Annotated in this window: 46 protein-coding genes; 17 read left to right on the top strand and 29 right to left on the bottom strand. The window is 46.5% G+C overall.

Annotation, left to right across the window (positions count from 1 at the left end; all coding sequences use genetic code 11):
- Nucleotides 1-30: 30 nt before the first annotated feature.
- Nucleotides 31-627 (bottom strand): LysE family translocator, encoded by a 597-nt coding sequence (locus tag AB4405_RS04275; RefSeq protein WP_372059782.1) that lies wholly within the window; start codon nucleotides 625-627, stop codon nucleotides 31-33.
- 131 nt (nucleotides 628-758) lie between these two features.
- On the opposite strand from AB4405_RS04275, the gene AB4405_RS04270 reads away from it, so the two are divergent.
- From AB4405_RS04270 to crp, 5 genes are all read left to right on the top strand, one after another.
- Nucleotides 759-2,147: a PLP-dependent aminotransferase family protein gene (locus tag AB4405_RS04270; protein WP_372059780.1), complete on the top strand. Its 1,389-nt coding sequence runs from the start codon at nucleotides 759-761 to the stop codon at nucleotides 2,145-2,147.
- Nucleotides 2,144-3,130: a hydrolase gene (locus tag AB4405_RS04265; protein ID WP_372059779.1), complete on the top strand. Its 987-nt coding sequence runs from the start codon at nucleotides 2,144-2,146 to the stop codon at nucleotides 3,128-3,130. Before AB4405_RS04270 ends, AB4405_RS04265 begins: the two co-directional genes overlap by 4 nt.
- A 56-nt stretch (nucleotides 3,131-3,186) precedes the next feature.
- Nucleotides 3,187-3,399 (top strand): YheU family protein, encoded by a 213-nt coding sequence (locus tag AB4405_RS04260; RefSeq protein ID WP_102469731.1) that lies wholly within the window; start codon nucleotides 3,187-3,189, stop codon nucleotides 3,397-3,399.
- A gap of 232 nt (nucleotides 3,400-3,631) precedes the next feature.
- Nucleotides 3,632-4,501, top strand: coding sequence for a phosphoribulokinase (locus AB4405_RS04255; RefSeq protein WP_102469730.1), 870 nt, complete (start codon nucleotides 3,632-3,634; stop codon nucleotides 4,499-4,501).
- A 244-nt stretch (nucleotides 4,502-4,745) separates the two neighbouring features.
- Nucleotides 4,746-5,378, top strand: a complete 633-nt coding sequence (gene crp, locus AB4405_RS04250; RefSeq protein ID WP_009602948.1) for a cAMP-activated global transcriptional regulator CRP — start codon at nucleotides 4,746-4,748, stop codon at nucleotides 5,376-5,378.
- 70 nt (nucleotides 5,379-5,448) lie between these two features.
- Here crp and AB4405_RS04245 read toward each other — a convergent pair whose 3' ends face one another.
- The 18 genes from AB4405_RS04245 to pilM form a co-directional block, all read right to left on the bottom strand.
- The gene (locus AB4405_RS04245) at nucleotides 5,449-6,240 is read right to left on the bottom strand and encodes a DUF1338 domain-containing protein (RefSeq protein WP_372059778.1); all 792 of its coding nucleotides are present in this window, start codon (nucleotides 6,238-6,240) and stop codon (nucleotides 5,449-5,451) included.
- A 10-nt stretch (nucleotides 6,241-6,250) separates the two neighbouring features.
- A complete protein-coding gene (gene astD / locus AB4405_RS04240; protein WP_372059777.1) occupies nucleotides 6,251-7,708 on the bottom strand; it encodes a succinylglutamate-semialdehyde dehydrogenase in 1,458 nt (485 codons plus the stop codon).
- Nucleotides 7,709-7,800: 92 nt separating this feature from the next.
- A complete protein-coding gene (astA, locus tag AB4405_RS04235) occupies nucleotides 7,801-8,820 on the bottom strand; it encodes an arginine N-succinyltransferase (protein ID WP_102469727.1) in 1,020 nt (339 codons plus the stop codon).
- Nucleotides 8,821-8,901: 81 nt separating this feature from the next.
- Entirely contained in the window at nucleotides 8,902-10,113 is a 1,212-nt protein-coding gene (locus tag AB4405_RS04230; RefSeq protein ID WP_372059776.1) for an aspartate aminotransferase family protein, read from the bottom strand.
- A 508-nt stretch (nucleotides 10,114-10,621) separates the two neighbouring features.
- On the bottom strand, nucleotides 10,622-11,200 hold the full coding sequence (locus AB4405_RS04225) for an aminodeoxychorismate/anthranilate synthase component II (protein ID WP_372059775.1): 579 nt from the start codon (nucleotides 11,198-11,200) through the stop codon (nucleotides 10,622-10,624).
- Between the two features lie 128 nt (nucleotides 11,201-11,328).
- Nucleotides 11,329-13,941 (bottom strand): ExeM/NucH family extracellular endonuclease, encoded by a 2,613-nt coding sequence (locus tag AB4405_RS04220; RefSeq protein WP_372059774.1) that lies wholly within the window; start codon nucleotides 13,939-13,941, stop codon nucleotides 11,329-11,331.
- Nucleotides 13,942-14,213: 272 nt separating this feature from the next.
- On the bottom strand, nucleotides 14,214-15,230 hold the full coding sequence (gene trpS, locus AB4405_RS04215; protein ID WP_372059773.1) for a tryptophan--tRNA ligase: 1,017 nt from the start codon (nucleotides 15,228-15,230) through the stop codon (nucleotides 14,214-14,216).
- A 165-nt stretch (nucleotides 15,231-15,395) separates the two neighbouring features.
- On the bottom strand, nucleotides 15,396-16,091 hold the full coding sequence (locus tag AB4405_RS04210) for a phosphoglycolate phosphatase (protein ID WP_372059772.1): 696 nt from the start codon (nucleotides 16,089-16,091) through the stop codon (nucleotides 15,396-15,398).
- A gap of 16 nt (nucleotides 16,092-16,107) precedes the next feature.
- Nucleotides 16,108-16,782 (bottom strand): ribulose-phosphate 3-epimerase, encoded by a 675-nt coding sequence (gene rpe, locus AB4405_RS04205; protein WP_102469721.1) that lies wholly within the window; start codon nucleotides 16,780-16,782, stop codon nucleotides 16,108-16,110.
- A gap of 70 nt (nucleotides 16,783-16,852) precedes the next feature.
- The gene (locus tag AB4405_RS04200) at nucleotides 16,853-17,713 is read right to left on the bottom strand and encodes a Dam family site-specific DNA-(adenine-N6)-methyltransferase (RefSeq protein WP_372059770.1); all 861 of its coding nucleotides are present in this window, start codon (nucleotides 17,711-17,713) and stop codon (nucleotides 16,853-16,855) included.
- Between the two features lie 99 nt (nucleotides 17,714-17,812).
- A complete protein-coding gene (locus tag AB4405_RS04195) occupies nucleotides 17,813-19,270 on the bottom strand; it encodes an SPOR domain-containing protein (protein ID WP_372059769.1) in 1,458 nt (485 codons plus the stop codon).
- A 254-nt stretch (nucleotides 19,271-19,524) separates the two neighbouring features.
- Nucleotides 19,525-20,610 carry a 3-dehydroquinate synthase gene (gene aroB / locus AB4405_RS04190; RefSeq protein ID WP_372059767.1) on the bottom strand — a complete coding sequence of 362 codons (1,086 nt, stop codon included), beginning with the start codon at nucleotides 20,608-20,610 and terminating at the stop codon, nucleotides 19,525-19,527.
- A gap of 29 nt (nucleotides 20,611-20,639) precedes the next feature.
- Nucleotides 20,640-21,158, bottom strand: a complete 519-nt coding sequence (gene aroK, locus AB4405_RS04185; protein WP_102469717.1) for a shikimate kinase AroK — start codon at nucleotides 21,156-21,158, stop codon at nucleotides 20,640-20,642.
- A gap of 195 nt (nucleotides 21,159-21,353) precedes the next feature.
- On the bottom strand, nucleotides 21,354-22,988 hold the full coding sequence (locus AB4405_RS04180) for a type IV pilus secretin PilQ (protein ID WP_372059791.1): 1,635 nt from the start codon (nucleotides 22,986-22,988) through the stop codon (nucleotides 21,354-21,356).
- Between the two features lie 76 nt (nucleotides 22,989-23,064).
- Nucleotides 23,065-23,568: a pilus assembly protein PilP gene (locus AB4405_RS04175; RefSeq protein WP_372059765.1), complete on the bottom strand. Its 504-nt coding sequence runs from the start codon at nucleotides 23,566-23,568 to the stop codon at nucleotides 23,065-23,067.
- Nucleotides 23,558-24,175 carry a type 4a pilus biogenesis protein PilO gene (locus AB4405_RS04170; RefSeq protein ID WP_372059764.1) on the bottom strand — a complete coding sequence of 206 codons (618 nt, stop codon included), beginning with the start codon at nucleotides 24,173-24,175 and terminating at the stop codon, nucleotides 23,558-23,560. Before AB4405_RS04170 ends, AB4405_RS04175 begins: the two co-directional genes overlap by 11 nt.
- Nucleotide 24,176: 1 nt before the next feature.
- The gene (locus AB4405_RS04165) at nucleotides 24,177-24,770 is read right to left on the bottom strand and encodes a PilN domain-containing protein (protein ID WP_372059763.1); all 594 of its coding nucleotides are present in this window, start codon (nucleotides 24,768-24,770) and stop codon (nucleotides 24,177-24,179) included.
- Nucleotides 24,771-25,751 carry a pilus assembly protein PilM gene (pilM, locus tag AB4405_RS04160; RefSeq protein ID WP_372059762.1) on the bottom strand — a complete coding sequence of 327 codons (981 nt, stop codon included), beginning with the start codon at nucleotides 25,749-25,751 and terminating at the stop codon, nucleotides 24,771-24,773.
- A gap of 145 nt (nucleotides 25,752-25,896) precedes the next feature.
- On the opposite strand from pilM, the gene AB4405_RS04155 reads away from it, so the two are divergent.
- Complete coding sequence (locus tag AB4405_RS04155) at nucleotides 25,897-28,536, top strand: penicillin-binding protein 1A (protein ID WP_372059761.1); 2,640 nt, start codon at nucleotides 25,897-25,899, stop codon at nucleotides 28,534-28,536.
- A gap of 188 nt (nucleotides 28,537-28,724) precedes the next feature.
- On the opposite strand, the gene oxyR is transcribed toward AB4405_RS04155, so the two are convergent.
- On the bottom strand, nucleotides 28,725-29,612 hold the full coding sequence (gene oxyR / locus AB4405_RS04150; RefSeq protein WP_372059760.1) for a DNA-binding transcriptional regulator OxyR: 888 nt from the start codon (nucleotides 29,610-29,612) through the stop codon (nucleotides 28,725-28,727).
- A 161-nt stretch (nucleotides 29,613-29,773) separates the two neighbouring features.
- Between oxyR and AB4405_RS04145 the strand changes: the two genes are divergently transcribed.
- Together AB4405_RS04145 and AB4405_RS04140 are read left to right on the top strand one after the other, a co-directional pair.
- Entirely contained in the window at nucleotides 29,774-30,502 is a 729-nt protein-coding gene (locus AB4405_RS04145) for a redoxin family protein (RefSeq protein WP_372059759.1), read from the top strand.
- Nucleotides 30,503-30,612: 110 nt separating this feature from the next.
- A complete protein-coding gene (locus AB4405_RS04140) occupies nucleotides 30,613-32,067 on the top strand; it encodes a dihydrolipoyl dehydrogenase (RefSeq protein WP_372059758.1) in 1,455 nt (484 codons plus the stop codon).
- A gap of 419 nt (nucleotides 32,068-32,486) precedes the next feature.
- On the opposite strand, the gene argH is transcribed toward AB4405_RS04140, so the two are convergent.
- The 4 genes from argH to argC form a co-directional block, all read right to left on the bottom strand.
- Nucleotides 32,487-34,361, bottom strand: coding sequence for an argininosuccinate lyase (argH, locus tag AB4405_RS04135; RefSeq protein ID WP_102469708.1), 1,875 nt, complete (start codon nucleotides 34,359-34,361; stop codon nucleotides 32,487-32,489).
- A 240-nt stretch (nucleotides 34,362-34,601) separates the two neighbouring features.
- Nucleotides 34,602-35,822 (bottom strand): argininosuccinate synthase, encoded by a 1,221-nt coding sequence (locus AB4405_RS04130; RefSeq protein ID WP_372059756.1) that lies wholly within the window; start codon nucleotides 35,820-35,822, stop codon nucleotides 34,602-34,604.
- A 123-nt stretch (nucleotides 35,823-35,945) separates the two neighbouring features.
- On the bottom strand, nucleotides 35,946-36,758 hold the full coding sequence (gene argB, locus AB4405_RS04125; RefSeq protein WP_372059755.1) for an acetylglutamate kinase: 813 nt from the start codon (nucleotides 36,756-36,758) through the stop codon (nucleotides 35,946-35,948).
- A gap of 14 nt (nucleotides 36,759-36,772) precedes the next feature.
- Nucleotides 36,773-37,777 (bottom strand): N-acetyl-gamma-glutamyl-phosphate reductase, encoded by a 1,005-nt coding sequence (gene argC / locus AB4405_RS04120; RefSeq protein ID WP_372059754.1) that lies wholly within the window; start codon nucleotides 37,775-37,777, stop codon nucleotides 36,773-36,775.
- Between the two features lie 155 nt (nucleotides 37,778-37,932).
- Between argC and argE the strand changes: the two genes are divergently transcribed.
- The 3 genes from argE (at nucleotide 37,933) to AB4405_RS04105 (ending at nucleotide 42,934) form a co-directional block, all read left to right on the top strand.
- On the top strand, nucleotides 37,933-39,072 hold the full coding sequence (gene argE, locus AB4405_RS04115) for an acetylornithine deacetylase (protein WP_372059753.1): 1,140 nt from the start codon (nucleotides 37,933-37,935) through the stop codon (nucleotides 39,070-39,072).
- Between the two features lie 303 nt (nucleotides 39,073-39,375).
- Nucleotides 39,376-42,009, top strand: coding sequence for a phosphoenolpyruvate carboxylase (ppc, locus tag AB4405_RS04110; RefSeq protein WP_372059751.1), 2,634 nt, complete (start codon nucleotides 39,376-39,378; stop codon nucleotides 42,007-42,009).
- Nucleotides 42,010-42,394: 385 nt separating this feature from the next.
- Nucleotides 42,395-42,934 (top strand): PadR family transcriptional regulator, encoded by a 540-nt coding sequence (locus AB4405_RS04105; RefSeq protein ID WP_102469757.1) that lies wholly within the window; start codon nucleotides 42,395-42,397, stop codon nucleotides 42,932-42,934.
- Nucleotides 42,935-43,142: 208 nt separating this feature from the next.
- Here AB4405_RS04105 and metF read toward each other — a convergent pair whose 3' ends face one another.
- The 3 genes from metF to AB4405_RS04090 form a co-directional block, all read right to left on the bottom strand.
- A complete protein-coding gene (gene metF, locus AB4405_RS04100) occupies nucleotides 43,143-44,027 on the bottom strand; it encodes a methylenetetrahydrofolate reductase (protein ID WP_102469703.1) in 885 nt (294 codons plus the stop codon).
- Between the two features lie 455 nt (nucleotides 44,028-44,482).
- Entirely contained in the window at nucleotides 44,483-46,909 is a 2,427-nt protein-coding gene (locus tag AB4405_RS04095; protein ID WP_372059750.1) for a bifunctional aspartate kinase/homoserine dehydrogenase II, read from the bottom strand.
- Between the two features lie 8 nt (nucleotides 46,910-46,917).
- Nucleotides 46,918-48,087, bottom strand: a complete 1,170-nt coding sequence (locus tag AB4405_RS04090; protein WP_372059749.1) for an O-succinylhomoserine (thiol)-lyase — start codon at nucleotides 48,085-48,087, stop codon at nucleotides 46,918-46,920.
- Nucleotides 48,088-48,367: 280 nt separating this feature from the next.
- Between AB4405_RS04090 and metJ the strand changes: the two genes are divergently transcribed.
- A complete protein-coding gene (gene metJ, locus AB4405_RS04085; RefSeq protein ID WP_102469700.1) occupies nucleotides 48,368-48,688 on the top strand; it encodes a met regulon transcriptional regulator MetJ in 321 nt (106 codons plus the stop codon).
- Nucleotides 48,689-48,838: 150 nt separating this feature from the next.
- Here the strand turns inward: metJ and AB4405_RS04080 are convergent, their stop codons facing one another.
- Both AB4405_RS04080 and rpmE read right to left on the bottom strand, forming a co-directional pair.
- A complete protein-coding gene (locus AB4405_RS04080; protein ID WP_102469699.1) occupies nucleotides 48,839-50,098 on the bottom strand; it encodes a malic enzyme-like NAD(P)-binding protein in 1,260 nt (419 codons plus the stop codon).
- Between the two features lie 491 nt (nucleotides 50,099-50,589).
- Nucleotides 50,590-50,805, bottom strand: coding sequence for a 50S ribosomal protein L31 (gene rpmE, locus AB4405_RS04075; protein WP_102469698.1), 216 nt, complete (start codon nucleotides 50,803-50,805; stop codon nucleotides 50,590-50,592).
- Nucleotides 50,806-51,147: 342 nt separating this feature from the next.
- Between rpmE and priA the strand changes: the two genes are divergently transcribed.
- From priA to hslU, 5 genes are all read left to right on the top strand, one after another.
- Nucleotides 51,148-53,349, top strand: a complete 2,202-nt coding sequence (priA, locus tag AB4405_RS04070) for a primosomal protein N' (protein WP_372059748.1) — start codon at nucleotides 51,148-51,150, stop codon at nucleotides 53,347-53,349.
- A 416-nt stretch (nucleotides 53,350-53,765) separates the two neighbouring features.
- Complete coding sequence (cytR, locus tag AB4405_RS04065) at nucleotides 53,766-54,773, top strand: DNA-binding transcriptional regulator CytR (RefSeq protein WP_102532526.1); 1,008 nt, start codon at nucleotides 53,766-53,768, stop codon at nucleotides 54,771-54,773.
- 83 nt (nucleotides 54,774-54,856) lie between these two features.
- Nucleotides 54,857-55,408: an SPOR domain-containing protein gene (locus tag AB4405_RS04060; RefSeq protein ID WP_102469695.1), complete on the top strand. Its 552-nt coding sequence runs from the start codon at nucleotides 54,857-54,859 to the stop codon at nucleotides 55,406-55,408.
- A gap of 289 nt (nucleotides 55,409-55,697) precedes the next feature.
- Nucleotides 55,698-56,231 (top strand): ATP-dependent protease subunit HslV, encoded by a 534-nt coding sequence (gene hslV, locus AB4405_RS04055; RefSeq protein WP_102469694.1) that lies wholly within the window; start codon nucleotides 55,698-55,700, stop codon nucleotides 56,229-56,231.
- Nucleotides 56,232-56,277: 46 nt separating this feature from the next.
- Nucleotides 56,278-57,612, top strand: a complete 1,335-nt coding sequence (hslU, locus tag AB4405_RS04050) for an HslU--HslV peptidase ATPase subunit (RefSeq protein ID WP_102532525.1) — start codon at nucleotides 56,278-56,280, stop codon at nucleotides 57,610-57,612.
- Nucleotides 57,613-57,671 lie beyond the last annotated feature (59 nt).

The raw sequence follows: 57,671 nt of genomic DNA, 5'->3' as shown, positions 1-57,671 counted from the left end.
TTCCTCACTCGGACAAGCAAGTAAACGACATTACCAAATAAACAAGACACACGATGCTGTCAGCATAGCCATGCTCGAATTAAAGCGCTTCCAAGCTATCGGTGTCGATAAGTAGCGGCGAATTATCGTGCCAAAGCCGATCCAAACAGAAGACGTTTGGACTTGAATCAATAAGAAGATCAAACAGATCGCCCCAAGTGAGAACCAATAACTCTCACCGGAAAGCGCAAATGAACTCACTGCAGTGATCGACATCAGCCATGCTTTAGGATTTAAATACTGAAATAAGACCGCTTGAAAGCATGTCATCGGTTTTGCTTGATCATCTTGCGACGAAGTGCTGATCCCAGCCGATAGTATCCGCCACGCTAAGTACAATAAATAACCGCTACCCAGCCATTTGAGTAACGTCTGAACCACAGGGTAATTGGTAAAGATCACCCCTAACCCTGCGCCATTAATCAGTATCAAACTGATCAAGCCAAGCCCGATACCCAGACAATGTGGCAACGTTTTAACATAGCCAAAATTGGCACCCGACGCCGTTAACATCACATTGTTAGGCCCTGGCGTACCTGTCATGACAATCGCAAACAAAGCGACTGACATTATAAACGACCATTCCATGCTGCTTCCTTAATCCAATAGCTTAAATTGTATCGATACAATTTGCCATTTTATGGTTGCATAAATGATAAATTGCCGACAAAATAACCATAACAATGGATTAAACTTGACGCAAAAGGTTTATTGTCACCATGACAATCTCAAGCATTCGTGTAACTAAACAAGATCCGATGCCGATCTATAAACAGATTGCCGATCAGATCAGCGATCAAATCAACAATGGCACACTCTCGAGCAATGAAAAGCTGCCCACCCATCGCTGGCTAGCCGATCAGCTCTCCGTCACCGTGGGTACCATTACTCGCGCTTACGCAGAGGTTGAGCGTCGCGGGCTTGTCGAAGCACGAGTTGGAGCGGGAACGTATGTCACCGACAATGAGAAGCCGAGCTGGTTGTTTGAAGAGCTCCCAGAACACTCAAACGAGTGCAACTTTAGCTACAACATTCCACCGCGGCTCGATCGCAGCGACATGCTCAAGCAGGCCATGCAGCGTATAGGACAATCTTCGCAGCACCTTAATCAACTGATGCTATACCAACCGCCAACTGGTTTGGATGCTCATCGCTCTATCGTGGCAAACTGGTTGAAAGAGCAAGGCATCCTTCTCGATGTCAACAAGCTGCTGTTTAGCTCGGGGGCTCAACACGCCATTCAGATGGTCCTTGATACCTTTACTCGTCCGGGTGATACGGTGTTGGTGGAGCAGTACACCTACCCCGGTGTCATCTCACTTGCAAGGCAAAATCAGCTCACATTAAAAGGGGTTGAAATGGACGATGAAGGGATCACACCGGAGTCGCTCGAGGTATGCTGCAAGCGCTATTCTCCGCGCTTTTTATACCTCACACCCACACTGCAAAATCCAACCACTGCTATCATGTCACCCGCAAGGCGCCAAGCTATCATCGCACTATGCCAAGCCAACAATGTCTATATCATTGAGGATGACATTAACGGCTTGTTACTCGACTCGCCCCCAGCACCACTTGTAAACTCGGCACCAGAAACCGTCATTTATATTGGCGCCTTTTCAAAATGCTTAGCACCAGGGCTTCGTGTCGGCTATCTCAGTGCGCCAGAAAAACTGTACCCACAGCTTGTTCTAACTCTACAAAACCACAGCTGGATGATCAGCCCTTTGCTGATTGCACTCACCTGTGAAATGCTGCTATCTGGCGATGCAGAGCGCAATATCACCGCCATTCATAATGAAATGAGTCAGCGACTGGCCATCACCAAGCGCGTTCTCGGTGCTTTTAACATGCGCTACCAAAACGGTGGTTTTCATGTGTGGTTAACCCTACCTGAGCAGTGGCGACTCAGTGAATTTGTTCAAAAATCGGCAGAATTAGGGGTCATTGTTAAGTCTGGGGAGTTGTTTGCCCCTCCGGGCGGAACGGTCATTCCTGCGGTTCGGCTTTCATTAAGCTCCCCCCAAACGATCGAACAGCTAGAGAGCGGCGTAGAAAAGCTCAATACACTATTATTATCAAACCCAATCAGTGAATTCACATTATGAACACACCGACACTACAACCTTTTATCGCCGCCAAGGGACTCGGTAACCCGCATATTCAAACCTTGATACCTCGATTCATCCGTCGTCGTTCCTTGTTTGACCCCGTGTGGGAAACGCTTGAGACCCCCGATGATGACTTTGTTGAACTGGCATGGAGTGAAGATCCCCACAGTGATAAGGCAAAGCATAAACCGGTCTTTGTCCTCTTTCATGGACTAGAAGGCTGCTTTAATAGCCCGTATGCCAATGGGTTGATGCACGCCTTCGCAAAACAAGGCTGGCTCGCGGTTATGATGCACTTTAGAGGGTGTGGTCCCAATCTAAACCGTCTGGCTCGGGCCTATCATTCTGGTGAAATCGGGGATGCAAGACACTTCATTGAGCTTTTGGATCATCGCTACCCAAATGCCAAAAAGGTAGCCGTAGGCATATCCCTTGGGGGCAATATGTTGACTAACTATCTCGCCCATTATAAGACGGATACTAAGCTCGATAGTGCGACGATTGTTTCTGCCCCTTTAGACCTCGCAGCGTGCTCTAGCCGTATTGAACAAGGTTTTTCCAAACTATATCGACGCTACCTACTCTCTTCGATGAAGAAAAATGCATTATTAAAAACTCACCTACTCAGCGAGGCATTAGGGTTAACCGCCGCTCGAATAAAAGAAATGAAAAGGCTTTATGAATTTGATGATTTAATTACCGCGCCACTTCACGGCTTTAAGGACGCTGATGACTATTACCAACGATGTTCTGCACTACCACGCTTGAACGATATCGTCATCCCTACGCAGTTTATCCACGCTAAAGACGACCCATTTATGAATCATGAGGTGATTCCTGATTATGAGCTGACCCCTCATCTAAGCTATCGTTTACTCGAACAAGGTGGGCACGTCGGCTTTTTATCTGGAAGCTGGCGCAAACCCGTTTTCTGGCTTGAAGAAGTATTGCCAAGTTATTATCGACACCTTGCTGAATAACTCCTGTCGGGCTCATCTCTGATATACTCTCACCATCATAGAAGAGAGAGGTATTTATGATTATCCCATGGCAGCAGATCGCATCGGAAACACTCGATAATTTGATTCAAGAATTTGTATTGCGTGAAGGCACCGATTACGGTGAAAGCGAATACACTCTAGCCGATAAACTTGCACATGTACGAAGCCAACTAGAATCGGGAGAAGCCGTCATTGTCTTTTCTGAATTACACGAAACGGTCGACATCAAGATGCGTAACTCGTTGTAAATATCTCGCCTTTGGCTATGAGGTGCTATAGTAAGCCTCTGCTTATCAGTAAATAGTTGATGGTAGCTATACGTTTACCGTTAACTACATATTTACCGTTAACGATACGTTTGCCGTCAATTATAGATTGAATCGCTCATGATAAGCTCGTGCCCAGATTAAGATAAACCATACATAAACAACATTTCCCAGCTTATCGGGATATGAATACTAAAAATACACAGGAAGTGTTATGTCAGCGAAACACCCTATCATCGCGGTGACAGGCTCCTCAGGAGCTGGAACAACGACAACATCAGAAGCATTTCGCAAGATGTTCAACATGATGAACATCAGACCTGCGTTTATCGAAGGCGATAGCTTCCATCGCTTTACTCGCCCAGAGATGGATGTCGAGATCCGCAAAGCAAAAGAACAGGGTAAGCACATCAGTTACTTTGGCCCTCAAGCCAATGACTTTCCTGCACTTGAAACCTTTTTTAAAAACTACGGACAAAATGGCGTCGGCCAATTTCGTCGCTATCTACATACATTCGACGAAGCGGTCCCATACAATCAAATGCCGGGCACCTTCACGCCTTGGCAAGACTTACCCCAAAACTCTGACGTATTATTTTATGAAGGGTTACATGGTGGTGTTGTTGATGGTGCCATTAATGCCGCTCAGCACGTTGACCTCTTGATTGGCATGGTTCCAATCGTCAACCTGGAGTGGATCCAAAAATTTGTTCGCGATACACGTGACCGTGGACACTCCAGAGAAGCAGTGACCGATTCCATAGTACGGTCAATGGACGACTATCTCAGCTACATCACACCACAATTTTCGCGTACTCATATCAACTTCCAACGCGTCCCCACCGTTGATACGTCGAACCCACTTAATGCGAAGGGAATCCCAAGTCTCGATGAGAGTTTCGTCGTCATTCGCTTAAGGGGCATTAAGAATGTCGATTACCCATATCTACTCTCAATGATTGACGGTTCCTTTATGTCACGTCATAACACCATCGTCGTGCCGGGCGGGAAAATGAGTTTTGCGATGGAATTAATTGTCCGTCCTATACTACAGCAGCTAATAGAAACAGGGAAAATAGGTTAGTTTTTTGCGCCTAAACTTAGATGATTTTTTATACCGTGATCATGTGCACAGTTTTGTATAGGAAAATGGTCTGATGACACGATTAAAATCAAGAAAGTCCGCGCAAAAAAGGATACTATTTCTTTGAAACAGAAGATCGCTTGCGCCATCTTCAAAGTGCTTTTATGCTAGTGAGTCTCAACACAATGGACTTGCTATAATATATGGAAAGCAGCAAGCATACCCTGCAGAGGAAGTAAGAAATATGGTTCTAGGTAAACCTCAAACCGACCCAACGCTAGAGTGGTTCCTTTCACATTGTCATATTCACAAGTACCCTTCAAAAAGCACGCTAATCCATGCGGGCGAGAAGGCTGAAACACTTTACTACATCGTAAAAGGTTCAGTAGCAGTACTTATCAAAGATGAAGAAGGCAAAGAGATGATCTTGTCTTACCTTAACCAAGGTGACTTCATCGGTGAACTAGGCCTATTTGAAGAAGACCAAGAACGTACAGCGTGGGTTCGAGCTAAATCACCTTGTGAAGTGGCTGAGATTTCTTTCAAGAAATTCCGTCAACTTATCCAAGTTAACCCAGATATTCTCATGCGCTTATCTTCTCAGATGGCAAGTCGCCTACAAGTGACAAGCCAGAAAGTTGGTGACCTTGCGTTCCTTGACGTAACTGGTCGTATTGCTCAGACGCTACTTAACCTAGCAAAACAACCTGACGCAATGACGCACCCTGACGGCATGCAAATCAAAATTACTCGTCAAGAAATCGGCCAGATCGTTGGTTGTTCTCGTGAGACAGTAGGACGTATTCTTAAAATGCTGGAAGAGCAGAACCTTATCTCTGCTCATGGTAAGACTATTGTGGTCTACGGCACGCGTTAATATCTAACGTTACTAATAATTAAAAAGCCACCGCAAGGTGGCTTTTTTTATGGCGAAAGGGTGAGTCTATTTATTGATGGGTACTCTCAAAAATTTTATCCGCAGACGCTGCCACAAACCCTTGATAGTAGGTGTTATCATTCATTTTATAGCGCTTAGCAAACTCATAAAAACCTCCAGGCACACGCTTCTCTTCGCCTAAAAACGACACCAATACTTTATCGGCCATGGTCGATGATTGCTCCAGCAATACCTCAGGCGATCCCTTGACCTCACCACCTGATTCATTGATCTCAAAACCGGCCTGGCGCAAATAATGATTCACAGCCACCACGTCTTCAAAGCGCTGCAACTGATTCACACTCACGGTAAAGTGATTCGCACCATAACCATGAGCGGCAAGCCAAGAGGCATACTCACTTTCTTGCGCCAGTGTTTGATAATCTTCGCTGCTCAACGTCCACAGACGCCCACCAAACAGAAAATCTGCCGACGATACGGCCGCACTATCAACTTGATCCACCAGCTTGGTCACAATGGCCTGTAGCTCGGGTGAGCACTGCTCCACACACAGTTCGCTAATAAAAACCTTAGGTAACGTGTGGTCTGCATGCTCTAAATGAATGGCTGACAGCTTTTTAGCTTTGAATTCATACTCGCCTCCTTGCTGGTAACCAAGCTCAAGAAAAGGCTTGGCCAATGTCTCAATACCAACAGGGTCGAGATTAAAGGTGCGCAAGGCAATGTGATCATTAATCAGTGCTTCTTGCTCCTTCAGCAACCCCTGAATTTTCGCGGCGGATGGACACAGGCGCGTCGTATAATCTTGCCACAGTTGCTCAAATAACCATTCAACTTTCATATGTCGCTCCTTAGAGGTCGAGTCCTGGGCTTAAGGTCGCTGGAAGAATCGTTTCGTCTCCCTCCATCGATGCCATCGGATAGGCACAATAGTCTGCGGCATAGAAAGCACTCGGCCTCAGGTTACCGGATGCACCAGGGCCACCAAATGGTGCATCACCGCTCGCGCCCGTCAACTGACGGTTACGATTCACAATACCAGCACGGATATGGTCAACAAAATACAACCACTCGTCGTCATTGGTTGAGATAAGTCCTGCGGATAAACCAAAACGGGTATCATTGGCAAGTTCAACCGCTTGCTCTAGCGTTTCATAGCGTACAAGCTGCAACAACGGGCCAAAATATTCTTCATCCGGTAATACATCAATTGTGGTCGCATCAATCAACCCTGGCGTCACAAATGCTGCCTGTCGCTGCTGTGACTCAACCAAACTCTTGCCGCCTAAGGCTTGCAATGCGGACTGAGCCTGTATGATGTTTTGTGCTGCCTGCATGGATATTTGTGGTCCCATGAAGGGTGCCGGATCGGCAAACGGCTCATCGATACGTATTTTTGCTATCGCGGCGACCAGGGCCTCAACAAGCTGGTCACCTTTATCGCCAAAGGGAACATACAATCGGCGGGCACACGTACAACGTTGCCCTGCACTGATATAGGCAGACTGAATGATGGTGTAGACCGTTGCATCAAGATCGCCATACGCCTCACTGACAACTAATGGGTTGTTGCCCCCCATCTCTAGCGCCAGCATTTTATCAGGCTGACCGGCAAATTGACGATGTAGGACATGGCCAGTATTCGCGCTGCCAGTAAACAACACGCCATCAATACCTTTGGCATCGGCTAAAGCAATGCCAGTTTCTTTACCGCCTTGCACTAGGTTAATAACCCCTTCTGGCAACCCTGCTTCCTGCCAAATCTGCATGGCAAGCTCACCCACTAGTGGCGTTTGTTCAGAAGGCTTAAAGACAACCGTGTTCCCTGCCAGCAACGCTGGAACAATATGGCCATTGGGCAGGTGCCCTGGGAAGTTATAAGGCCCAAATACTGCCATTACACCAAGAGGGCGGTGACGAAGGACTATTTGGTTCCCCGCCGCTTCTCGCTGTGAGCGACCAGTACGCTCGTGATAGGCTCGAATGGAAATCGCAATCTTACCGGCCATCGCGCCCGCTTCCGTTCGAGTTTCCCACAACGGTTTCCCCGTTTCTTTAGCAATCGCTATAGCAATCTCTTCACTGCGCGCTTTTAGCTTTTCGGCAAAGGCTAATACAATGGCTTCACGCGCTTCAAACGAGGTTTTTTTCCAAGAGATAAACGCCTGTCTTGCGGCACTAACCGCGGACTCAACCTGCGCCGGTGTGGCTGATTGTCCCTGCCAAACCACCTCATTATTGTAAGGTGACAATGAATGAAATTGTTCACCAAGTCCTGCTACCCACTGTCCTGCGATCCATTGAGTCATCGAGAATTCCTTAACATATAAAAATGGTTGGAGCATTGTCTTCAACGCCACGAAAAATAACCAAACGTGGCGGGATAAACATCAAGAGCCTGTTACTGAGCGAGCATACGTACCATATCACCTTCAGAAAGGTTCAAGGCCTCGGCCACGCTTGGAGCTAACAAGACACGCTGGCTTTCTGCGTCATAAGCGGCTTTCGCGGCTGTTGCTCTAAAGTGTTCAAATGACGTATTTGCAATAAGGTAATCTTGTGAACTGGCGTGCTCTGAGATCGATACCTTGGCTCGGAATGAATTCCTAATCGCTTGGATATTTTGTAGATCGCACTCCACGGTCGGGCCAGCATCAAAAATATCCACATAGTTTCGACAGGTGAAGCCTTCTCTCTCGAGCAACTTCAAGGCGGGTTTGGTATTGTCATGCACCTGACCAATCACCGCTTGCGCTTCTTTACTCAACAAATTGACGTAAATCGGTAACTTAGGCATAAGATCGGCAATGAAACCCTTCTTACCAATACCCGTCAGGTAATCTGCCATGGTGAATTCAATCGAAAAGAAATGCTCTTGTAACCACTTCCAAAACGGTGAGTTACCTTCAGCATCTGATACACCTCGCATCTCTGCAAAAATCGTTTTAGAGAAGCGCTGCGGGTGCTCTGCCAGCATCAAAAACCGCGATTTAGACATTAAGCGACCATTAAGGCCAACACGATAGTCAGGCCTTAGGAACAAGGTGCAAATTTCACTGCATCCGGTGTAGTTATTGCCAAAGGTGAGCAGCTTAACGGTGTTGTTAACGCCCAGTTTGGGAGAGGAGTGAACCACAGTACTAATGTGGTAAGAGTAAAACGGCACATCCCAACCAATCGCACCTTCTATACCGGTGGTACCAGCAACCTCACCGGTTTCACTGTCGACACCAACCATCAGATAACCTTCATCGGTTGGCGAGGTGACATCGGTCTTACTGAAGCTGTATTCAGAGTGAGTAATTCGATTGGAAAGCAGCTCTTCATTTACTGGAAGAGACGTGAAGCCGTGACCAGATTCTACCGCGCACGTGTGCAAGGCGTCATAATCAGACATCGTAATAGGACGAACAACAAGCATCAATAATCCCTCCGACGCAAACTCTCCTGGTACATCCACAGCCAAGAGAGGGTTTCAAACGAGTAGCACACCAACGTACTTTTACATCAAAGTACTGATCGCTTTATCTAGTTTCGCTAGACCCGATTCCACTTCTTCTTTGGTAATCACAAGTGATGGCGTAAAACGAACTACGTTGACACCAGCAACCAAAACCATTAAGCCTTGAGCGCCAGCGGCGACAAGAACATCACGAGCGCGCCCTTGCCACTGTTCGTTAAGCGCAGCACCAAGCAACAAGCCTTTGCCACGAATCTCAGAAAAAATATCGTATTTATCATTGATGGCATTGAGCCCATCGCGGAACCAAGCCTCACGCTCAGCAACGCCGGCAAGGACTTCCGGAGAAGAAACCACATCAACCACGGCTTCTGCGACGGCACAAGCCAATGGGTTACCCCCGTAGGTTGAACCATGCGTGCCCACTTTCATGTGCGCCGCCAATTCCTTTGTGGTCAGCATGGCGCCAATTGGGAAGCCGCCGCCAAGAGATTTTGCCGTACTGAGAATATCTGGGGTTATACTCAAACCTTGATATGCATAGAACTGACCCGTACGGCCGTTTCCGGTTTGGACTTCATCAAAAATTAGTAGCGCGTTGTACTTGTCACAAAGCTCTCGAACCGCTTGTACAAACTCAGGCTCTGGCGAAATAATGCCTCCTTCACCTTGCAAAGGCTCCATCATAATCGCACAAGTTTTATCCGACATCGCCGCTTCAAGTGCTGCAATGTCGTTATAAGGGATATGGCTAATGTCACCCGGCTTAGGACCAAACCCATCCGAATAAGCCGCTTGACCACCCACTGTCACCGTAAAGAAAGTACGGCCATGAAACCCTTGATTAAATGCAATGATTTCAGACTTTTCTGGCCCATGGACCTCGCTAGCCCAACGACGAGCAAGCTTGAGTGCGGCTTCATTAGCTTCAGCGCCAGAGTTCGCAAAAAAGACTCGTTCCGCAAAGCTGACTTCCGTCAGTTTTTTCGCCAAACGCAAAGCAGGCTCATTCGTCATCACATTACTGAGGTGCCATATTTTGTTCGCCTGTTCTGTTATCGCATTCACCATGGCAGGATGACAATGCCCTAAACAGCTCACGGCGATACCACCAGCAAAATCAATATACTCATTACCTTGCTGATCCCAAACGCGTGCGCCCTCGCCCTTAACTGGGATCATTTCCATTGGGTTGTAACAAGGTACCATCACCTCATCAAACCATTTGCGGGATACTGTTTTTTCCATTGTCATAACACGTTCCTTTTAATTACTGCACACGAGGAAAGGGGGATATTCGCACAAAGATGACATCAAGCATCAGCATCGCACCGCGAGTGGTTGTCATACCGTTAGTGGTGCCTTATCGCTATACGCTTTAGATGAATTTACATTGCATAGAGTGAACCTTCATAGACTTAAGATAAGCCTTTATAAGTTTAGGACGAACCTTCACACTTTCTACTGATGAAAAAATTTCTCACCATCCCTCATTGATGCAGCATTGTATTTACAATTATTTAACCATTACAATAGCAGAAAATGCTTTTCGATCATCAATCTGCTCTGCATAGGCATAACACCTTGAGTATTTATGCATTAAATTTGAATTTAAATGAAGTATTTTTTAACAAGTTCGGAAAGAAATGAACAACACGGGCTTTGTGGTGCTCGCTCATCAGTATTAACGAATAGTTTTGCATTTTCATAAGTAAAACTTATGAAGGATAAGAAAAGATGAAAGGGTGATCTCGATCAAGCACTAGCCTTGTAAGAAATTACTCAACAGCTCGTGACCTTGTTCGGTTTTGATGGATTCAGGATGAAATTGTACGGCATGAATGTTTAACGTGCGGTGTTGATAGCCCATAATTTCATCAAACTCACCGTTAGGACACTCCGTCCACGCGGTCACTTCAAAGCAATCGGGTAATGTCTCCCGCTTGACGATAAGCGAATGGTAGCGTGTGACCGTCAATGGGTTATTGAGCCCAGCAAAGACACTTTGATTGGTGTGCGTAATCGGTGATGTTTTACCGTGCATCACCTGCCGCGCTCGCACAACATCGCCGCCAAAAACCTGTGCGATGGCTTGATGCCCAAGACAAACCCCAAGCAGAGGCAATTTACCCGCAAAGTAACGGATAGCCTCAAGCGAAATACCCGCTTCATTTGGCGTGCATGGACCCGGTGAGATCACGAGGTGTGATGGGTTCATTGCCTCAATACCTGCAATATCAATCTCATCGTTACGAACCACATGTACTTCTACCCCGAGCTCAGCAAAATACTGATACAGGTTATAAGTAAAAGAGTCGTAGTTATCGATGATAAGTAACATGGCACTCGCTGCGGTCTGGTGTTTGTAAAAATAAGGCGGTATTTTGCAACAAGATGGCAGAAAGGCAAGAAAAAAAGCAGAAGAGGTTAGGCAGCAAAGCTAAGGTAAGCTTTGCTGCACGAGGGTTATCAGTGGCGTTGTTGTCTACGCCAACCAATGATAAGCATGGCCGCCAACCCTAAAGTACCGATAGAACCACCATTGATATTGAGATCAATCACCGCAGGATCATGATCAGACGAGCGGTAATGATCCAAATACTTAGGCAGGTCGCCCTTGTACTCGTCGTTGTAGTCAAACAACGTCGATTCACCGGCATTGATGTGCCATTCCGTTGCGTCGACCACTTTTCCAGATAAACTTGGGCTGATCAGGATATGATCCAACGCCCCAACCTCGTCGTTGTAAGAATAGCTCCAGCCTTGTGAATGCGTCTCTCCTAATACGTTAATGTACCCATAACTGTGAGTAATCACCGCCCCATCATCACCAAATTGTTGTTGATCTCCGATGAACGTATTACGAGCCGCCCGGATCACCTTGTCATAGTTGCTGGTACTGTAATCCGTCAGTATCAATAAAGGATCTTCTTTACCGTAAGCATTCAGATCGCCCAGTACCATTTTATGGCCATCAATCGCCTCAAGTGCGTCACCAAGTGCTACGGCAGCGGCAACCCGAAACTGCTCACACGAGCCCTGCTGATCCACATCTTGTCCACCTTGACCGCCTGCTGATTCAGGAGCCGCATCTTCCCAACATTTTGAGCCTTTTGACTTAAAGTGATTCACCGCAATCGTCAGTACCTCTTTACCACCTTTGACTTTAAAGGTTGGAGCGAGGGTGTCTCTTTGATAGTTTTTACCATCTTCAATCACCTTACCCTTGTCATCTACCACTTCAGGCGCCACCTGTCTTGGCATTTCAAATACGTTAACGTTTTTGAGTTTTACTGACTTAGGTCGATAAATTACACCGGTGGTAATCGCATCGGTTCCGACACTATCAAGCTTATCAACCACACCATCATCATTTGAATCGGTACTGACATACGCATACTGTTTCTTTTTCGAATCTAACCGTTCATTCAGCTCACGCACCAGTTGTGCAATCGCGCCATCATCGCCAAATCCGTTATTTTCAATTTCCATCAAGCCAATGATATCGGCGTCCAAGCGCACCAAAGCCTGCAAAATTTTCTCTTGCTGCGCAGCGAACTCATCGGCCGTGTTCGCACCTCGGTTGCTGCCAAATCGATTCTCGTCACCACCAAATGGCGAGTTGAAGTAATTCAGAACATTAAATGTCGCCACTCGAAGATCGGCCTTAGTCCACGGTTGATCGACTAAATTAGGCTCGGCTGTACGCGGGGTATGGCGAACAAAGTTGTTTGAAGTAATCGTATTGGTCGCGATAAGGCGATACTCACCATAGCTATAACCAATCACACCTTCGATACCAAACAAGCCATCGTTAATTCGAATGTAGTCCTCGGTACTGCCATCTTGGTCAATATCCGTTTTAGCAAAATCAGGGTAATAAGGGACGACACCATTAGGCGCTGGTTGATCAGATTCCACAAACAGACGCCTTAGCGCATTCTCTTCGCTTTGTGATATCGCCTCATCAGACCCAGCGGGGAAAGCTTGATTTGGATGTGGGTTTACCCGTTCATGTGATAGCACCATGTTGTTTCGGCGTGATGCGTAATCATAACCAAACGTCCTCGTCACTCGCATATCAAGGGTTTTGGGCAGCGCCACTAACATCCCTTCGTATCGCTCCAAGGTTTGTTCAAAGTTTTCATCGGACTCTATCGCGACAACAGGCACCGCCGACGGTGGTGTTTGCTCATCTTGTTTTAGCCAATCTTGTTGCGAAGGCTTAAGCTGTGTTTGTCCATAATATTCCTGAACCTGGCCTTTCACACACACCACATCGCCAGGTTTCAAGTTGTGGTTCGATTCGGTGTAAACAAACAATCCATTCGATGTCAGCTCGTTATGGTCATCCTGCAAGGCATTCAAATAAAAGCCTTTACTGATACTGGTTGTCACCGCAGACACTACCCCTTCAACAAAGAAGCTTTCTGTGGTGATGTACGGATAACCGCTAATAAACGGAGAGTGCCCACCTTCACCCTGTATGGTTTGAATAGCGGTAAAGAGCGGAGGGTTTCCCTCCTCTAAACACTGAAAAGCCACCGGAGGTGTTACGGCTTCCAGCTGACCTAAACCGGTAATGTCATTGCTACCTAAGACTGCCCACTGCTCTGGCTGATAGCTCGAAGAAGGTTGGAAGTGATTCGCGTAACGCACTAAGGTCTTATTCTCACCAAAGGTACTCCCCATTTCGCCAATCACATCGACAATTTCCCCATCTTTAAACAGGGCAATCGGGTCATCACCATTGAAATTGACGACTTGATTTGCCGTGGCCAATGTCGATTTTTCTAGAATTTCCGGGCTGGCTTTTTCATTCGCAAATACCAACACTGAATTAGCAGGTATGGTGTAGCTGGATAGATCTAATGTATTCCAAGTGCCATTACCATTGGGTGATTTTGCCAACTGATAATCGCTAAGTGAAACCGCTACGTCACTGGAATTCGCCACCTCGATGGCTTTATTAAAACTGGTTCCTTCGACATATTGTGAAAGAAATACCTCAGCACTTGCGCCACCCGCTAATGCTGACGATACGAAAAGTACTAACCACTGCTTTTTGTTTGTGCTTGTCATTATTCACCTCGAATTTGATGGCAATGTATCCTTTGCCTGAACGCACATCGTTGTATATAAGTTGCTATTTTCGAGACGAGTGTTGTCATTTATCTTGCAATTGATAAACGATCACATGAATAACTGAGGTGAAGATCTCATTCGAATTATGAAGTATTGAAACAAGACCCAACTATCAACAAAAAAAGTTAGTCACATAAACACAAAAATCAGGCATAAAAAAAGCCCCTTGGGTAAACCAAGGGGCTTCAATATAAACACGAGGTTAATCGCTATGGGCGGGTAACAAAACCCACCGCTTTAAACGCTTTTGCTAGCGTTACCGACGCGCGCTCAGAGGCCTTAGCAGCGCCTTGACGCATTACGTCATCCATATAAGCTCGGTCCGCACGAACACGCTTATACTCGCTTTGGATTGGCTCTAGCATTGCCACCAAGGCTTCACCGACATCTTTCTTGAACGGCCCATACATCTCAACACCTGCGTACTGTGCTTCGATTTCTGCAAACGATTGACCGGTTGCGGCTGAATACAAGCCCATCAGGTTAGAGATACCGGCCTTGTTTTCCCAGTCATTGGCAATACGTGGCGGCGTTTCTGCATCAGTTTGTGCCTTGTTGATTTTCTTCAAAATCGACTTAGGCTCTTCTAGTAAGGTGATGACGTTTTTACGGTTATCATCTGACTTCGACATTTTCTTCGTTGCGTCTTGCAGGCTCATCACGCGTGCATTCACCGTTGGGATGTACGGTTCTGGTACAGTGAACAACGGCGCCTCTGGCGTATAGATGTTATTAAAACGAGTCGCGATATCACGAGCAAGTTCAAGGTGCTGCTTTTGGTCGCTGCCTACCGGCACTTGGTGTGCGCCATATAGCAAAATGTCTGCGGCCATCAATACCGGGTAATCATATAGGCCGACATTCACATCATTGGCAAAACGCTGAGACTTGTCTTTAAACTGAGTCATACGATTCAGCTCACCCATCTGGGTATAACAGTTAAGAAGCCAACCTAGCTGAGCATGTTCCGGTACGTGTGACTGGACAAATAACGTGCTCTTCTTAGGGTCAACACCAACTGCGAGACAGATTGCCAGAGCGTCTAGTGTGGCCTCATGCAAGGCTTTCGGATCTTGACGAACCGTAATCGCATGAAGGTCAACTACGCAGTACTGACAATCGTAATCGTCTTGCATCTGTTGCCATTGACGTAGAGCACCCAAGTAGTTACCGATACTTAGTTCACCTGATGGTTGAACACCACTCAATACGATGGGCTTGCTCATAACTATGATTCCTTCGACTTCTTAACGAGATAATTAGGATAATGAAAAACCGCGCAATTTCTTACGCGGTTTTAGCAGTGTACTCATTGCAAAGTATTTTGCCATAGCCATGAAGACTTTTTTATCGCTCTGCCCCGTATATTGATACCTTGTGGCACTTCAGCGCTAGTTTGTCGTGAGTAATGCACCCTTTTCGACGGCATTCAGTACTTCAGCAACATCATCAGCAACAAAGTCGGGGTTTGCATTCGCGATTGGCTCACCATGGTTATAACCATAGGTTAACCCAAATGCTAGGCAACCGGCATTGCGGGCAGCAAGGATATCATTTTGAGAATCCCCAACCATCAAGACTTCATGTGGCAAGACACGCTCTTGTTCCATTAACCAATTGAGTGCAACGGGATCCGGTTTTTTATTGGGAAACGCGTCGCCACCTAGCACATGAGTGAAATACTTATCGAGTTGGTGTTGCTCAAGCAACTCAGGCACAAACTTAGACGGCTTATTGGTAAGCAGCGCAACGGTATAACCATTTGCTACTAACGTATCCAGCGTACTGTGGACGTTCGCATAGAGGTGGCTAAGTTTGTGGCCACTAGCCGCATAAAAGTCATCAAATAACACGCGGGCTTTATCACACAACTCCGGTGATAGCTCGGGGTTCACCGTCACACTCTGACTCAATGAACGGGCAATAAGCACATCGGCACCGTTGCCAACATAATCACGGACCTGTTCTTCAGTCACGCTTGGGTAACCCAGCGCTTGCACGGCTTGATCAGCAGCAAGGGCAAGATCGGGAACACTGTCAAGGAGCGTACCGTCGAGGTCGAAAACGACAAGTTTAATAGATGGCATTCATTAATTCTCTTGATTACTTCTGTACTTTCGCAAGCTCAGCACGCATTTCATCGATCACTTCTTTGTAATCAGGACGATTGAAAATAGCAGAACCTGCGACAAACATATCGGCGCCCGCTTCCGCGATTTCACGAATATTATCCACCTTAACACCACCATCGATTTCAAGACGAATATCACGACCAGAAGCATCAATAAGACGACGAACTTCACGCAGTTTATCAAGCGCAGAAGGGATGAAAGATTGACCACCGAAGCCTGGGTTAACTGACATCAGCAAGATCATGTCAACTTTATCAAGGATGTAATCAAGGCAAGTTAATGGTGTGGCTGGGTTAAGTACCACCCCAGCTTTACAACCATTTTCTTTGATCAATTGTAGGGTGCGATCCACGTGGTCAGTTGCTTCAATGTGGAAGGTAATCATAGAAGCGCCCGCTTTCGCAAAGTCAGGAACCAGGCTATCTACCGGTTTTACCATCAAATGTACGTCAATTGGAGCCGTAATACCGTAATCACGAAGCGCTTTACAGATTGGCGCGCCAAAGCTCAGGTTAGGTACGAAATGGTTATCCATGACATCGAAATGGATAACATCAGCGCCAGCAGCTAGCACTTTTTCAACGTCTTCGCCAAGACGTGCAAAATCAGCGGATAAAATGGATGGCGCAATTAGAAAATCTGTCATACCTGACCTCAATAGAATGGATTAGCGAGCAACAATTGCGCGCAATTCTACCGAAGGCGGTCAAGAAAGCCTAGCGCTTATCCAAATCCGATATCACTTTTGCTTCAGGCTTGGCTTTAGCTTCAAATAACGCAAGTAACTCATCCACCTTATTACGCCCAGAGCCATTGCGACTGATGGTACGTTTCACCTTCACCACATTGAGTTGAGCGCCGTGATATAGGCGTCGTGTCAACGTGGTATCGTGATTGGAAATCAGCACTGGAATCTGGCGGTCGAAGGCCGTATGTTCCGCGATATCCGCTAATGCGGCTTGGTCATCTAAGGAGAAGCCATTACCCGTGTACGAGGTAAAGTTTGCCGTATTCGAGAGCGGCGCATAAGGCGGATCGCAATACACGACACATCCCTTGCGAGCGCGGCTGAAGGTTTCTGGGTAACCCTCACAGACAAACGTTGCTTTTTTGGCTTTTTCTGCGAAAAAAATCAGCTCTTTTTCTGGAAAATAAGGCTTTTTATAAGAACCAAAAGGTACGTTAAAGCCGCCTTTTTTGTTGTAACGGCACAAGCCATTAAAACCGAATCGATTCATATATAGAAAGGCAACAGAACGAAACAACACATCATCGCTCTGATTAAAATCAGCACGCACCCCAAGGTACACCTCTTTGCGATTATGCTCAGGGGTAAAGAAGCGCTTGGCTTCTTCAATGTACCTATCTGGATCGTTTTTTAGCAGATTGTAGAGATTAATTAAATCCGGGTTTATATCGGCGAGTAAATACTGGTCATAATCGGTATTCAAAAAGACAGAACCAGCACCAACAAAGGGCTCCACCAATTTCCTAGCGTCTGGTAAATGCTTTTGAATATCTTCGACTAAGCCATACTTTCCACCAGCCCACTTTAGAAAGGCGCGTTGCTTTTTCATTGCTTGCTCTATTTACTGCCACCCAAAATTTAAGGGAGGGGAATATATCATAATTCAATCTGTTATGTTGACCTTTCTCGCATCAACACAGCCTTGAACTTACTGCGAAGACGACGCTTGCCCACGATCAATTTCCCGATGAACTTGGCTCAATGATTTTGCCCAAGCCCCAAGCGAACGCAGCGCCTCAGGTAACGCCTCAGCCGCATCACGTGCTGCCTGAATACTCGAATACTGATCGTAAGTCACGATGTACCACTTCTCGTCATTACGAATAGTTGGGTATACGCGCACTGGCTTGTCAAACGTGTGTTCATTCAAAAAACGTTGCACGTCATCCATGCTCGTCATCGCTGACATTTGCAAGGTGTACGTGTTGGCTGCCATCGCTTTTAGCTCATCACGGGCAAAAGAGAAGGTAATCGGTGTTTGCAGCACCTCATCACTCTCTACATCCACAACCGTATTTTCCGGTAGCACTACCGCTTGGATCTCAGCGGCCTTCGCCACCGCAATCGCTGTATTATCTTCTAATAAGGCATCAACGACATCAGAGGTAATAACCACTCGCTCGCCACTTTCTGATTCCCCCACACTAGCGGTCTCAGAGGTCACCTGAGGAGGCAACGCCATAGAATCATCAATGGTAGATTCCACTGCCGGCATTTCTTGATTAGCATTGCTAATTTGCTCCGCAGAGGACGCATCAATATCAGAATCCGGTGTGGTGATCACGACGTCGTCACTGCTATCGATAACCTCAACTTGGTCATTTGACGGTTGCAGTAATGAGCGGTAGCCTAAAAAAATAAGAATGATCAACACAATAACCAATGCTGCAATCTTAGCTGGCGAGCCAACCAGTGAACGAATAATTACTTTCTTTTCCATTGTTTGCTCTCCTAGTACCAAGATATCCCCAGGGATGGGTCTCGCCTTAGTAAACGCAGTTTTGATTCTTTTTTCAACACTTTCATCAGCGTAGCGTAACACTAATGTCTCAAAAAGCCGTTTGGCTTCCGATTTAGACAGCTCTTCGACTTCCAACTCTATCGGTTTAATCTCTAAACCATGGCTAAGCCGAGCAACACGACCGTATGTGTGATTGCTGGCACTGAACAGCACCACACTCACCGTTTGGTGACCGACATTATGCGTAGCAAGAACAAGTAACCAAAGCTCAGCCAACAGCGCTTGAGATAAATGCTGGGCGTCATCAACAACGACCACCACATCGCAAGCCTCTCCTTCTAGAATTCGCTCAACGCTGTCGTGTAAGGTATCGGTCTCACTATACAAAGCCAATGGAAACAGCTGACGTAATATATTGCCACGAATTACCTGGTCATCTTGATTGGGAAAACTGGTGACCAACGACTGATTTTTGCCATGTGCCCATGATTCCAAGTAACGATGCGACAGCCATGTTTTTCCCATCCCTGCCTCTCCTTTCACCGCAACAAAGTTCGATGAAAACTGAGTCAGTAACTGCAGTCGTTCTAGAAGATGGGTCTGCGAGTCCAATTCCATCACTCGCATTTCATAAGACAAACTCATTGGCTCGTTACTCTTCGTGTCAAAGTTCTTCGTGTCAAAAATCCCCCTCACACTTAAGGCTTAAGTTCAAAGGTGAGGTGTTTCAATTTAACGGCGAAACGCTAATGTTAAAAGGAAAAACGCTAATATTAAGACACGAAACGCTCAAAACCACACGCAATTCGGGCCAGTAAAGAATCCTGAGATCTAAAAAAGGCCCCTATTAGGAGCCTTTTGTCGATGAATCAAATACCTACTAACTTATTGTTCAGCAGTTAGATACGGCACTTATCAATCGCTTTCTCAATCAACTCATTGGGTACATCAGAGACAACTTGAGCATCACCGATCGTCGTTGGCAATACCAAACGAAGCTGACCAGACAACACTTTTTTATCTCGCATCATATGACTCATGAAATCATCAAATGTCATTGATTCTGGTGTGTGAACAGGCAGTTTTGCGCGCGTTAAAATCGTGATAATTCGTTCAACTTGCGCTGCTGAAATATCACCAAGCAACTGCGCTGTATGCGCTGCCATCACCGTACCAGACGATACCGCTTCTCCATGTAGCCATTTACCATACCCTAGTTCAGTTTCAATGGCATGACCAAATGTATGACCTAGGTTCAATAATGCTCGAATACCGGATTCTTTCTCATCCAACGCCACCACTTCAGCCTTGATGGCACAACAACGCGCAATGGCGTAAGTCAAGGCAACTTGATCCCGTTGATACAGCTTATCAAGATTACTCTCCAGCCAATCAAAGAATTCCGCATCGTAGATGATCCCATACTTAATCACTTCGGCCATACCCGCAGCAAATTCTCGCTCCGGCAATGTGTTCAAGCAATTAATATCGATAATCACCGATTGAGGTTGATAAAATGCACCAATCATATTTTTACCTAGACTATGATTAACTGCGGTTTTACCCCCTACCGAAGAGTCGACTTGGGAAAGTAGAGTTGTAGGGATTTGGATAAAATCAACACCGCGCTGAAAACACGCTGCCGAAAACCCAACAAGATCACCAATAACCCCCCCACCTAATGCCACCACTACAACATCACGGCCATAATTACCGGATAGTAGGTGCGTCATAATTGTGTTGAAGGTCTCAAGTGTTTTGTATTGCTCACCATCAGGCAATTCTAGCAAAGAGGTTTGACAACCTTTGCTATCCAATTGATTGAGGATGGCTTGAGAATAAAGAGGGGAAACCGTGGTATTGGTAATCAGTACCACCGATTTTCCATCTGGAATTTGAGAAAATTGCGCCGAGTCATTAAATAACCCGGCACCAATTGAAATAGGGTAGCTACGCTCACCAAGATTAACCGTAATCCGTTCCATGGTTTGCTCTCCGTTCAAGAAGGTTGTAATTAACCTTCTTCTAGCATTTTTACGATTTGGTTGGCTACCACTTTTGCACTTTGATCATCAGTACGCACAGTGTAGTCCGCCACATCTTTGTACAAGTTGTTGCGTTCATCCGCGAGCGATTCCAATACTTCACGCGGATCATCCGTTTGCAGTAATGGGCGCTTTTTGTCGCGGTTGGTGCGAGCAAGCTGCTTTTCAATTGTGGTTTCTAAATATACAACGATTCCGCGTGCAGATAGTCGATTACGGTTTTCTTTACTCTTAACCGAACCACCACCAGTCGCAAGGACAATGCCTTGCTCCTCAGTCAGATCATTAATCACTGACTCTTCACGAATGCGGAAGCCTTCTTCGCCCTCGACGTCAAACACCCAAGAGATGTCTGCACCAGTGCGTTCTTCAATAACGGTATCAGAATCAACAAACTCCATATGAAGTTGTTGAGCTAGGTGTCTACCGATAGTGCTTTTGCCGGCGCCCATAGGGCCAACAAGGAAAATATTACGTTTTTCAGCCATGTTTAGCAGTAATTTACAACGTTAATTCAATGACATCGCCACAAGAAAATACCGAAAAAAAAGCATCGGAAAAAGGGCTTGTGACACCGATTCCTCACAGACAAGACGTGATAAGACCCGAAATTATCAAGGTAAGGTGACCGTAATGCAACTTTATTTTTCACTATTTTCAATAAAGCGAGCGTTTACAATCAGTTACTGCACAATTATTTCAGGCGTTACAAAGATCAATAATTCGCTTTTCCCCACTTTTTCGTAAGTTCGCCTAAATAACGCCCCTAAACCAGGAATATCCCCTAACAACGGGACTTTATCGACGCTATTGGTAATACTGTGTTGAAAAATGCCGCCCAACACGACCGTCTCACCATTGTTGACGAGCACTTGTGTCCCGATCCGTTGCGTATCAATGGCAACAGCCTCCCCTTCCCTTGTTTTCACGACTTGGCTGGGTCTATCTTGAGTGACGTTGAGGTCTAAAATAAGTCGATTATCCGGCGTAATTTGCGGCGTAACCGTCAACGATAATACCGCTTTTTTAAATTCTACCGCTGTCGCGCCACTAGAAGCAGCTTTTAGATAAGGTATCTCCGTTCCTTGTTCAATATACGCGGACTTCTTATTGGTCGTAATCAGCCTAGGACTCGATATAATTTCGGCTTTTGATTCTTGCTGAAGGGCAGACAATTCTAAATCCAGCAAGACATTAGACCCTAAACTGGCGACCTGAAACGCCAGTCTTGCCGCGCTATCTGATGTGGCTCCAAGATTGACATTCAAAAAATCATCCACAAAGTCATCGCCCGAATCATAGAGCCCAATGGTCGCTAAATTATTTTCAATTGAGCCCCCTATCGTCGTATCACCACTCACCTTAGTGACGCCCCAGCGAATACCCAGTTCATCCATATTGCCTTCATTAATCGTGACAATACGCGCCTCAATCTGGACCTGCTTTACCGGTACATCCAATGAGGCAATAATCTCTCGAATCACGGTAATGTTACTTGGCAACTCTCGAATTAACAGCGAGTTTGTGCGCTCATCAATGGCAATGGAGCCGCGCTCAGACAACATACTCACTTCACCTTCTCCCCCTATCATCACTGCGATCTCAGAGGCTTTGGCATAATTAATCTTAATAATCTCAGAGTTAAGCGTACCAATTTCCTCTTCGAGACGGCCTTTCTCCAGCGCCAATTTTTCTTGCAAATCTAACTCTGCCTTTGGGGCGACCAAAACCACATTGCCATTCACCCGCTTATCAAGCCCCTTCACTCGCAGAATAATGTCTAGCACCTCAGTCCACGGCACGCCATCCAACCTCAACGTTAGATTCCCTTGTACAGTGTCAGACACAACCAGATTAAAATCGTTATAATCCGCCAATAGCTGCAATACACTTCTCACTGGGATATCCTGAAAATTAATCGATGTCAGCTTGCCTTTATTGGCGAGCAGAAATTGCTGTTCATCGGTTCTGGCTTTCGTCATAGGAACGATGGTCACTCGGAGTTGATTCTTTTGTATTTCATAGACGTAATCTACGTTAGTCTTGGTTTCAACCAATAAACGAACATCAGGAGCGTCATCAAAAAGTTCGAGCTGATTTACTGGGGTTGCAAAGTCTTTAACATCCAAAATCGACAGTTGCTCTGGCCGTATCTTGGTCTGCTTCAAGACCACACTGAGACCATTATTCATACCTTCTACATCCACAACACTGCCGTGATTCAACAGATCGACAACGATAACACCCTGCTTTTTCGCATTGAGTTCAAACGACACATTTTTCAATGCATTGCTTGGGATGTTTGCCATACTGCACATTGACGTCAATAGGCATACAAGGCTTATAACACCACTGAGCAACTTTCTATTTATCCCTAGCACGACGACTTCTCCATCAATTCAACGTGAGCTTAACTTGTCTTTGAAACCAACAACCTAGACCATCCGATAAGGTTTCGCTGACAACCAAACCCTCCGCTGTCACCTGTTTAATTTTTCCGTTATTTTCTCCAACATACTGCCCCTTCCGGACCTTAACCAACTGACGATTTGGCAACAGCAACAACCCAGTAAGCGCTTCTCCTTTACTCATTATTCCCTTTAGATGCAGCTCATTAAGTCGGTATTGCTCTAACCGCCCCTTAACCCTAATCTTAGGTTGCCAACACACTTCGCTAAAAGCGGGTGTCTGTGCCTGCGCTAATTGAGGTAGCTCAAAGGGTGACCCTTCAGGATGAGATAAAAATGGCATGACATGAAAAGACTGAGTTGGCTTGAGCTTATCGACCTCAACCTCCACATTAGCCTCGGTTTTCGCAACAAAATCTTCAAGCGAGTTATCGTTGGCCTGGCACCCCAAAAGCATGACAACAAATAGTATCCAACCTTTATTGCTCACGATTCCCTCGCTGGGTTTGAGGTATGTTTATCTGTGATTTCTCTCGAAACTGGTAGGTATAGGCCCTCACACGAAAGTGCAACGTACTGCTTTCTTGGCTGACTCGTTGCCATTCTGCATTTTCAAGTAAAACGATACGCGGCAACTGCGCGATTGCGTGGGCATAATCACCAATACTGTTGTAATGCCCGGTGAGCTCAATATCGAGTGGCAACTTTAATAAAAAGTCTTGAGGAACCCGCTTACCCCAATCAATACGCGTAAAAGTCAGCCCGTTATTTAGCCCCTCCTCATTCACGGCGGCCAATAAGCTCGCCAGTTCTTTTTGCTCCGGCAGCTGCTCTAATAAAAAATCATAGTGTGTATTCAGCTCATCAAGCTGGGCTTGCATCAACGGTAGGAGAGCCGCTTTTTTCGCCATACGAGTGAGCTCTAATTTAAGTGTTAGTTCTTGGTGTTTGTGTGCACTCAACTCATCTAAATCGGGTTTGACTATAAAATAACCACCAGCGCACAGCAGTAATAGCGACAACAAGATCGCGACAAAACATTGTGCCGCAAAAGGCCAATCTGCCATTTCGTCTAACTCGAGGGCCGGTATATTCATCTTAACGCGCTCCGACCACATGCGATGGGGGTGGGACCCACTCACTTAAGCGCGCTGAGTTAAACTGAAAAGAAATATTGAACGACTGATAGCTCTGACCAAAACGCTGATTACCATGCACAATCGAGTGCATGTCGACGTTGATTAACAACGTTGAGCGCTCAAAAAGATCCAACATCTGGGCCAAATTAGCGGTTCGACTACTAATACCACTCAATTTAAAACGCGTCCCTTCCATAACAATCTTATCGACATAGACACCTTTCGGTATGAGCTCTGGGAGAGCATTCATAACAGCAGTGGTTTTATTGCGCTGTCTTTGCAGGGTTTCGACATAATGCAAACGCTGCTCTAGTGTGTCATGCAATTTTACGATGTCAGATAACAAGGCAATGTCTTTTTGATACGCGTCGATTTTCTTTTGAAGGTATTGTTGCCGCGCCTGTTGCACGTCAATCTGAGAAGACACATACCAGGTTGTTATTTGCACACCGATGATTGCGACTAACACCGATAGCATGACGGCGACCACAAAACGCTGACGATGATGATTACGTTTTCTTTCTCGCCAAGGCAGCAGGTTAACCATCTCCATTTAATGCGCCTCCATCCATTGGATTGCGTTGTAGGCAACCCCTAATGCCGTCGCAAAAGAACCATTCAATCGAGCACCGCCTTCACTCGCGACATCCACACAGGCATGTAAGTCTATTGTCTTTATCGGCATACCGGTGAGCCTTTCAATCAAACCGGCAATATTCGAGTCGTTAGCATGCCCACCACACAACACTATGCCTTGTAACTCCTGTTCCCCTTGCATAGACCGATAAAGTTTCAGTTGCGCTAATATCTTACTGGCCAAATGTTCAATCATGACCTCGGCTGGCGACTTTGGCGCAATACTATTGAGTGAACCACCTGCGCGCTCATGACTTTCATAAGACCATTGCTTAGCCATATCTTGTGATAACGGTTGAGGCGGGCACAGGGCAACATGGTGATGCCCTAAGTCCAGAACTCCCCAGTTTTGTAGCCATGGTTGCTGTTGAACGAGCAACACCTGCAGTCCACGAAGTGCGTTAATATTCGTGTCCATATATTCTGGCCGGTAGCCAATTTTCTTTATGGGCTGGATCCAGTTATCGACGATAGCGTGCTTAACGACATGAACACGATATGCCTCGGTATTGGCGCCCGACATTGAGGGTTCTTTGTAAAAATCTAAGGCCAGTTCTTCTAATGGGTATGGCGTCTGATGAGCCATCGCCTGAAATACGGCAAAGACTTGCTCCTGACCATCAAGTCCATGCTCTAAGGTGATGACCTTATTAATTGACACACTATCCGGTAATGCAATGGCTGCCTTTTTTCTAAAAAAAGGCGCGGTTTTTCGTATTTTTTTGAGATTCTTTACAGTTTCTTGATGCTTTAACGTATGAGGATCGGAGAAAATAGAATCAGAACCCTTCAGTTCTAGATGGTTTACTATCGTAATATGAGCGCAATCAACCTTTACAACCACGGCTTTGACGCTGTAGCGCCCGATATCAATACCCGTAATCCATTTCTTAGTCATAAGAAATAACCTCAACAAATACAATAACCAAGTGAAAAGGTTGAGATTGACGCCCAAATAAGCGTTAATTAACCCTATAGGTAATTTTTGGTCTAGAGTACAAGTAATTACCTACCCATAACCTTAATCAATCAGGGAATCTCCGGTGAAGTTCATAAAGAGACTGTTGGTATTTGCATTTATTTGCATACTCTTTGGAGTGAGTACTATTATTGGGTTTTACTACTACGTAAAACCAGAACTGCCTGACGTTGCAACGCTTAAAGACGTCCAGCTCCAAACCCCTATGCAGGTGCTTAGCCAAGACGGGAAGCTGATCGCACAATTTGGCGAGAAGCGACGCATCCCCCTTACTTATGATGAGATTCCCCAGGATTTGATTCATGCACTCATTGCCACAGAAGATAGTCGTTATTACGACCACTATGGCTTTGACCCAATAGGAATCACTCGTGCTGCTGTTGCCGTTATTGCATCAGGCAGTGCGTCTCAAGGTGCCAGTACTATCACTCAGCAGCTTGCTCGTAACTTTTTCTTATCCAATGAGAAAAAAGTCATGCGTAAGATAAAAGAGATCTTTATCGCCGTGCACATTGAGCAGCTGCTAAGCAAGCAAGAAATCATGGAGCTGTACGTCAATAAGATATTCCTTGGTTATCGCTCCTACGGTTTTGGTGCAGCAGCGCAAGCGTACTTTGGTCGAGATCTTAACCAGCTCACGCTGAGTGAGATAGCCGTTCTTGCTGGATTGCCAAAAGCACCATCTACAATGAACCCAATTTACTCCATTGATCGTGCCACCCATCGCCGCAATGTCGTATTGGCACGTATGCTCAGTGAAAAATACATCACTCAAGCCCAGTTCGATGAAGCGCGTTCAGAGCCGATCATTTCGCAATACCATGGGGCAGAAATCGAACTCCGAGCGCCTTATGTCGCTGAAATTGCACGCGCTTGGATGGTTAAACGCTACGGTGATGACGCTTACGAATCCGGCATGCGCGTGACCATGACTGTCGATTCTAAGCTGCAAAAAGCGGCGCATACCGCAGCGATCAATAACCTTTTGGCCTATGATGAGCGCCACGGTTACCGAGGTGCAGAGAAAGTCGTCTGGAAGGCAGATCAACCAGCCATGTCTACTGAAGACATGACTAAGTACCTGCGCAAACAGCCGACTTATGGCGAACTACGCCCTGCACTGGTCACTAAAGTGAATGCGAAATCCATCACGGTTTGGGTCAAGGGTTATCAAGAACAGACCATTGAGTGGGACAACATGAAATGGGCTCGCAAATTTAGAACCGATGAGCGCCAAGGTGCGGCACCAAAGTCAGCAGGAGACGTGACGGCCGTTGGTGAACAAATCTGGGTGCGAGCAAGTCAGATTGAAGCACTTGATGATACAAAAGAAACCGCTACCGCCACTGAAGACGAAGCGGAGATGCCAGCGAAAGTCATCACATGGCGATTGAGCCAAGTGCCTAATGCCAATACCGCTTTTGTTGCTATCGATCCTCAGAACGGCGCTGTACTGTCGCTTGTGGGTGGTTTTAACTTCGTGCACAGCAAGTTTAACCGAGCCACTCAATCGGTACGTCAGGTTGGTTCAAGCATCAAGCCATTTATCTACGCAGCCGCGCTCGATAAAGGCATGACACTGGCAAGCCTAGTCAATGACGCGCCTATCAATAAATGGGACAAGAGTGCGGGCACAGCATGGCGTCCTAAGAACTCACCACCGACCTATACCGGCCCGACTCGTCTTCGTATCGGCCTAGCGCAGTCTAAAAACGTCATGGCGGTACGCGTATTGCGAGAAGTGGGATTAGACGATACTCGCGACTATTTAACCCGCTTTGGTTTTGATAAATCCAAGTTACCACGCTCTGAAACCATCGCTTTGGGGGCTGGCAGCCTAACACCAATCCAGATGGCACAAGGGTTCTCTGTCTTTGCTAACGGCGGCTATTACGTTGAGCCTTATTACATCAGTCGCGTCGAAGACCCATTTGGAAAAGTCGAGTTTGAAGCAAATCCTAAAGTGATTTGTCACACCGATTGTCCAAAGATGCCAACACCAGAAATGTTAGCTTCAAACAATAGCGACGATGCGCCAAGCATCGAAGAGGCGACCAATGCAAGTGCTCTTGAACCTGTTGAACTCACTGACTTTAATGAGGAAGACATGGATTCCAATGAGCCCAATTATGCACCACATGTGTTATCAGAACAGACCGCGTTTCTGACTCGTGAGATGATGTATAGCAATATTTGGGGTGGAGGTAATTGGCGTGATGGAACGGGCTGGAATGGTACTGGCTGGCGTGCTCAAAAACTGGAACGCCGCGATATTGGCGGAAAAACAGGGACGACAAATGACTCAAAAGATGCGTGGTATAACGGTTATGGTCCTGGCATTGTCGCCACAGCTTGGGTCGGATTTGATGACCACCAAAGAAAGCTAGGTCGCACAACGACCAACAGTAATCTTGGTAAAGATCAAATCTCAGGCGCTGAAGCTGGTGCAAAAACAGCGCAACCTGCATGGGTTGATTTCATGCGTGTTGTATTAGAAGACGAGCCACAAACAGCCAAAGCAATCCCAAATGGTATTACACGCGTTCGTATTGATCGTGAATCAGGACTGCTATCAAACAAAACAGATTCATCGTCTATGTTTGAGTACTTTGAGATCGGCACTGAACCGAAAGAATACGTTCAAGAAAGCTTTACTGACACTCTGTATTCCAGTGATGCCTCAGAAAGTGAAAGCTTGTTTTAGCCAGTTATTGGCGAGTAATATCAAACCAAACTTTTGATAGGTAAACAGAAAGCCCTCTAAGTAATTAGAGGGCTTTTTTATGCGTGTTTGTTTCATGCTAAATGTTTCAACATATTGGCATTAGAAGCCGCTCTAGTATTAACATAAAGATCAATACTAATACTAAAAGGTTGAATTAACTTAAGGCGTCAACGAGGCAAACAACCTGTGATCGCCTCGGCTATTTTCTCGAAACGCGCTCGCAGTGGTGAACCGGGACGATACGCTAACACTAAGCTTCTTGACGGCGTAGGATTGACGGCATTCACATAACACACCCCATCCTTTTGCTTTTCTTTCGGCAATGACAACTCTGGCAACAAGGTGATCCCAGCGCCTGCTGCTACCATATTGCGCAGCGTTTCTAAGCTTGTCGCTTTAAAACGTTCATCATCCTTCGCGCCTGCCGCAAAGCAGAAACCTAAGGCTTGATCTCGCAGACAATGGCCGTCCCCCAGCGCCAGTACTGTACGACCATTGAGTTCCAACATATCCAGCTCAGCTTTGCCTGCCCACTCATGATCACAAGGCACAGCGATGCTTAGTGGCTCATTATAGACCTCGATCTCTTTGAATGGTGCGGTTTCTGCAACGGAGGCCAGCACAAGGCAATCCAATTTGCCTTCTTCTAACTGCCTAACCAATTGATGAGTTTGCGCCTCATGAAGATACAATTCGAGATCAGGAAACATCTCTTTGAGTTGAGGAACAATTTTCGGTAATAGGTATGGGCCTACCGTAGGGATAAAGCCAATGTGCATCGGCCCAGTCATTTCCCCGCTTTGCCCTGTCGCCATTTCCCGAAAGGTTTTGACTTCATTAAGTACGCGTCTCGCCTGCTCAACCAACTGTAAACCCGGATCAGTAAAGAGCACTCGTCGGCTGCTACGCTCTAACAATGACGTACCAATCTCATCTTCGAGTTTACGGATCTGTCCGCTTAACGTCGGCTGACTCACAAAACACGCCTCCGCGGCCTTACGAAAATGTTTGTGCTCAGCAAGCGCCACTAAGTATTCAAAGTCTCGAATATTCATTGCAACCTCAGATAGAAAATAACTATCAATACCATAACAATAAACGATTGGAACTATCAACGCGTTTTTTTGATAATGATCCCAACGAAACAGAGCAGCAACCGCTAAGCTCAATGTGAATAATTCACAAATCCAAATTATTGTATTTAAAAGGACATCATATGTTTGCATCAAAAGAAGGCCAGTCTGTTCCACAAGTCACCTTTCCTACTCGCCAAGGCGACGCTTGGGTTAACGTCACAACAGATGAGCTATTTAAAGATAAAACGGTCATCGTATTCAGCTTACCTGGTGCCTTCACTCCAACGTGTTCATCAAGCCACCTACCTCGTTACAACGAGCTATTCTCTGTCTTTAAAGACCACGGTGTTGATGAAGTTGTCTGTGTTTCAGTGAACGACACGTTTGTTATGAATGCATGGAAAGCGGATCAAGAAGCAGAAAACATTACGTTCATCCCTGACGGCAATGGCGAGTTCACCGACGGTATGGGTATGTTGGTAGACAAAAATGACATCGGCTTTGGCAAACGCTCATGGCGCTATAGCATGCTAGTGAAAAATGGCGTGGTAGAAAAAATGTTCATTGAACCAAATGAACCAGGCGACCCGTTCAAGGTTTCTGATGCTGACACCATGCTCAAGCACGTTGCACCAGACTACAAAACACAAGAATCGATTACCGTCTTCACTAAACCAGGCTGTCCTTTCTGCGCTAAAGCGAAACAAAACCTGATTGATCACGGTCTTCAGTATGAGGAAGTCGTATTAGGAAAAGACGCAACAACGGTCAGCCTACGTGCTATCAGCGGTCGCACAACGGTGCCACAAGTCTTCATCGGTGGTAAGCACATTGGCGGTAGCGAAGAGTTAGAAGCATACCTAGGCTAACCACTTCGTGATCTTCTCGTCCAAGTCACCCTGTACTTGGGCGGGAAACACGAGCGCACATTTCCTCTTCTTCTTTCCAATCCCTCAATTTCGCTTAAAGAGATACCGCTATGAAACAATTGAATGTAAATGTCGCCATTATTGGTGGTGGCACCGCCGGTCTGGGTGCCTATCGCGCCGCCAAAGCTCATACCGATAATGTGGTTATGGTAGAGGGTGGTCCTTACGGAACCACATGTGCTCGTGTGGGATGCATGCCTTCAAAGTTGCTCATAGCGGCAGCAGAAAGCGTACACCAAATTGAAAAAGCGCCAGGTTTTGGGATTTACCCGCAGGGTGAAACCATCATCAATGGTAAGGAAGTCATGGCTCGCATCAAAAGCGAACGCGATCGCTTTGTGGGTTTTGTTCTAGAAGGTGTCGATGAGATCCCCGCAGAGGATAAGATCTCCGGCTATGCAACATTCCTTGATAACAATACGCTGCTGGTTGATGGACACACCACGATCACCGCAGAACGTATCGTTATCGCCACTGGATCACGTCCAGCCTACCCTGGCGTATGGAACGAGCTTGGTGACCGATTGATCGTCAACGACAACGTCTTTGATTGGGATGACTTGCCTGAATCCATTGCCGTCTTTGGCCCTGGCGTAATCGGTCTTGAATTAGGACAGGCCTTGCACCGTCTTGGGGTTAAAACCAAGGTATTTGGACTGGGTGGGCAAGTAGGACCATTAACTGACCCTGACGTCATGAATTATGCCAATAATACCTTCCAAGAAGAGTTCTACCTTGATGCCGATGTCAAAGTAGAGAGCATGAAGCGTATCGAAGGCGATAAAGTCGAGATTCAATTCATCAACCTTGAGGGGAAATCTGAAACGTTTATTGTGGACTATGTGCTAGCGGCAACGGGACGTCGACCAAACGTTGACAAGCTATCGCTTGAAAACACCACGGTTGAGCTTGATGAGCGTGGTGTCCCTACCGCCGATCATTACACACTACAAACGTCGGCCAATAATATATTTATTGCCGGTGATGCCAGCAATCAGCTTCCATTATTGCATGAAGCCGCCGATCAAGGCCGTATCGCAGGCGATAATGCTGGGCGTTTTCCTGATATCCGAGCGGGTCTGCGAAGAAGTACCATTTCCGCAGTATTCTCCGATCCACAGATCGCTATGGTCGGTGAGTCGTTCAAGCAACTTGAGCAACGCCTTGGGGGTTGTGGTTGTTTTGCCACGGGCGAGGTGTCATTTGAAGGCCAAGGGCGATCTCGAGTCATGCTGCGCAATAAAGGTATTCTGCACGTCTATGGCGAACAAGGTACTGGTCGATTCTTGGGCGCAGAGATGATAGGCCCAAATGCGGAGCACTTAGCGCACCTACTCGCATGGGCACACCAGAATCAAATGACCATATCGAATATGCTCGACATGCCCTTTTATCACCCAGTGATCGAAGAAGGGGTTCGAACCGCGCTTCGAGACTTGAATGCCAAGCTTCACCTTGGCCCAGAAACCATCAAGCACTGCTTGGATTGTGGTCCTGGTTGTTAATAAAGTAGCGCTCTATGCTTCGTATTTAGCATAGAGACCAGTCATCTAGAAGCAAGTCATACGCAGACAAGCCAATAAACGCTAAACCATAATAGGTTTGGCGTTTTTTTGTCGCTACGCTAAATCTTTTGTCTTTGGGCAAAAAAATGTAGGTCAGGTCAGGTCAGGTCAGGAAAGTAGAGCGAGAAGAGATAAAAGGCAGCGCATACGAAGAGGAATGGGTATACATGACAATGAGGTTACTTACCGCTAAAAAGAAAAAGCCCCAGTGTCAAATCTGACCTGGGGCCTTCTTAGATTCTTCTAAGAAAAAGCAGTGGTACTTTAATAGACCGGGCTTTTTCTCATTGGTTCCCAAAAAAATGATCTTTTCTTGAATTATTTTCGATCATTAAATTATAACATTACAATTCAACAAGTTAGGCAACATTCATTTTGGCAATAATTTGCTCTACAAGGTTAACTTCTAGTGCCACCTCATCACAAGCATGCTGTCTTGGGCACTGATCACAGTCTTTCAGTACTTTTTCTGGTAGCAAGGTCTTCGACGTTGGAATGAAGTCATGTCTCATAAAGAACTCAGGAGTACGAGTGAGCACAAAGACTTTCTTAATCGCCATTTTACGAGCCTTTTCGACCAAGTGCTGCACAATTGCCGTGCCTTGCCCTTGCCCTTGCCAACCAGCTTCTACTCCAAGAGAACGAATCTCAGCAAGCCCCGAATCATAAACATACAACGATGCACATCCCGTCACCTCGCCGTGATGTTCCGCGACGGCAAAGGAGCCAATGTCTCGAACTAATTCGTTGCGATTTCTAGGTAAGTTCTCACCTTGGTTCGCCCAGTACGCAACCATACTTTCTAGTGCATCAATATCGGTTAGTCTTGCAGAACGCACCTTCACAGCGGAATTATCGCGAGAGCTCAAACGCTTCTCTGCTTGGTCGACCGCATAAGCGACTTGCTGTGGAGACACGCCACCCAATGCACTACGTTTTTCTAAACAACTGTCGATAGTAAGAATATCGTAGACATCGTTTTCAATGCTATCCGAGAATACTTTTAGTTCGGCAAGTGACAATTCTTCCAATGCACAGCCTTTATCAATCGCGCCAACCACGGCAACGCCAACAATATGGTGCGCCTCACGGAATGGAATGCCTTTCGCGACTAAATAATCCGCCAGTTCAGTTGCATTCGCATAACCTTGTTTCGCGGCTTCTAGGGTACGCTCACCGTTAACCTTGATACCATCAAAGCACAATGCCGCCATTTCCATGCAGTCGTTCCAAGTATCAAGAGCGTCGAACAAGCCTTCTTTATCTTCTTGCATATCTTTGTTGTAAGCCAGCGGCAAGGCTTTAACTGTCATCATCATGCCAGCTAACGACCCATACACACGGCCGGTTTTACCACGGATCAGCTCAAGTGCATCCGGGTTTTTCTTCTGTGGCATCAACGATGAGCCAGAGGTAACAGTATCCGCTAACTCGATGAAGTTAGATTCACCTGAGTTATAAAAAATCATATCTTCAGCAAGGCGAGAAAGGTGCAGCATTGAGATAGAAGCAATCGACATCAGCTCCATCACATGATCACGGTCAGAAACAGAATCTAAACTGTTACGGGTTGCACGACGAAAACCAAGGTTATGAGCCAGCTCTTCACGATCCATAGGGTAAGCGGTGCCCGCTAAAGCGCCTGAGCCTAATGGACAGGTATCAAGACGCTTGATCGCATCCTCAATCCGTGAATAGTCACGCTCAAACATTTCAACATACGCCATACACCAATGCGCAAACGTGACAGGTTGAGCACGCTGAAGGTGAGTATAACCAGGTAATACCGTTGCCTGATGCACTCTCGCCACACTGACCATTTGAGCTTGCAGTCTATCGAGCCCAATAAGCAGTTGTTGGCCCTGTTGACGGCACCAGAGTTTTAAATCCGTGGCGACTTGGTCATTACGAGAACGCCCCGTGTGCAGCTTTTTGCCTAAATCTCCGACTTTGCCAATCAACTGCTGTTCAACCCAACTATGAATATCTTCAGCATCTGAACGTAAAATTTGCTCAGGATCTTCCATCACCTCAAGCTTCAGCTCGTTTAACGCCAGCTCCAGCTTTTGCTGCTCTTCTATCGTTAACACATCGACTGAAACCAGTGCCTTAGACCAAGCAATAGAACCAACAATGTCTTGCTCAGCCAATCGGTAATCAAAGCGTAATGAGTCATTAAAATCTTTGAATCTCGTGTCTGCTGCTTGGGTAAATCTTCCGCCCCATAATGCCATTGTTACTCTCCTAACTGCTCGGTATTCATTGCTTGCCCAACGATGGAATTTAATCAAAGTCAGTTTGTTTTTTTGATAGGTTCAACTTACGGCAAATCAAAAAGAAAATAAAGTAAAAATTCACTTATTTCACATAATTATTCATAAATATCTACCGTGTTATTTTTTAGTCTCTTTAAAACAAGAAACCCACTTGCATAGCAAGTGGGTTAACCTTAATTCAAATAGCAACCAATGGCATTATTTGTTTTTCTTCGCCTCGTTCAACGCTCTGATACGACTTGAAAGTGAATACAAACGGATGAAGCCTTCCGCATGGCTTTGGTCGTAGACCTCATCTTCACCAAAGGTAGCGAACTCTTCTGAGTACAAGCTATTGTCAGAACGCTTTTGCGTCACGGTAGCTTGGCCTTTGTAAAGCTTAATCACAACCTCACCATTGACGTCTTGCGCCAACTCTTCGCTTGCTGCAAGGATAGACTTGCACAGCGGCGTAAACCAACGGCCGTCATAAACGAGGTGAGAAGCTTTCACGCCAAGCTCTTCACGGAACTCAAATGCCGTTTTATCCAACACCAATTGCTCAACTGCACGCAGCGCTTCCATCATGATGGTGCCGCCTGGAGTTTCATAACAACCACGAGACTTCATGCCCACTAAACGGTTCTCAACGATGTCGATACGACCCACACCATGTTTAGCGCCCTTTTCATTCAGGTAAACCAGTGCGTTATACGGGGTCATCGTCTCGCCATCAACCGCAACCACTTCACCTTTCACCACTTGTACTGTCACAGATTCAGATTCATTAGGTGCTTGCTCTGGATCCACAGTCCAATCCCAGCAATCATCGTTAGGCGCATTCCACGTATCTTCTAACACGCCACCTTCTGTTGAGATGTGCCATGCATTTGCATCACGTGAGTAGATTTTCGTTAGCGATGCCGTACAAGGAATATTACGCTCCGCTAGATAATCGAGACATTCTTCACGGCTCACTAAGTCCCATTCGCGCCAAGGGGCAATAACGTGTAAATCGGGTGCTAGCGCGGCAAATGCCCCTTCAAAACGTACTTGGTCGTTCCCCTTACCGGTACAACCGTGGCACAAAGCATCTGCCCCTACTTTACGTGCGACTTCAACCTGTGCTTTAGCAATGATTGGACGAGCCATTGACGTACCAAGTAGGTATTTACCCTCATAGTATGCGCCCGTTTTAAGGGTTGGATAAATGTACTCTGACACCATTTCTTCTTTTAGGTCAGCGATGTAACACTCCGACGCGCCCGATGCTTTTGCTTTTTCTTCAATGCCAATGAGCTCTTGCTCACCTTGACCGACATCAGCCACAAATGCGACAACCTCACAATCGTAGTTTTCTTTTAGCCACGGAATGATAACGGAAGTATCAAGACCGCCAGAATAGGCTACAACAACTTTCTTTACTGCTTTCTTGCTCATGGTTTCTCTCCTAATGTCCGAGCCTGAATTGGCGGTCAGCGTCTCGGGTTTTAAATTTGGTTTTGTCTATTCATTTCACTGTGTCGCCTATCGCCACACAGTCTAGATTTGGTTATCGTCGGCTTAGTTTGGTACAAACTGAGTCCCGATGCTTTTGCCAGCAAACAGGTCAATTAATTTTTCAGGATAACGCCACGTTGCCACTTCAATCGGGCGGCCTAGCTCACTGGCAGCCTGCAGCGCAGCTTGAACCTTAACAATCATGCCATCGGTAATCACATGCCCCTTGATTAATGCATCCGCTTGCTCTTGAGTCAGCGTCGGTAGCAAGTGACCCTTGCCGTCCAGTACACCACTCACATCCGACAGCAGAACTAATTCAGCGTCCAAAGCACCAGCAACGGCAACCGCGGCTTGATCGGCATTAACATTCATCAGTTGGCCATTATTATCAAGACCGATTGAACTAATGATTGGCAGCGCGCCTGTTTTTAAAATGGCTTGTAACACGGCTGGATTTCCAGGTTGTGCATTACCAACAGCGCCAAGTTCAGGGTTCAACTCCGTCACCTCACACAATCCGCCGTCAGCAAGGCTCAAGCCCACAGCGTTCAACCCCGCTTTGATCGCATCACCTTGCAGGAGTTTATTCGCCGTGCCGGCTAAGGCACCGGCAATCAGTGGAATCTGGTCATAAGGCGTGACACGTAAACCCTGCTTCTTTTCTGTTGGGAGGTTCAGCTTCTGCATCAGGTCATCCACAAGATAACCGCCACCGTGCACAATAACGATCTCACGCTCGGCTTGTTTCTGATAATTCGAAATCGCAACAAATAGTTGATTCAATGTCTGTGTGCACGATAACGCTGCGCCACCCAGCTTGATGACTAAAGGCATAGAAGATAACGATGTCGATTCTTGTTGTGTCAAACTCATAGTGCTCTCCTGCCCTATACCAGCGAAGTCAGCTGGGGAAATTGATTCTTAATATTCAAGCACTGCATCGCTTGGCTTGATGCGCCTTTCAATAAATTATCTATCGCGGAGACGACAATAATATGTTGCCCTTGTACCTTCCAACCGATATCACAAAACGGGGTGTACTCTACGTCTTGAATTCTTGGAATACTGTCCGCTTTGATGCGTACGCAAGGCTGGTCAGAATACGCGCCTTCAAAGGCCTGCTGTACCTGTTCAACACTCACTCCATCTGCCAGCTTCATGGTAATCGTGGCAAGAATACCGCGTTTAAAATTGCCAAGATGCGGATTAAAAATCACTTCACAACCTAGATGCGTGGCCATTTCTGGCTGATGCCTGTGAGTAAACAACCCATACGGCTGCAAGCTCACCTCACAAAAGCTATTGCTTGTCGTTGCTTTACGACCCGCGCCCGTCACACCACTTGTTGCATTGATCACCGGCCAAACTTGCGTATCAATTAGGTTTGCTTCAACAAGCGGCTTAATGGCCAACTGTGAGGCTGTTGGATAACAACCCGCAACCGCAACGAGCTGCGCAGCTTGGATGTCGGCAGCGTTCCATTCCGCCAGCCCATAAGCGGCTTTATCTAGCCATTGGGCGTGCTGATGTTCGAAGCCATAAAATGTTGTATAAAAATCATCGCCTTTTACCCGATACGCTCCAGATAAATCAAAGACCTGGCAGCCTTGTTCTAAAAATACAGGGGCTAAATCATGGCTCACTTCATGGGCCGTCGCGAGAAAAACCACATCGCTCTCACTGGCCACTTTTTCAACATCAATCAAGGGTTGAACGCTGTCATCAACAATACCAGCCAGCTTACCGTGCAGTTGTGAAATCGGTTTACCCGCATCCACACTATTGGCGGACACGTATAAACCTGATAGCGTAAGCTCCGGGTGTTTGGTGACCATCAGAGCGAGTTCAGCTCCTGTATAACCGGTCGCGCCAATAATGGTGGTTTTCAACATCTATCTACATCCATTTTCGTCAGACTTAAACATATCAACTAATGACTATAAATCTAAAAAAATACGCATTAACTGATTTTTTATTCATTAATTATGATTTAATATGTGTTTTACCGTCTTAGAGTTAATCTGTCAACAGTAGAAGTGAAGATAATATGCAATTGCCAACATTCTTAGAGGTCTACAAAGGCCTAATCAGTACCCCTTCTATCAGTTCTACCGACCCAAGCTGGGACCATGGCAACGAAAAAGTCATCGAAAAACTGGCAACCTGGATGAAAGACCTTGGCTTTAGTGTCGAGGTCGAGGAAGTGGAGCCCAATAAATTCAACATGATTGCTAAGAAAGGCCAAGGCGAAGGTGGGCTTCTTCTTGCAGGTCACAGTGATACCGTTCCTTTTGATGAGGGACGCTGGAGTTTCAATCCTCACGATCTCACAGAAAAAGACCATCGCTTTTATGGGTTAGGCACGGCTGATATGAAAGGGTTCTTTGCCTTCATTTATGAAGCCGTCAAGAAAATAGACTGGAGTAAGCAAACCAAGCCCCTCTACGTCCTCGCAACCTGTGACGAAGAAACGACGATGCTCGGGGCAAGACACTTCACGGAAACCGCCCCCTTTAAGCCAGATTACTGCATCATCGGCGAACCGACTAACCTCGTGCCGATTCGCGGCCACAAAGGACACGTAGCGAACGCTATTCGCGTGACAGGGAAGTCCGGTCACTCGTCCGATCCAGCGCTTGGCGTCAATGCTATCGAGATCATGCATGAGGTCATGTTCGCGATGATGAAACTGCGTGACAAGCTCGTCAAAGAATACCACCACCCTGGTTTTGCTATCCCTAGCCCGACGTTAAACTTGGGCCACATTCACGGTGGTGACAGTGCCAACCGAATCTGTGGGTGCTGCGAGCTGCACTACGATGTTCGCCCACTGCCGGGAATCAGCCTTGATGGCTTGGATAATATGCTTAGAAATGCGTTGAAAGAAGTGGAAGCAAAATGGCCAGGACGCTTAACCATCACAGCATTGCATGAGCCAATTCCTGGTTATGAGTGCGATCACCAGCACCCATTTGTGGCTGGAATGGAAAGCCTGTGTGAGACCCCATCGGATACGGTAAATTACTGTACTGAAGCACCGTTCTTACAAGAGTTATGCCCCACATTGGTGCTAGGTCCGGGCTCAATCGACCAGGCCCATCAGCCGGATGAATTTCTCAGCTTAGACTTTGTTGATCCCACCATTAACGTGCTGGCTAAGGCGATCAATCAGTATTGCTTTGATTAATCAGCAATATGTAATAAATTTTCAATATTATTGATTAAAAACGTGTTGCTGTACAATTATTCAGCAACACGTCTAAAGAATGAAACATCATTGAAATCAACAAAAATACACCCCTTATCGATATGAGCATTGTCAGTAAAAAAACACGGTGCGTTAGTAAGTTAACGACCAGTGTGCGTTTTTTATTCCAATACGATTATTGCAAACATGGATTACTTTATTTGACTACGACTAGCATTTTTCGCTAGATTGTTAACCTGAAACGGAATAATGGATGTAGTTAAATTACAAGGCAGGATGACTATGAACGAAAAATACGCCCCACTAAAAAGCAATGTTAGGATGCTTGGGCACTTGTTGGGAAACACCATCAAGGAAGCACACGGGGAAGCGATTTTAGAAAAAGTGGAGAAAATTCGCCAGCTTTCTAAATCCGTTGTACGTGCAGGCAATGAAGCCGATCGTGATATTCTAATCGAAGAGATTACCAGCCTGCCTAACGAGCAGCTCACCCCAGTCGCTCGTGCATTTAACCAATTCCTAAACCTCACCAATATCGCTGACCAATATCACACCATTTCAAGAGGTTGTGAAGCAGATGTCTGTGAACCAGACCCTATTGATTCACTCTTCTCTAAGCTTAGCCACGAGAACATCAGCAAGCTGGATACGGCGCAAGCGGTGCGCGATCTCAATATTGAACTTGTCCTCACTGCGCACCCAACGGAAATCACTCGTCGTACGATGATCAACAAGCTCGTGAAGATAAACGAATGTCTTTCCAAGCTTGAATTAAGCGAGTTGTCTGAAAAAGAACGTAAGAAAACAGAACGACGTTTAGAGCAATTGATCGCTCAAAGCTGGCATTCTGACGTTATTCGTCAGCAACGTCCGACCCCATTAGATGAAGCTAAGTGGGGATTTGCCGTTGTTGAAAACTCGTTGTGGGAAGCCATTCCAGAGTTCCTACGTGAAATGGATGACCGCCTGAAAAACTACCTAGGCGAAGGGCTCCCTATCGATGCTCGTCCGGTTCATATCTCTTCATGGATGGGCGGCGACCGAGACGGCAACCCATTTGTCACGCACAAGATTACACGTGAGGTCATGCTACTTTCTCGCTGGAAAGCGGCTGAGCTTTACCTGCAAGACTTCCAAGAGCTCATCACTGAACTTTCAATGGTGAAATGTAACGACCATGTCAGAGAGTTGGCTGGCGAGCAGCATGAACCGTACCGTGCGATTTTGAAACCGGTACGCAAACTATTGGTGAATACGCTTGAGGTATTGGAAGCGCAAATCAACCACCACGATGTGCCAAACAAGCCGATTCTAGAAGACAGCGCTCAGTTATGGGAGCCGCTATTGGCGTGTTACCAGTCACTACGCGAAAGCGGCATGGCCATCATCGCTGACGGTTCACTGCTGGATACCATTCGCCGCGTGAAAGCCTTCGGTGTGCACCTTGTCCGCCTAGATATTCGTCAAGAAAGTACTCGCCATTCTGATGTAATTTCAGAACTGACGCGTCACTTGGGTCTCGGTGACTACGATCAATGGAGCGAGCAAGACAAGGTTTCTTTCCTTATCAATGAGCTGAGCTCTAAGCGCCCATTACTTCCTCGTGACTGGGAGCCTTCAGAGCCCGTCCAAGAAGTACTAGACACATGTCGTGTCATCGCGTCCCAATCCCGCGATGCGTTTGGTGCCTATGTCATCTCAATGGCACGCACTGCCTCTGACGTCCTAGCCGTTCACCTCATTTTGCAAGAGTGTGGCTGTAAGTTCCGCATGGACGTTTGTCCATTGTTCGAAACATTGGAAGATTTAAACAACTCTGAAGCCGTTATGAAGCAGTTGTTTGAGATCGACTGGTACCGTGGCTATATTCAAAATCATCAAATGGTCATGATTGGCTACTCTGACTCAGCGAAAGATGCAGGCGTAATGTCAGCAGGTTGGGCACAATACAGCGCCATGGAATCCTTGGTTGAAGTCAGTGAGAGCGCTGGCATCGAGATTACCCTATTCCATGGTCGTGGCGGCTCTATTGGTCGTGGTGGTGCGCCTGCACACGCTGCGCTTTTATCACAGCCACCAAAAAGCTTAAAACGTGGTCTTCGTGTTACCGAGCAAGGCGAGATGATTCGTTTTAAACTCGGCTTACCTGAGATTGCAATCAACAGCTTCAATCTGTACGCCAGTGCCATCCTTGAAGCCAACTTGTTGCCGCCACCGAAGCCAAAACAAGACTGGCGCGACCTAATGGAAGTGCTGTCACAAGTCTCCTGTGACGCTTACCGTCGAGTCGTGCGTGATGAGCCTGACTTTGTTCCTTATTTCCGCCAAGCCACACCGGAACTCGAACTCGGCAAATTGCCGCTCGGCTCTCGCCCGGCAAAACGTAACCCAAATGGCGGCGTAGAAAGCCTACGAGCGATTCCATGGATTTTCTCTTGGAGTCAGAACCGTCTTGTGTTGCCAGCTTGGTTAGGCGCTGGTGAAGCCATTCAGTATTCGATTGATAAAGGTCATCAAGCCCTACTGGAAGAAATGTGTCGTGAATGGCCATTTTTCTCAACACGCCTTGGCATGCTTGAGATGGTTTACACCAAGTGTAATATCGAGATTTCTCGCTACTACGACCAACGCCTAGCGGATCCGACACTATTACCACTGGGTGATAAGCTGCGCGATCAATTGCAACAAGACATCAAAGCCGTCTTGAACGTAGAAAACAATGATCACCTGATGCAAAGTGACCCGTGGGGACAAGAGTCCATCCGTCTTCGTAACACCTATGTTGAACCACTCAATATGTTACAAGCTGAGCTTTTGTATCGCACTCGTCAGAGTGAAGAGACGGAAAGTGAGCTAGAAGAAGCGCTTATGGTAACGATTGCTGGCATCGCAGCTGGCATGCGAAACACTGGATAAGCAGGATATAATTCCAAAATAAAGACAAAAGGTCGCACTTTGCGGCCTTTTATTTTACTTCAGATCCTTACTGAGTGTTTTGTTAGTCCTTTTCAACTGATATCACTCTCTATTCCACTTCATGCTTATACAATTAGATATAATCATTTCTCGTTGATCGATAAAAATAATAAACTAATATCGGCAACGACAGGTTGTGTGTTCATACAACCTTCTAGGTGACAAAGGCTTATATAAGGTTACTGCGTAAACCACGCAGGCCATGCTTCTTACACAAGACCCATTCTTTTGCTCTCAAAAGAGCGCTAGACGCGGCTATGTCACATCTTCGATGACAGTACTAAGCACCATAATTATTATTAAGTTATTGATTTGGATTTTTATCATGTCACTACCACACGTTATCCTTACTGTTTTAAGCACTCGCGATGCGACTGGCTACGATATCACTAAGGAATTTTCCGCAAGCATCGGATATTTTTGGAAAGCGAGCCACCAACAGGTTTATCGCGAATTAAATAAAATGGCAGACAAGGACCTTGTCACCTGTAAATTAGAGCCTCAAGACGGTAAGCCTGACCGCAAGGTTTACTCAATCACTGAGTCAGGCCGCAGCACTTTGGCTGACTGGTTTGAGCAACCTACCGTTCACCCTACTGTGCGCGATGAGTTCTCAGCAAAGCTTGCTGCATGTGCGGTTCAACCATCAGCGGCATTCCGTATTCAACTTGAAGAGCTGATTGAAGATTCGAAAAAATTGGTCGCACATTATCGTGAGATTGAAGCGGCGTATTACGCGACACCAAGCACTCTAGACACGCCCGCTCGCTTAGAACGCCTAACATTGCGTCGCAACCTGCTTTCTCGCCAAGCTTGGCTTGACTGGGCAGAAGAGACCCTTGCCGAGCTTGAAGCGATCGCATAATCATTCATTAAGCGATAACAGCAACCTAACGATTCACGACACATCGATAGCGTTGACGATTTATCGCTACATGGCACCAATTAAAAAAGCGCTGAAGTATCACTTCAGCGCTTTTTTTATATCTGGAGAAGGCTTTCTAGGTTCACTATTGGCCTATCACTTATGTGTGTTAATGGGTTAACCTAAATCCACAATATCTAAGTAAGGTCTAAGGTCTTACACCCAACGTATGACACAATGCATAGGTCATTTCTGAGCGGTTCAATGTATAGAAGTGGAAATCTTTTACGCCTTCACGGCTCAAGGTTCGAACCATATCAATGGCCTGGCTCGCCCCAACAAGCTGGCGAGTGGTAGGGTCATCATCTAGACCTTCAAACTGCTTTTGCATCCAGCCTGGTACCTTCACCTTATTCATTCCAGCAAAACGAGATGCTTGCTTGAAGTTAGACACTGGCAAGATGCCCGGTACGATTTCAGCATCGATACCCGCCGCCACACAACGGTCACGAAAACGCAGGTAGCTTTCTACATCAAAAAAGAATTGCGTAATCGCACGGTTAGCACCGGCATCAATCTTTCGCTTGAGGTTTATCAAATCAGACTGCGCGCTTTTTGCTTCCGGGTGTACCTCAGGAAAAGCCGCCACTGAGATATCAAAGTCATGGCGTGATTTAAGCAACTCAACCAAGTCAGACGCATACATATCGGGTTGACCGCCACCTTCAGGGATATCACCACGGAGGGCCACAATGCTTTGGATACCGTTTGACCAGTAATCTTCAGCAATATCAATCAGCTCATTACGAGATGCATCGATACACGTTAGGTGTGGCGCCGCCACTAAACCAGTCTCATTTTTAATATCTTTAATAATAGAGTGAGTACGGTCACGCTCGCCTGAGTTAGCGCCATAGGTCACTGATACAAATTTAGGCTTAAGCGTTTTTAAACGATGTACTGACTTCCAAAGTGTCTCTTCCATCGTTGGGGTGCTTGGCGGAAAGAATTCAAAAGAAACATTAATATTGTCCGAAAGTTCAGCAATATTTTGGTTTAAGGCATCGATATGCCCTGCATGCGTGTATCCCATAACTCTCTCCCTAAATGCCAAAGTTGGTTATCCCAGCCAACCTTAGACGAAAACCTGTCTGTCATTAAAAACAATGAAATGAATAAAAATTCTTTTTTGACGTTTAGACGTCTATATGTCCATAGAATGAAATGAATAGCATTTAAAGTCAATAGCACGATAATGAATTTTTCTCATGATCAGAATTAATGAAATTGAAGAAGAAAAATAACGGGAGTAAGACGACGAATGAAGTGACGCTCAATGCTCTGAATTCGCAGTGGCACACGCTGTGAGTGCATGGCGCTAAACTCACCCAGCATCGCTTAGGGAGACATTATTCTGTTGAGACATTCAGATTATATTAATGAGCTCTAGGCCCAGAATAAGTAGATAAGTAATAAACGGGTAACGGGTAACGGGTAACGGGTAAAACAATGATGACCTGTGAATGAATACACAGGTCATCATGTTGCTTAGAAGAAGCTTGATATCAGATTCAGATCCGACTGGATAGCACCCGCGGTCACCTCACGTCCAGCTCCTGGGCCTCGAATAACCAACGGATTATCTTTGTACCATTTACTTTCTATCGCAAAGATATTGTCGCATGGCAGTAAGTTCGCTAGCGCATGCTCTTTAGACAACGCCTCGATACCCACACGCGCCTTACCAAAGCGATCAAGGCGAGCGACATAGCGCAATACCTTTTCTTCGCGCTGTGCCTTGTCAAGGCGCTCCTGAAGCAACTCACTCAACAACCCTGACTGCTCAAAAAAGCCATCCAATGTGAGGGCTTTAAGCTCTTCCGGTACCAACGATTCAACGACAACACTATCGGGTTCAATCTCAAGACCAGACTCACGCGCCAAGATAACCAGTTTGCGCATCACATCTGAGCCATCAAGATCAGAGCGAGGATCAGGTTCCGTTAGCCCCTGCTGCCATGCAAGGTCAACAAGCTCAGCAAACGGCACACTGCCATCAAACTGTTGAAATAGCCACGACAGCGTACCAGAGAAAATACCCGACAGCGCCATAATGTCATCGCCGCTTTCACGCAAATCTCGAACGGTATGGTTTATCGGTAACCCTGCGCCAACCGTCGCATTATAAAGCCAGTGACGGCTCGTTTTTGCAAAGGCTTCTTGTACGCGATGATAATCGGCGCTAGGGGCAGAACCGGCGACTTTATTTGCGGATATTAAGTGCACACCATGCTCAGCAATAGCGACATATTTCTGCGCTAACTCAGCGCTTGCCGTCACATCCAACACAACCGCTTCATCAAAGCCGTGCAACGCCGCAATTTGTTTTAACCAGCGGTCACCTTCATGAGGTACCGCCTCGTCTTTATAAGATTCTAAGAGCGTTTTTTCGTCGAGTCCGTTTTCGTCAAACCAATAATCTTGGCTGCCGATCACCGCGACCAAATCAAAACTCATGCCTCTGCGTTTTTCAAGCTCGCTTTTCTGTTGCTTAAAGAGTTCAAGCCAACTCGATCCAATATTGCCTTTGCCACATAGTGCAACCGCCACGCGTTTTTGCGCCTGAAAGAGCTGAGTATGAACGGACTTAACAAGCGGCATGACATCCGATTTACGCAATACCGCCGCTAGGCTCAAGCCAGAATCGGCTTCACAGAAAAATTCAACCGGTGCGTGTTTTAGCTGCTGATAGAAACCAAAGCAATGATTCGCATTTTTCGTGACACCAGCGCCAACCGCGGCCAACATGGAGAAGCCTTCTTTTAGCTTAATCTCCGCCTCTATCGCAAGGTCTTGCAATTCATTAAGGGTGCCAGCGGCGATCTCAGGAGTATACGCCAAGCGTAATCGAGATTGATCGGCTTGCGCTTCATAGGCCAGTGGCTCTAACTGCGCACGCTGTAAGCTATGAAGCACCTCTGCTTTTGCTCGCTCAAAATCATGCCCATTGCCAAAAGACAGCTCAATCAATAATACCTCTTCTAGTGAGGTAATGATCTTTGCCCCTCGTCCAGAGGCTAATACGCGTTCAATACGCGTTGAGCCTGATTCTGGTGAGTAACTGCAGCGTAAATTTAACTCCATGGTACTCTGCGCAACAGGCTGTAACGTGCGGCTATGTAACACGGGCGCCGCGAGACGAGCCAGTTCGCTGGCTTCATCCAAACGTAAAAGCGGCAATAAACACGCATCAGAAACCACACGAGGATCCGCGCTGTAAACGCCTGCCACATCACTCCAGATAGTGACGTTTGTCACCTCTGCTAATGCACCGATGACGGTCGCTGAATAATCCGAACCATTGCGACCAAGCAACACAGTATCACCGGCACTGTTCTGCGCCATGAAACCCGTAATCACCACACGGTGGTGCGCATGTTGCGCCAAGGCACTTTTAATCAAGGCGTAAGACTGGGCACGCTCAACCTCGGGTTGAGCACCAAACTCAGCACGCAAAAAGGCTCTTGCATCTTGGGCAACCGCAGGCAACTTACTTTGTCTTAGTAATGCTGCCAACAAGCGAGATGACCAAACCTCACCATGTCCCAAGATTGCGGCTTTCTGCGCCTCAGAAAGGGGCGCTATTTGCTCACCAAGCGTACTAAATTCGTCGCTCAACTGTGAACGAAGGGCTTCCGCTTCTTCGCCATCGAGCAATTCATCAATCAACTCAAATTGAAACTGTCGTAACGCTTGCAGGTGCTCATGAGCAACACGGCCATCCTTGTTTAACGCATCCAGAAACGCAATCAGTCGGTTGGTCGTCTTGCCTGCCGCTGATACCACAATCAGGTCTTCTGCGTGAGAGTAGTCTTTTAGAATCGATACCACACGACGGTAGCACTCAGGGTCAGCCAGGCTACTGCCACCAAATTTATGCAATTGCTTCGTCACTGGTACGTTAGTATTACTCATTGCCGTGCTTACCCTTCAAACGTTCGTGCTTTATCAAAAGCTTGTTGTAGATCTTCAATTAGGTCTTCTGCATCTTCTAAGCCTACCGATAAGCGCAATAGCTGTTGAGAGACGCCTGCTTCAGCCAGCGCAGCCTCGCCCATCGCGCGGTGAGTCATCGATGCAGGGTGGCAGATCAAGCTCTCCACCCCACCTAAGGACTCAGCCAGCGAGAAGAGATTCAGTTTGCCAACAAAATATTTCAACTGTTCAAAGCTACCAGCGAACTCAAAGCTCAGCATAGACCCAAAGCCCGACTGTTGCTTTTTGGCAATCTCATGGCCTGGATGCTCAGGTAGGCTCGGATGATAGATGACCTTAACCAATGATTCGCCCTTCAAATAATTGAGAATAACTTGTGAGCTTTCTTCATGGACACGCATACGCGCACTGAGTGTGCGGATACCACGCAACGTCATGTAGCTATCAAACGGTGTGCCTGTTGCGCCAATACAGTTACCCCACCACGCCAGCTCTTCAGCATGCGCTTCTGTTTTGGTTATCACCACGCCACCAATAACGTCCGAGTGGCCGTTGATGTACTTCGTCGTGGAGTGAATAACAAAGTCCGCACCGAGGTCTAAAGGCTTTTGGTACACCGGTGTCAAAAAGGTATTATCGACCGCCACCAGCGCGCCAACCTGCTTTGCTTTTTCGCAGACATTCGCAATGTCCACAACGCGTACCAACGGGTTAGACGGGGTTTCTAACAAAATCAATTTTGGTTTTTTTGCGATAGCAGCACTTAACGCCGCGTCATCACTTTGGTCAACAAACTGAACCTTAAAATCACCTTTTTGTGCGCGAGTATTAAATAAGCGATAAGAGCCACCGTAGCAATCGTGTGGCGCGATGATCAAATCATCAGGGCCGAGAAACGCCGATGCCCAAAGGTTCAATGCAGAGGTTCCACAGTTGGTCACCACAGCACCTTTACCGGACTCCAATTCAAATAAGGCCTGTTCAAGTAATCCACGATTGGGGTTACCAGAACGGGTATAATCATATTTTGGCACGTCGCCGAAAGCGGGAAAGCCATAATTGGTAGAAAGGTAAATAGGTGGTACGACAGCGTGGTGCTGAGTATCTGATTCGATACCCATACGAACCGCGATTGTCGCCGGCTTCCGATTGCTCATAGAAACATCCTTTATTAACACGCGCAAGGTGAAGGCTAACCACAACCTCTCGAGAAGGTTGGGTGATAAATAGTGTGATTAATCATGCTTGAACGGACAAGTAAAAGCACCCATCTTTGGAAAAATTAACCGTCCGCTCAACGAAACCCCACTTTACTGTCCATTCTGTGAGACGTCAACACTTCTAGACGTCTATATGTCTTTGCTTATGGCAGTAAATGCCGCTAAAATTGCGGCTTTCCTATAAAACAAATTTACGATCAATAGACGAAGGTGTGCAATGGCAGATTGGAATGGCGAATACATTAGCCCTTACGCGGAGCACGGCAAAAAAAGTGAGCAGGTTAAAAAGATCACGGTATCCATTCCGTTAAAAGTGCTAAAGGTATTGACCGACGAGAGAACTCGCCGCCAAATCAATAACCTACGCCATGCAACTAACAGCGAATTGTTGTGTGAAGCATTTCTGCACGCCTACACTGGTCAGCCGCTCCCGACCGATGAAGACTTAAGAAAAGACCGCCCAGATGATATTCCAACGGAAGTAAAAGCCATGATGACGGCGATGGGTATTGAGTTTGAAGCGTTCGATGAAGAATAAAACATAGGTCCTGGGTCCTGGGTCAAACAATAAAAAAACGCTGACCATCAAGGTCAGCGTTTTTTTCAAAGCAAATTCAAGGCACCAGGCACGTTTTATCCCTAAAGCCCCAAATTTCTATCCAACCATGGCCTTCTAAGCCATGATCTTCTAAAGCATATAGTTCTCAGGCATTTCAATTCGTGCGACGCCCGATTCGACTGCCGCTACTGCAACCGCTTTTGCAACGCGTGGTAGCAAGCGTGGGTCCATCGGTTTAGGAATAATGTAATCCTTACTAAATGACAACGCCTTAACACCCGCCGCATCAAGCACCTCTTGAGGTACGGGTTCTTTAGCAATTTGACGTATTGCCTCAACCGCCGCAAGCTTCATTTCATCGTTAATCTCACTGGCACGTACGTCCAATGCACCGCGGAAGATGAACGGGAAACACAGTACGTTATTTACCTGATTCGGATAATCTGAGCGACCGGTCCCCATGATCAAATCATCACGAACCTGATGCGCCAATTCTGGCTTAATCTCTGGATCAGGATTTGAACACGCAAACACGACCGGCTTCTCTGCCATGAGCTTCAACGCGTCAGCAGGAAGTAAATCTGGACCAGACACCCCCAAGAATAAATCCGCGCCTTCGATGACATCTTCAAGGGTACGTTTATCGGTATTGTTGGCAAACATCTGCTTGTATTCATTCAAGCCTTCACGACGCGTATGAATGACGCCTTTGCGATCCAACATGTAGATTTTTTCACGCATCGCACCGCATTTAATCAACAGCTCCATACAGGCCGTCGCCGCAGCGCCCGCACCCAAACAAACAATGGTCGCTTCACTTAATTCTTTGCCTTGCAGCTCAATCGCATTCAACATACCCGCCGCCGTGACAATTGCCGTACCATGTTGGTCATCATGGAATACCGGAACATCACAACGCTCGATCAAGCGACGCTCAATCTCAAAACAATCCGGTGCCTTGATGTCTTCTAGGTTGATACCACCAAACGTGTCAGAAATATTCGCAACCGTATCAACAAACTCGTCAATCGTGCGGTGTTTGACTTCGATATCAATGGAGTCCAAACCAGCAAACCGCTTAAAGAGTAGCGCCTTACCTTCCATAACGGGTTTGGATGCCAGTGGGCCAAGATTACCAAGTCCTAGGATTGCTGTACCATTTGAGATAACCGCAACCATATTGCCTTTCGCTGTATATTTATAAACATTATCAGCATTTTGCGCGATCTCTCGAACAGGCTCGGCTACGCCAGGGCTGTATGCGAGTGCAAGATCTTTGGCTGAATCAGCGGGTTTGGTTAACGCGATTTCAATTTTGCCTGGGGTTGGGTGGGCATGGTAATCGAGGGCCTGTTGGCGGAATTCGTCGATTTGATGATCATCGGACATGGTATGCGATCCTGCTTATTCGAGTATGAAAGACTGAGTGATTATTGTTATTTTTAGTATAACCCGCTTCGGAATGGTTTGATTTCCTCCATAAGGGGTACACAAAGTGCGCATACGCTATTGTCGTACGTCGCAACTTTAGGCGAATATACTACGCTAGTTAATCAAGGTTTTGAATGGATGGTGTCACGATTCGAGTGAGCTTAAGCCTTTATAGGTAAGCCAAGAGTTTAGGAAAAGGTAAGTCGAGTGTTTATAAAAATAACCACCGAGAAGAATATAACAATCCAAAAACCGTCACAATACACACACCACCGACCGTTTGGCGTTGGAATCAACCATACTCCACACTGATGGTATGGGTTAGTTGGTATTGCTCAACACAATTCAAGTTCGGGACTCATTTTAGCCGCGGGTTGAATAAAATATAAAACGCCAGAAACAAAAAAGGACGCCAAGGCGTCCTTTTTACATCTAAGGAAGTAAAATAATTACTTGCTAGATAGAGCGCCGAAACGCTTGTTGAAGCGATCAACACGACCACCAGTATCAACGATACGTTGCTTACCAGTGTAGAATGGGTGACATTTGTCACATACGTCTAGGTGAATTGAATCTTTCGCTAGAGTAGAGTTGAACTCAAATGTATTGCCGCAAGAACAAGTTGCTGTTACAGCTTTGTATTCTGGGTGGATGCCAGCTTTCATGGGAAACCTCAAATTTAGGCCGTGTCGCCATCCGAGTCTATGCCGGACACCACACGTAGTTAATAAAATACCTGTGTTACCGCTTCCAAAATTCAACATTATTGAAGTGACGGCGATGTGATAAGCAAACGCTATCAACCACACGATTTCTTCAAATATGACGAATAGAAGCCATACCATCAAGGCGCAGTATAGTAATGAATAGTCGAGATAGAATCAAATAAAATTGCCACTTTTTTCACCACCTTTAGGTGGGTTGATTCACTTTCTCTAATTAACTGTTTATCGAACACAACATAGCTAGGTAGAATAGGCGTCTATTTTATCAATATCGACCTTACTATGCGCCCAAACGTTGCTCGTGTTGCACTGCCAGTGCCACTAGATAAACAGTTCGACTACATCGTACCTGCCCACTTGTTTCCCGTAGTTGGCGGTCGAGTCTCTGTGCCGTTTGGACGCCAAACCTTAGTCGGTATTGTGACTCAGTTTAGTCACCAATCAGATTTTCCCATTGACCAGCTGAAACCGATTAAAGCCGCGCTCGATACTCGCCCGATCTGGTCCCCAGCGCTGTACGACTTAATCGTCTGGTGTAGCCAATACTATCAACACCCACTGGGCGATACGCTGCACAATGCTTTGCCTGCCGCGTTACGAAAAGGCAAGCCTGCTGAGTTCGCCACCACGGTCGAATGGCAGCTCACCGAGTCGGGAAAGAACCAGTTAGTGCAAGGATTTGGTCGCGCGGTGAAACAAGCAAAAGCCATGCATTATTTAGAAAATGGCCCTTGTTCACACCAAGAACTGCTCGACAACGACATCAGCGGAACCCTTCTCAAAGCCCTCGATGAAAAAGGCTGGGTATCCTCTTATGAAAAGCAGGCCCCAAACATACAGTGGCCAGCGGACTTCACCAATACTCCAAAAGATCTCAGGCTCAACGAGGAGCAAGCCATCGCGATTGCTTCGGTCAACAGCCAGACTGAATTTGCTTGCTACCTATTAGAAGGGGTCACTGGCTCAGGGAAAACTGAGGTGTACCTCAACATGATCAAGCCTGTACTGGAGCAAGGGCGACAAGCTCTGGTATTAGTGCCTGAGATTGGACTGACGCCACAAACCATCAACCGATTCCGTAAACGTTTCAACGTACCGGTTGAGGTCATCCACTCTGGGCTTAATGATACCGAGCGATTAAATGCCTGGCTAAGTGCTAGAGACAAGGTGGCGGGTATTGTAATAGGCACGCGGTCAGCGCTACTGACCCCCTTTGCTGATCTCGGCATTATTATTGTTGATGAGGAACACGACACCTCTTATAAACAACAAGATAGCCTGCGCTACCACGCTCGCGACGTCGCCGTCATGCGAGCAAACAAAGAAAAAATCCCGATTATTTTAGGGTCGGCCACTCCGGCCTTAGAGACATTACAAAACGCATTAAGTGGTAAGTATCATCACCTTGTTCTGAGCCAGAGAGCGGGCCTTGCCGTCCCAACGACCAATAAGGTCATCGACGTTAAGGGCCAGTATCTAGACAGCGGCTTATCCGCGCCGCTCATCGCTGAACTGCGCCGACACCTCGACGCGGGCAATCAGGTGATGTTGTTTCTTAACCGTCGTGGGTTCAGTCCTGCCCTGATGTGTCACGAATGTGGCTGGATCGCTGAGTGCAAGCGCTGCGATGCTTACTACACCTATCATCAGGCGAGCAATGAGATCCGTTGCCATCACTGTGGCTCGCAACACCCTATCATCCATCAATGCCAAGGCTGTGGTTCGCACCAACTGGTGACCGTCGGTGTCGGTACTGAGCAGTTAGAATCTCAGCTTGGTCAGTTGTTTCCCGAATACAAAACCATCCGAATCGATAGGGACAGCACGCGTCGAAAGGGCAGCCTTGAAGCCGCTTTAGATTCGATCAAGAAAAACGAATACCAAATCCTCATTGGCACGCAAATGCTGGCCAAGGGTCATCACTTCCCCAACGTAACGCTAGTGGCGTTACTGGACGTTGATGGTTCGTTATATAGCAGCGATTTCCGCGCTTCTGAGCGCCTGGCACAATTGTTTATCCAAGTGGCAGGGCGAGCAGGACGAGCAAGCAAGCCTGGCGAGGTATTATTGCAGACACATCATCCGGATCATCCGTTACTGCAATCATTGCTTAATAAAGACTATCGACACTTTGCCGACACCGTCTTGCAAGAGAGAAAACAAGCACAGCTTCCGCCGTTTAGCTTCCTTACCTTGATTCGAAGTGAAGCAAATAACCCCACCGATGTTGAAACCTTCTTACGTCAGGTTCGCTACTCTATTGAGGCGCACCCGTTGTTTGATAACAGCTGCCTTATCCTAGGCCCAACTCCTGCACCAATTGCGAAGCGTGCCGGTAAAGCGCGTTGGCAGCTTATTTTGCAAGTGCCGTCACGCAGTGTGATGCAAAGAATCATTTCGAGTGCCAAACCTGTCATTGCGCAGCTGCCGCTGGCGAAAAAAGTTCGTTGGTCAATGGACATCGAGCCACAAGACCTAAGTTAACCATAAACGTTTAATTAGCTGGTAATTGATGTTGAATTAGAGCTTTTAACCCAATCTGATTAAGTTCTTCGTCAGATCCCAATTGGGTCATCGCAAACGATTACTTTTAGAATTATAACAAGTTTTAGTTGTGATACACTTCACATATGCGATGTAATTTCTGTTAATTAGACCGTAACTTTTTGTTTAGAAATGAATAAAATCTATTAATGCGTCATGATTATCAAGACCCATTCATTCGCTTTTCTTATCCCAGCCATTTGTACTGTAGTGATTAAACAGTCAGTAAGAATGCATAACAAAAAACATAAAACGGATACAAACTGAAGTGAACACACGGAACGACTCCACGTGTCGCTTTTATAAAGCAGAATAGGTATTTCATTGAATAGGAAAAAAGAAGAGGACACTATTGTATGGCGACAATGAAGGATGTTGCCCAGCTTGCAGGGGTTTCTACCGCTACAGTTTCACGCGCACTGATGAACCCAGAAAAGGTTTCATCAAGCACTAGAAAACGAGTAGAAGACGCGGTATTAGAAGCTGGATATTCACCGAACTCCCTAGCTCGAAACCTGCGTCGTAACGAATCAAAAACCATTGTCACTATCGTGCCTGATATCTGTGACCCGTACTTTTCCGAGATCATCCGAGGAATTGAAGACGCGGCGATGGAGCATGGGTACTTGGTTCTACTGGGTGACAGTGGGCAATCTAAAAAACGCGAACATTCTTTCGTCAACTTGGTGTTTACCAAGCAAGCGGATGGAATGCTGCTATTGGGAACGGATCTACCGTTTGATATCAGCAAGCCTGAGCAAAAGAATCTCCCGCCAATTGTCATGGCCTGTGAGTTTGCTCCCGAGCTTGAACTGCCTACCGTTCACATTGATAACCTCACCTCTGCGTTTGAAGCGGTGAATTACCTCTCTCAGCTCGGTCATAAACGTATTGCTCAGATTGCGGGCCCAGATACGGCGTTTTTATGTCGTTTTCGACACCAAGGTTATCAGCAAGCACTGCGTCGTGCTGGCGTCGCAATGAACCCGGCTTACACCGTCAAAGGCGACTTTACCTTTGAAGCAGGCGCAAAATCTGTGCGCACCCTGCTATCACTGGCAGAGCCACCAACTGCTATTTTCTGTCATAACGACATTATGGCGATTGGTGCAATGCAAGAAGCGAAAAAGCTGGGGCTGCGTGTCCCACAAGATCTTTCATTTGTTGGTTTTGATGATATTCAATTCGCCCAATATTGCGATCCCCCGCTGACCACCATTTCACAACCCCGTTATGAAATTGGCCGCCAAGCGATGTACACCATGTTGGAGGTACTGCAGGGTGTTGATGTTCGAGCCGGTTCCCGCTTATTGGATACCGAACTTGTGATACGCGACAGTGCGGCGCCTCCAAGAATCATCTAGTCAACCGTTTGCTGACTTGCAAGTTGACCTTGTGGTATTTACCATGAGGTCAGTTATTTACTTCAACATTAGAAGTGTCATCAGTGGCAAACCGAGATTATGTGAAACGAGGCAGAGGCGCGAGCACTGCCCGTCGTCCAACCAAAAAGAAACCTTCGGGTAAAAAACCATGGCGTAGCGGTCTGCTTGCCATTATTTTGCTGTGTGCATTTGGTTATGGCTTGTATTCGTTAAGCCAAGACCCAGAGCCCGCGAAGCCAACCCCACCCGCCAAAGCGGTCAGTAAGCCGAAACCTAAGCCGACGAAAGCGATTCCTCCTCCTCCAGAGGAAAAGTGGGACTACGTTGAAAGCCTGCCAAAACGAGAGGTAGAAGTGAAGGCGAAGGAACAAGTCGTCTCCGCCATTCCTTACGTGATGCAGTGTGGCGCTTACAAAAATATGGCACAAGCCGAAGCTCGGAAGCTGGATATCGCCTTTCAAGGCCTATCAAGCACCGTTAGGAAAACAGAAAACAGCAGCTGGTATCGCGTGGTTTTAGGGCCATACAAGCTGAAGCGAGAAGCGGAGCGTGATAAGCATAAACTGCAACGCGCCAAGATCGAGCCTTGTGCGATTTGGAAAGATACGCAATAACGTGATGTGTTGATGTATTAGTATATTAAAGTCAGCCCTTTGGTGAAAACCAAAGGGCTGTTTTTATTGAGGCGCACGTGACATAGAAACGCATGTTCACCTAGACTGGAATAACAATATGCTGGATTGAACGGCGCAAAAAAGCACAACTTTTATAGTGATTTACTCCGCTCACCCACTCTATCCCTTGAAATCCTTTTCTTTCGTCCGCATATCCATTTCATAGTCGAAATGAAATCTGCATTTCAAATAGATATCCAATTCCAATAAAACTTATGAGGCATACGCCGTGACTACTATTGTATCTGTACGTCGAAATAACAAAGTCGTGATTGCCGGAGATGGACAAGTATCCCTTGGCAACACTGTAATGAAAGGCAATGCTCGTAAAGTTCGCCGTCTCTACAACGACAAGGTCATTGCTGGTTTTGCTGGCAGCACCGCCGACGCTTTCACACTGTTCGAGCGTTTTGAAAGCAAATTGCAAATGCACCAGGGGCATCTTACTAAGGCAGCGGTTGAACTTGCTAAAGATTGGCGCAGCGACCGTGCACTTCGCAAATTAGAAGCCCTACTTGCCGTTGCTGATGAAACGGCGTCTCTAATCATTACCGGTAACGGTGACGTGGTTCAGCCAGAACATGACCTTATTGCGATTGGTTCAGGCGGTAACTTCGCGCAAGCATCCGCGATGGCGCTGCTTGAAAACACCGATCTTGATGCTCGTGAGATTGCAGAGAAATCGCTAAAAATCGCTGGCGACATCTGTGTATTTACCAACCACCACCACACTATTGAAGAACTAGAAAGCGACGAAAAATAATCGTCATAAAAACAAAAATAGTGCCCAAAATTTGTAAGGATTAATTATGTCTGAAATGACCCCTCGTGAAATTGTTCATGAACTGAACCGCCATATCATTGGCCAAGATAATGCTAAACGCTCTGTCGCGATTGCGCTGCGTAATCGCTGGCGTCGTATGCAGCTTGAAGAAAGCCTGCGCGCAGAAGTCTCCCCGAAAAATATTCTGATGATTGGCCCAACGGGTGTCGGTAAAACTGAAATTGCCCGTCGCTTAGCCAAGCTTGCAAACGCACCTTTCATTAAGGTAGAAGCCACCAAGTTCACCGAAGTGGGTTACGTAGGCAAAGAAGTCGAGACCATCATCCGCGATCTCACCGATGTCGCGATTAAGATGACGCACCAGCAAGCGATGGAGAAAGTCACCTTCCGCGCTGAAGAACAAGCCGAAGAACGTATTCTGGATGCCTTATTGCCGCCAGCGCGCGACGCTTGGGGGCAAAACGAGCAAAAAGATGACACCTCATCAAATACTCGTCAAACCTTCCGTAAAAAGCTGCGTGAAGGCAAGCTCGACGATAAAGAGATTGAGATCGATGTTGCCGCTTCACAAATGGGTGTTGAGATCATGGCGCCTCCTGGTATGGAAGAAATGACCAACCAGTTACAAGGCATGTTCCAAAACCTAGGCGGTGATACCACTAAAAAACGCAAACTAAAGATCAAAGATGCCTTTAAAACACTGACGGAAGAAGAAGCCGCGAAACTCGTCAACCAAGAAGAGCTTAAAGAGCAGTCTATCTACAACGTTGAAAACAACGGTATTGTGTTCATTGATGAGATCGACAAAATCTGTAAGCGTGGCGAAGCCTCTGGCCCTGACGTTTCAAGAGAAGGCGTTCAACGTGACCTGTTGCCATTGATTGAGGGCAGCACGGTGTCGACTAAACACGGTATGGTAAAAACTGACCACATCCTGTTTATCACCTCTGGTGCATTCCAGGTTGCTAAGCCATCGGATCTCATTCCAGAACTGCAAGGTCGTCTACCAATCCGAGTCGAACTCGAAGCATTGAGTAGTCACGACTTCAAACGTATCCTAACCGAGCCTAAGGCCTCACTCACCGAGCAATACATCGCACTGATGAAAACCGAAAACGTGGATATTTCATTCACTGAAGACGGCATTCAACAGATTGCTGATGCCGCTTGGAAAGTGAATGAGAGCACCGAAAACATCGGTGCTCGCCGTCTGCACACCGTGATGGAGCGCCTGATGGACGAGATTTCGTTCGACGCCACAGAAAAAGCAGGCTCGAACCTAGTCATTGATTCTGGGTACGTGAACTCTAAGCTCGGTGAGTTTATTGACGACGAAGACCTAAGCCGCTTTATTCTTTAGCTGGCGGATACCCAGTAAAAGAAAAACGGCCCTAATAAGGGTAATGCCGTTCACTTAAG

This window comes from Vibrio sp. 10N.261.51.F12, from assembly GCF_041471725.1.
Lineage (GTDB): Bacteria > Pseudomonadota > Gammaproteobacteria > Enterobacterales > Vibrionaceae > Vibrio.
The sequence above is the reverse complement of the archived record's forward strand: the minus strand, read 5'-3'. Positions and strand labels throughout refer to the sequence as shown.

Coding starts and splice junctions, on each gene's coding strand:
- AB4405_RS04145 (WP_372059759.1), top strand. CDS start 29,774: ATGTTTGCATCAAAAGAAGGCCAGTCTGTTCCACAAGTCACCTTTCCT.
- AB4405_RS04275 (WP_372059782.1), bottom strand. CDS start 627: ATGGAATGGTCGTTTATAATGTCAGTCGCTTTGTTTGCGATTGTCATG.
- AB4405_RS04255 (WP_102469730.1), top strand. CDS start 3,632: ATGTCAGCGAAACACCCTATCATCGCGGTGACAGGCTCCTCAGGAGCT.
- crp (WP_009602948.1), top strand. CDS start 4,746: ATGGTTCTAGGTAAACCTCAAACCGACCCAACGCTAGAGTGGTTCCTT.
- AB4405_RS04210 (WP_372059772.1), bottom strand. CDS start 16,091: ATGCCATCTATTAAACTTGTCGTTTTCGACCTCGACGGTACGCTCCTT.
- rpe (WP_102469721.1), bottom strand. CDS start 16,782: ATGACAGATTTTCTAATTGCGCCATCCATTTTATCCGCTGATTTTGCA.
- AB4405_RS04130 (WP_372059756.1), bottom strand. CDS start 35,822: ATGAGCAAGAAAGCAGTAAAGAAAGTTGTTGTAGCCTATTCTGGCGGT.
- AB4405_RS04105 (WP_102469757.1), top strand. CDS start 42,395: ATGTCACTACCACACGTTATCCTTACTGTTTTAAGCACTCGCGATGCG.
- aroB (WP_372059767.1), bottom strand. CDS start 20,610: ATGGAACGGATTACGGTTAATCTTGGTGAGCGTAGCTACCCTATTTCA.
- AB4405_RS04260 (WP_102469731.1), top strand. CDS start 3,187: ATGATTATCCCATGGCAGCAGATCGCATCGGAAACACTCGATAATTTG.
- oxyR (WP_372059760.1), bottom strand. CDS start 29,612: ATGAATATTCGAGACTTTGAATACTTAGTGGCGCTTGCTGAGCACAAA.
- AB4405_RS04180 (WP_372059791.1), bottom strand. CDS start 22,988: ATGTGCAGTATGGCAAACATCCCAAGCAATGCATTGAAAAATGTGTCG.
- hslU (WP_102532525.1), top strand. CDS start 56,278: ATGTCTGAAATGACCCCTCGTGAAATTGTTCATGAACTGAACCGCCAT.
- astA (WP_102469727.1), bottom strand. CDS start 8,820: ATGCTTGTTGTTCGTCCTATTACGATGTCTGATTATGACGCCTTGCAC.
- AB4405_RS04080 (WP_102469699.1), bottom strand. CDS start 50,098: ATGTCCGATGATCATCAAATCGACGAATTCCGCCAACAGGCCCTCGAT.
- AB4405_RS04140 (WP_372059758.1), top strand. CDS start 30,613: ATGAAACAATTGAATGTAAATGTCGCCATTATTGGTGGTGGCACCGCC.
- argB (WP_372059755.1), bottom strand. CDS start 36,758: ATGAGTTTGACACAACAAGAATCGACATCGTTATCTTCTATGCCTTTA.
- astD (WP_372059777.1), bottom strand. CDS start 7,708: ATGACTCAATGGATCGCAGGACAGTGGGTAGCAGGACTTGGTGAACAA.
- AB4405_RS04265 (WP_372059779.1), top strand. CDS start 2,144: ATGAACACACCGACACTACAACCTTTTATCGCCGCCAAGGGACTCGGT.
- AB4405_RS04220 (WP_372059774.1), bottom strand. CDS start 13,941: ATGACAAGCACAAACAAAAAGCAGTGGTTAGTACTTTTCGTATCGTCA.
- metF (WP_102469703.1), bottom strand. CDS start 44,027: ATGGGATACACGCATGCAGGGCATATCGATGCCTTAAACCAAAATATT.
- AB4405_RS04090 (WP_372059749.1), bottom strand. CDS start 48,087: ATGAGCAATCGGAAGCCGGCGACAATCGCGGTTCGTATGGGTATCGAA.
- aroK (WP_102469717.1), bottom strand. CDS start 21,158: ATGGCTGAAAAACGTAATATTTTCCTTGTTGGCCCTATGGGCGCCGGC.
- argC (WP_372059754.1), bottom strand. CDS start 37,777: ATGTTGAAAACCACCATTATTGGCGCGACCGGTTATACAGGAGCTGAA.
- argH (WP_102469708.1), bottom strand. CDS start 34,361: ATGGCATTATGGGGCGGAAGATTTACCCAAGCAGCAGACACGAGATTC.
- rpmE (WP_102469698.1), bottom strand. CDS start 50,805: ATGAAAGCTGGCATCCACCCAGAATACAAAGCTGTAACAGCAACTTGT.
- ppc (WP_372059751.1), top strand. CDS start 39,376: ATGAACGAAAAATACGCCCCACTAAAAAGCAATGTTAGGATGCTTGGG.
- cytR (WP_102532526.1), top strand. CDS start 53,766: ATGGCGACAATGAAGGATGTTGCCCAGCTTGCAGGGGTTTCTACCGCT.
- trpS (WP_372059773.1), bottom strand. CDS start 15,230: ATGAGCAAGCCCATCGTATTGAGTGGTGTTCAACCATCAGGTGAACTA.
- priA (WP_372059748.1), top strand. CDS start 51,148: ATGCGCCCAAACGTTGCTCGTGTTGCACTGCCAGTGCCACTAGATAAA.
- AB4405_RS04270 (WP_372059780.1), top strand. CDS start 759: ATGACAATCTCAAGCATTCGTGTAACTAAACAAGATCCGATGCCGATC.
- AB4405_RS04170 (WP_372059764.1), bottom strand. CDS start 24,175: ATGAATATACCGGCCCTCGAGTTAGACGAAATGGCAGATTGGCCTTTT.
- pilM (WP_372059762.1), bottom strand. CDS start 25,751: ATGACTAAGAAATGGATTACGGGTATTGATATCGGGCGCTACAGCGTC.
- AB4405_RS04195 (WP_372059769.1), bottom strand. CDS start 19,270: ATGAGTTTGTCTTATGAAATGCGAGTGATGGAATTGGACTCGCAGACC.
- AB4405_RS04230 (WP_372059776.1), bottom strand. CDS start 10,113: ATGACAATGGAAAAAACAGTATCCCGCAAATGGTTTGATGAGGTGATG.
- metJ (WP_102469700.1), top strand. CDS start 48,368: ATGGCAGATTGGAATGGCGAATACATTAGCCCTTACGCGGAGCACGGC.
- AB4405_RS04245 (WP_372059778.1), bottom strand. CDS start 6,240: ATGAAAGTTGAATGGTTATTTGAGCAACTGTGGCAAGATTATACGACG.
- AB4405_RS04200 (WP_372059770.1), bottom strand. CDS start 17,713: ATGAAAAAGCAACGCGCCTTTCTAAAGTGGGCTGGTGGAAAGTATGGC.
- AB4405_RS04095 (WP_372059750.1), bottom strand. CDS start 46,909: ATGAGTAATACTAACGTACCAGTGACGAAGCAATTGCATAAATTTGGT.
- AB4405_RS04165 (WP_372059763.1), bottom strand. CDS start 24,770: ATGGAGATGGTTAACCTGCTGCCTTGGCGAGAAAGAAAACGTAATCAT.
- argE (WP_372059753.1), top strand. CDS start 37,933: ATGCAATTGCCAACATTCTTAGAGGTCTACAAAGGCCTAATCAGTACC.
- AB4405_RS04225 (WP_372059775.1), bottom strand. CDS start 11,200: ATGTTACTTATCATCGATAACTACGACTCTTTTACTTATAACCTGTAT.